Annotated in this window: 46 protein-coding genes and 2 CRISPR repeat arrays (1 of these 48 running past the window's edge); of the genes, 36 read left to right on the top strand and 10 right to left on the bottom strand. The window is 68.3% G+C overall.

The window, feature by feature from the left end; all coding sequences use genetic code 11:
- The 4 genes from ubiA to C665_RS02710 all read left to right on the top strand — a co-directional run.
- Positions 1–565 carry the 3' portion of a 4-hydroxybenzoate octaprenyltransferase gene (gene ubiA / locus C665_RS02725; RefSeq protein WP_004299510.1) on the top strand. 263 nt of this gene lie to the left of the window's left edge, so the window shows 565 of its 828 coding nt (coding positions 264–828); its start codon lies off the left edge, out of view; its stop codon occupies positions 563–565.
- 47 nt (positions 566–612) lie between these two features.
- Positions 613–1,437, top strand: a complete 825-nt coding sequence (pyrF, locus tag C665_RS02720; RefSeq protein ID WP_004299508.1) for an orotidine-5'-phosphate decarboxylase — start codon at positions 613–615, stop codon at positions 1,435–1,437.
- An 87-nt stretch (positions 1,438–1,524) separates the two neighbouring features.
- Complete coding sequence (ubiD, locus tag C665_RS02715) at positions 1,525–3,015, top strand: 4-hydroxy-3-polyprenylbenzoate decarboxylase (RefSeq protein ID WP_004299506.1); 1,491 nt, start codon at positions 1,525–1,527, stop codon at positions 3,013–3,015.
- Positions 3,016–3,126: 111 nt separating this feature from the next.
- Complete coding sequence (locus tag C665_RS02710; protein WP_004299505.1) at positions 3,127–3,540, top strand: DUF4870 family protein; 414 nt, start codon at positions 3,127–3,129, stop codon at positions 3,538–3,540.
- A gap of 173 nt (positions 3,541–3,713) precedes the next feature.
- Here the strand turns inward: C665_RS02710 and dacB are convergent, their stop codons facing one another.
- Complete coding sequence (gene dacB / locus C665_RS02705) at positions 3,714–5,147, bottom strand: D-alanyl-D-alanine carboxypeptidase/D-alanyl-D-alanine endopeptidase (RefSeq protein ID WP_004299504.1); 1,434 nt, start codon at positions 5,145–5,147, stop codon at positions 3,714–3,716.
- A gap of 143 nt (positions 5,148–5,290) precedes the next feature.
- On the opposite strand from dacB, the gene C665_RS02700 reads away from it, so the two are divergent.
- Entirely contained in the window at positions 5,291–5,641 is a 351-nt protein-coding gene (locus C665_RS02700) for a hypothetical protein (RefSeq protein ID WP_004299503.1), read from the top strand.
- Between the two features lie 94 nt (positions 5,642–5,735).
- Here the strand turns inward: C665_RS02700 and lysA are convergent, their stop codons facing one another.
- Together lysA and lptM are read right to left on the bottom strand one after the other, a co-directional pair.
- Positions 5,736–7,007, bottom strand: coding sequence for a diaminopimelate decarboxylase (gene lysA / locus C665_RS02695; protein WP_004299502.1), 1,272 nt, complete (start codon positions 7,005–7,007; stop codon positions 5,736–5,738).
- On the bottom strand, positions 7,004–7,171 hold the full coding sequence (gene lptM / locus C665_RS02690; protein WP_004299501.1) for an LPS translocon maturation chaperone LptM: 168 nt from the start codon (positions 7,169–7,171) through the stop codon (positions 7,004–7,006). The genes lysA and lptM overlap by 4 nt, the downstream gene beginning before the upstream one ends.
- Positions 7,172–7,258: 87 nt before the next feature.
- On the opposite strand from lptM, the gene cyaY reads away from it, so the two are divergent.
- A complete protein-coding gene (cyaY, locus tag C665_RS02685; RefSeq protein ID WP_004299500.1) occupies positions 7,259–7,585 on the top strand; it encodes an iron donor protein CyaY in 327 nt (108 codons plus the stop codon).
- Positions 7,586–7,719: 134 nt separating this feature from the next.
- On the opposite strand, the gene C665_RS02680 is transcribed toward cyaY, so the two are convergent.
- Positions 7,720–10,143, bottom strand: a complete 2,424-nt coding sequence (locus C665_RS02680; RefSeq protein WP_004299499.1) for a penicillin-binding protein 1A — start codon at positions 10,141–10,143, stop codon at positions 7,720–7,722.
- Positions 10,144–10,330: 187 nt separating this feature from the next.
- Here C665_RS02680 and C665_RS02675 point away from each other — a divergent pair, with 187 nt between their 5' ends.
- The 12 genes from C665_RS02675 (at position 10,331) to C665_RS02620 (ending at position 26,160) form a co-directional block, all read left to right on the top strand.
- Positions 10,331–11,407 (top strand): pilus assembly protein PilM, encoded by a 1,077-nt coding sequence (locus tag C665_RS02675; RefSeq protein WP_004299498.1) that lies wholly within the window; start codon positions 10,331–10,333, stop codon positions 11,405–11,407.
- Positions 11,404–12,009, top strand: coding sequence for a PilN domain-containing protein (locus C665_RS02670; protein ID WP_004299497.1), 606 nt, complete (start codon positions 11,404–11,406; stop codon positions 12,007–12,009). Before C665_RS02675 ends, C665_RS02670 begins: the two co-directional genes overlap by 4 nt.
- Positions 12,006–12,680, top strand: coding sequence for a type IV pilus inner membrane component PilO (locus tag C665_RS02665; RefSeq protein WP_004299496.1), 675 nt, complete (start codon positions 12,006–12,008; stop codon positions 12,678–12,680). The genes C665_RS02670 and C665_RS02665 overlap by 4 nt, the downstream gene beginning before the upstream one ends.
- Positions 12,677–13,201, top strand: a complete 525-nt coding sequence (locus tag C665_RS02660; RefSeq protein WP_004299495.1) for a pilus assembly protein PilP — start codon at positions 12,677–12,679, stop codon at positions 13,199–13,201. Before C665_RS02665 ends, C665_RS02660 begins: the two co-directional genes overlap by 4 nt.
- Entirely contained in the window at positions 13,198–15,318 is a 2,121-nt protein-coding gene (locus tag C665_RS02655; RefSeq protein ID WP_004299494.1) for a type IV pilus secretin PilQ, read from the top strand. The genes C665_RS02660 and C665_RS02655 overlap by 4 nt, the downstream gene beginning before the upstream one ends.
- Positions 15,319–15,406: 88 nt before the next feature.
- Complete coding sequence (locus C665_RS02650; protein ID WP_004299493.1) at positions 15,407–15,937, top strand: shikimate kinase; 531 nt, start codon at positions 15,407–15,409, stop codon at positions 15,935–15,937.
- The gene (aroB, locus tag C665_RS02645) at positions 15,925–17,007 is read left to right on the top strand and encodes a 3-dehydroquinate synthase (protein ID WP_004299492.1); all 1,083 of its coding nucleotides are present in this window, start codon (positions 15,925–15,927) and stop codon (positions 17,005–17,007) included. Before C665_RS02650 ends, aroB begins: the two co-directional genes overlap by 13 nt.
- A gap of 161 nt (positions 17,008–17,168) precedes the next feature.
- A complete protein-coding gene (locus C665_RS02640) occupies positions 17,169–18,293 on the top strand; it encodes a deoxyguanosinetriphosphate triphosphohydrolase (RefSeq protein WP_004299491.1) in 1,125 nt (374 codons plus the stop codon).
- Positions 18,294–18,909: 616 nt separating this feature from the next.
- The gene (locus C665_RS02635; RefSeq protein ID WP_004299489.1) at positions 18,910–23,592 is read left to right on the top strand and encodes a glutamate synthase-related protein; all 4,683 of its coding nucleotides are present in this window, start codon (positions 18,910–18,912) and stop codon (positions 23,590–23,592) included.
- Positions 23,593–25,056: a glutamate synthase subunit beta gene (locus tag C665_RS02630; protein ID WP_004299478.1), complete on the top strand. Its 1,464-nt coding sequence runs from the start codon at positions 23,593–23,595 to the stop codon at positions 25,054–25,056.
- A 203-nt stretch (positions 25,057–25,259) separates the two neighbouring features.
- A complete protein-coding gene (gene aroQ, locus C665_RS02625; RefSeq protein ID WP_004299468.1) occupies positions 25,260–25,697 on the top strand; it encodes a type II 3-dehydroquinate dehydratase in 438 nt (145 codons plus the stop codon).
- A gap of 22 nt (positions 25,698–25,719) precedes the next feature.
- On the top strand, positions 25,720–26,160 hold the full coding sequence (locus tag C665_RS02620; protein ID WP_245537126.1) for a sulfite exporter TauE/SafE family protein: 441 nt from the start codon (positions 25,720–25,722) through the stop codon (positions 26,158–26,160).
- A gap of 10 nt (positions 26,161–26,170) precedes the next feature.
- On the opposite strand, the gene C665_RS02615 is transcribed toward C665_RS02620, so the two are convergent.
- A complete protein-coding gene (locus tag C665_RS02615) occupies positions 26,171–26,785 on the bottom strand; it encodes a hypothetical protein (RefSeq protein ID WP_004299460.1) in 615 nt (204 codons plus the stop codon).
- 67 nt (positions 26,786–26,852) lie between these two features.
- Positions 26,853–27,680, bottom strand: coding sequence for an IclR family transcriptional regulator (locus C665_RS02610; RefSeq protein ID WP_004299458.1), 828 nt, complete (start codon positions 27,678–27,680; stop codon positions 26,853–26,855).
- Between the two features lie 146 nt (positions 27,681–27,826).
- Here C665_RS02610 and C665_RS02605 point away from each other — a divergent pair, with 146 nt between their 5' ends.
- From C665_RS02605 to C665_RS02575, 7 genes are all read left to right on the top strand, one after another.
- Complete coding sequence (locus C665_RS02605; protein ID WP_004299456.1) at positions 27,827–28,792, top strand: MBL fold metallo-hydrolase; 966 nt, start codon at positions 27,827–27,829, stop codon at positions 28,790–28,792.
- A 155-nt stretch (positions 28,793–28,947) separates the two neighbouring features.
- Complete coding sequence (locus C665_RS02600; protein WP_004299454.1) at positions 28,948–30,615, top strand: FAD-dependent oxidoreductase; 1,668 nt, start codon at positions 28,948–28,950, stop codon at positions 30,613–30,615.
- Positions 30,616–30,626: 11 nt separating this feature from the next.
- On the top strand, positions 30,627–30,863 hold the full coding sequence (locus C665_RS02595) for a DUF2783 domain-containing protein (RefSeq protein ID WP_004299452.1): 237 nt from the start codon (positions 30,627–30,629) through the stop codon (positions 30,861–30,863).
- A gap of 153 nt (positions 30,864–31,016) precedes the next feature.
- On the top strand, positions 31,017–31,568 hold the full coding sequence (locus C665_RS02590) for a VOC family protein (RefSeq protein ID WP_004299450.1): 552 nt from the start codon (positions 31,017–31,019) through the stop codon (positions 31,566–31,568).
- Positions 31,565–32,575, top strand: coding sequence for a fumarylacetoacetate hydrolase family protein (locus C665_RS02585; RefSeq protein WP_004299449.1), 1,011 nt, complete (start codon positions 31,565–31,567; stop codon positions 32,573–32,575). Before C665_RS02590 ends, C665_RS02585 begins: the two co-directional genes overlap by 4 nt.
- A gap of 5 nt (positions 32,576–32,580) precedes the next feature.
- On the top strand, positions 32,581–33,225 hold the full coding sequence (maiA, locus tag C665_RS02580) for a maleylacetoacetate isomerase (RefSeq protein WP_004299448.1): 645 nt from the start codon (positions 32,581–32,583) through the stop codon (positions 33,223–33,225).
- 182 nt (positions 33,226–33,407) lie between these two features.
- Positions 33,408–34,592: a Bcr/CflA family efflux MFS transporter gene (locus tag C665_RS02575; RefSeq protein ID WP_004299447.1), complete on the top strand. Its 1,185-nt coding sequence runs from the start codon at positions 33,408–33,410 to the stop codon at positions 34,590–34,592.
- Positions 34,593–34,709: 117 nt separating this feature from the next.
- Here C665_RS02575 and C665_RS02570 read toward each other — a convergent pair whose 3' ends face one another.
- Positions 34,710–35,909, bottom strand: a complete 1,200-nt coding sequence (locus tag C665_RS02570; RefSeq protein ID WP_004299445.1) for a CaiB/BaiF CoA transferase family protein — start codon at positions 35,907–35,909, stop codon at positions 34,710–34,712.
- 124 nt (positions 35,910–36,033) lie between these two features.
- Between C665_RS02570 and C665_RS02565 the strand changes: the two genes are divergently transcribed.
- The 11 genes from C665_RS02565 to cas2 all read left to right on the top strand — a co-directional run bounded on the left by C665_RS02565 (position 36,034) and on the right by cas2 (position 47,758).
- On the top strand, positions 36,034–36,663 hold the full coding sequence (locus C665_RS02565; RefSeq protein ID WP_004299443.1) for a DUF938 domain-containing protein: 630 nt from the start codon (positions 36,034–36,036) through the stop codon (positions 36,661–36,663).
- Between the two features lie 74 nt (positions 36,664–36,737).
- Positions 36,738–37,172 (top strand): bacteriohemerythrin, encoded by a 435-nt coding sequence (locus tag C665_RS02560; RefSeq protein ID WP_004299441.1) that lies wholly within the window; start codon positions 36,738–36,740, stop codon positions 37,170–37,172.
- A gap of 10 nt (positions 37,173–37,182) precedes the next feature.
- A complete protein-coding gene (locus C665_RS02555; protein WP_012584679.1) occupies positions 37,183–38,094 on the top strand; it encodes a cation efflux transmembrane domain-containing protein in 912 nt (303 codons plus the stop codon).
- Between the two features lie 135 nt (positions 38,095–38,229).
- Entirely contained in the window at positions 38,230–39,552 is a 1,323-nt protein-coding gene (locus C665_RS02550) for a chromate transporter (RefSeq protein WP_004299437.1), read from the top strand.
- A gap of 215 nt (positions 39,553–39,767) precedes the next feature.
- On the top strand, positions 39,768–42,026 hold the full coding sequence (locus tag C665_RS02545; protein WP_040828363.1) for a CRISPR-associated helicase/endonuclease Cas3: 2,259 nt from the start codon (positions 39,768–39,770) through the stop codon (positions 42,024–42,026).
- A 342-nt stretch (positions 42,027–42,368) separates the two neighbouring features.
- On the top strand, positions 42,369–43,043 hold the full coding sequence (gene cas5c, locus C665_RS02540) for a type I-C CRISPR-associated protein Cas5c (RefSeq protein ID WP_004299433.1): 675 nt from the start codon (positions 42,369–42,371) through the stop codon (positions 43,041–43,043).
- Positions 43,040–44,875: a type I-C CRISPR-associated protein Cas8c/Csd1 gene (cas8c, locus tag C665_RS02535; protein ID WP_004299431.1), complete on the top strand. Its 1,836-nt coding sequence runs from the start codon at positions 43,040–43,042 to the stop codon at positions 44,873–44,875. Before cas5c ends, cas8c begins: the two co-directional genes overlap by 4 nt.
- Positions 44,872–45,753 (top strand): type I-C CRISPR-associated protein Cas7/Csd2, encoded by an 882-nt coding sequence (gene cas7c, locus C665_RS02530; RefSeq protein ID WP_004299430.1) that lies wholly within the window; start codon positions 44,872–44,874, stop codon positions 45,751–45,753. The genes cas8c and cas7c overlap by 4 nt, the downstream gene beginning before the upstream one ends.
- 25 nt (positions 45,754–45,778) lie before the next feature.
- Complete coding sequence (cas4, locus tag C665_RS02525; RefSeq protein WP_004299428.1) at positions 45,779–46,414, top strand: CRISPR-associated protein Cas4; 636 nt, start codon at positions 45,779–45,781, stop codon at positions 46,412–46,414.
- A 3-nt stretch (positions 46,415–46,417) separates the two neighbouring features.
- Positions 46,418–47,458, top strand: coding sequence for a type I-C CRISPR-associated endonuclease Cas1c (cas1c, locus tag C665_RS02520; protein WP_004299426.1), 1,041 nt, complete (start codon positions 46,418–46,420; stop codon positions 47,456–47,458).
- Positions 47,459–47,467: 9 nt separating this feature from the next.
- Positions 47,468–47,758, top strand: coding sequence for a CRISPR-associated endonuclease Cas2 (cas2, locus tag C665_RS02515; protein ID WP_004299425.1), 291 nt, complete (start codon positions 47,468–47,470; stop codon positions 47,756–47,758).
- 187 nt (positions 47,759–47,945) lie between these two features.
- Positions 47,946–52,273: direct repeats of the CRISPR family, unit length 32 nt; unit sequence GTCGCGCCCCCCGTGGGCGCGTGGATTGAAAC.
- A gap of 105 nt (positions 52,274–52,378) precedes the next feature.
- Here the strand turns inward: cas2 and istB are convergent.
- The 3 genes from istB to C665_RS02500 all read right to left on the bottom strand — a co-directional run bounded on the left by istB (position 52,379) and on the right by C665_RS02500 (position 57,646).
- A complete protein-coding gene (istB, locus tag C665_RS02510) occupies positions 52,379–53,167 on the bottom strand; it encodes an IS21-like element helper ATPase IstB (RefSeq protein ID WP_004299423.1) in 789 nt (262 codons plus the stop codon).
- Positions 53,167–54,387: an IS21 family transposase gene (istA, locus tag C665_RS02505; protein WP_004299421.1), complete on the bottom strand. Its 1,221-nt coding sequence runs from the start codon at positions 54,385–54,387 to the stop codon at positions 53,167–53,169. Before istA ends, istB begins: the two co-directional genes overlap by 1 nt.
- Positions 54,388–54,514: 127 nt before the next feature.
- Positions 54,515–56,486: a CRISPR direct-repeat array (repeat unit 32 nt; unit sequence GTCGCGCCCCCCGTGGGCGCGTGGATTGAAAC).
- Positions 56,487–56,629: 143 nt separating this feature from the next.
- Positions 56,630–57,646, bottom strand: coding sequence for a nucleoid-associated protein (locus tag C665_RS02500; protein WP_004299417.1), 1,017 nt, complete (start codon positions 57,644–57,646; stop codon positions 56,630–56,632).
- Between the last annotated feature and the right edge of the window lie 25 nt (positions 57,647–57,671).

Here is a 57,671-nt window from a genome sequence, read left to right as displayed (position 1 = left end):
GGCGGCCGCCTTCGTCCTCGTGCTGCCGCTCAACACCCTCACCATCCTGCTCTCGGTGCCCGCGCTGCTGCTCGCCGGCAGCTATCCCTTCACCAAGCGCTTCTTCGCGATCCCGCAGGCCTACCTCGGCATCGCCTTCGGCTTCGGCATCCCGATGGCCTTCGCCGCCGTCACCGGCACGGTGCCGGCGACCGGCTGGCTGATGCTGCTGGCCAACATCTTCTGGGCTGTCGCCTACGACACCGAATACGCGATGGTCGATCGCCCGGACGACCTCAAGATCGGCATCAAGACTTCGGCGATCACCTTCGGCCGCCACGACGTGCTGGCGGTCATGCTGTGCTACGCCGCCACTTTCGTGCTGCTCACCGTCGTCGGCGCGCTCGCCGGGCTGGGCTTCGCCTGGTACGCAGGCCTGGTCGTCGCCTGCGCCATCGCGGGCTACCACTACACCCTGATCCGCGCGCGCGACCGCGCCGACTGCTTCAAGGCCTTCCGCCACAACAACTGGGTCGGCGGCGCGATCTTCGCCGGCCTCTTCATCGACCTCCTGCTGCGCGCTTGAGCCCTGTCGGCGCGCGGCGCGCTCTGCCTCACACCGGACCGATCCCCATGCACTTCATGACCGCCCTCCGCGCCGCCTGGCAGCAGCGCGACAGCCTGCTCTGTGTCGGCCTCGACCCCGACCCCGCCAGGTTCCCCGCCCACCTGCAGGGGCGCTCCGACGCCATCCTCCGGTTCTGCACGCAGATCGTCGACGCCACCGCCGACCTGGTGTGCTGCTTCAAGCCGCAGATCGCCTACTTCGCCGCGCACCGCGCCGAGGATCAGCTCGAGGCGCTGGTCGAGCACATCCACGCCCGCCATCCCGGCACCCCGGTCGTCCTCGACGCCAAGCGCGGCGACATCGGCAGCACCGCCGAGCAGTACGCCATCGAGGCCTTCGAGCGCTTCAAGGCCGACGCCATCACGGTCAATCCCTACATGGGCCGCGACTCGGTCGATCCCTACCTGGCCTACCCCGACAAGGGCGTGATCCTGCTCTGCCGCACCTCCAACCCGGGCGGTTCGGACCTGCAGTTTCTGGAGGTCGATACGTCGAAGGGCCGCATGAAGCTGTATGAACACGTCGCGCGCACCGTCGCCGAGGACTGGAACGCCAGCGGCAACTGCGCGCTCGTCGTCGGCGCCACCTTCCCGGCCGAGATCGCACGCGTGCGTGCGCTCGTCGGCGAGCTGCCGCTGCTGGTGCCGGGCATCGGCGCCCAGGGCGGCGACATCGCCGCGACCCTGGCGGCGGGGCGCACGGAGAACGGCACCGGGCTGATGATCAATTCCTCGCGCGCGGTGCTGTATGCGGGGAAGGGGGAAGACTTCGCGGAAGCGGCGCGGAGGGTGGCGGAGGAGACGCGGGACGCGATCAATGCGTACCGCTGATCGAGTCCGATCGCTCGCGGCGGCAACTTACCGGCGGCGGGTGCGTCAACGCCGGCCGCTGCTTCGCACCCATCACGAGACGCACGAATGAAATACGACGACCTCCGCGACTTCCTCGCCCAGCTCGAAGCCCGTGGCGAGCTCCGGCGCATCAAGACCCCCGTCGACACCCACCTCGAGATGACCGAGATCGCCGACCGCGTGCTGCGCGCCGGCGGGCCGGCGCTGCTGTTCGAGAGGCCGGTGACCAGGGGCGTGGCGCAGGCGATCCCCGTGCTCGCCAACCTCTTCGGCACGCCGCAGCGGGTGGCGATGGGCATGGGGGAGGAGGTCGCCGACGGCGACTGGAGCACGCCCCTGCGCGAGGTCGGCAAGCTGCTCGCCTATCTCAAGGAGCCCGAGCCGCCCAAGGGGCTGAAGGACGCCTGGGACAAGCTGCCGGTGCTGAAGCAGGTGCTCAACATGGCGCCCAAGGAGGTGCGCTCCGCGCCCTGCCAGCAGGTGGTGTGGTCGGGCGACGAGGTCGACCTGGCGAAGCTGCCGATCCAGCACTGCTGGCCGGGCGACGCCGCGCCGCTGATCACCTGGGGCCTGGTGGTGACGCGCGGGCCGCACAAGAAGCGCCAGAACCTGGGCATCTACCGCCAGCAGGTGATCGGCCGCAACCGGGTGATCATGCGCTGGCTGGCGCACCGGGGCGGGGCGATCGACTTCCTCGAGCACCAGCGCGCGCATCCGGGCGAGCCTTTCCCGGTCGCGGTGGTGCTGGGCTGCGATCCGGCGACCATCCTCGGCGCGGTGACGCCGGTGCCCGATTCGCTCTCGGAGTACCAGTTCGCCGGCCTCCTGCGCGGTGCCAAGACCGAGCTGGTGAAATGTCTCGGCAGCGACCTGCAGGTGCCGGCGTCGGCCGAGATCGTGCTCGAGGGCGCGATTCACCCGGGCGACATGGCGCCCGAAGGCCCCTATGGCGACCACACCGGCTACTACAACGAGGTCTCCGATTTCCCGGTGTTCACGATCGAGCGCATCACCATGCGGCGCGATCCGATCTATCACAGCACCTACACCGGCAAGCCGCCCGACGAACCGGCGATGCTCGGCGTCGCCCTGAACGAGGTCTTCGTGCCGCTGCTGCAGAAGCAGTTCACCGAGATCGTCGACTTCTACCTGCCCCCGGAGGGCTGCTCGTATCGCCTGGCGGTGGTCAGCATCCGCAAGCAGTACCCGGGCCACGCCAAGCGGGTGATGTTCGGCATCTGGAGCTTCCTGCGCCAGTTCATGTACACCAAGTTCATCATCGTGGTGGACGAGGATGTGAACATCCGCGACTGGAAGGAGGTGATCTGGGCGCTCACGACGCGCATGGACGCCACGCGCGACACCACGCTGGTCGACAACACGCCGATCGACTATCTCGACTTCGCCAGTCCGGTGGCGGGGCTGGGCAGCAAGATGGGGCTGGACGCGACCAACAAGTGGCCGGGCGAGACCAGCCGCGAGTGGGGGACGCCGATCGTGATGGATGCGGCCGTGAAGGCGAAGGTGGATGCGATGTGGGGCGAGCTGGGGCTGTAGGCTTACGTTTTGTTGTTGCACTGCAGCCGAACACCCGGCATGGTCCGCGGTCGAAGCCTTCGTCATGCGCTGCGGATGTCCCCGGCGCGGGCTTCCGTTCGAGGAAAGTCGATGAACAGTCCCTACCCCGCCCCGCTCGAGGCCGGCCAGCCGTCCGAGAACATGGTCACCGTCACCCACCTGGTGTATGCGCTGCATGCCTTCGCGGTGTTCTCGGCGGTGGTGGGCTCGGCCACCATCATCTTCAGCTTCGTGGCCAGCCTGCCCTCGATCGCTGCGGTGATCCTGAACTACTGGAATCAGAATGCGGTGCGGGGTACCTGGCTGGAGAGCCACTTCCGCTGGCAGATCCGCACCTTCTGGTTCGCGGTGCTGTGGATCGCGGTGTCGGTGCTGATGGTGGTGACCATCATCGGCGTGCCCTTCGCGCTCGCGCTGCTGTTGATCGCCGGGCTGTGGATCCTCTACCGCGTGGTGCGCGGGTGGTGGAACCTGATGCAGCGGCAGACGATGCCGATGGCGTGACGTCGCGATGGAGGAGTCGTGGCTGGCGCGAGCCAGCGGGCGCCTGTGCTTGCCGCAGCGCTTGCCGGAGCGCCGCATTCGCGGCTTGCGCCGCTCCTACAGGAGCCGCGGTGCTTCCTGACCCGCAGGAGCGCCGGAAGGCGCGAATGCGGCGCCGCCGTTGCGCGTGGGCCTCATTCCCCGCCGCTCCACAGCCACTCCAGCAGGGCGTCCTGCGCCGCGGCGCTGGCGGCGGCCTCGGGGTGGTTGACCATCATCACCACCGCGTGGCGTTGGCCATTGCGGTCGAGCAGGTAGCCGGCCATCGCGCGCACGCCATTGAGCGTGCCGGTCTTGATGTGGGCCTGGCCGCGTGCGGGGCTGTCGCCGAGGCGGCGGCGGGCGGTGCCGTCGACGCCCGCCACCGGCAGGGCGGCGATGAACTCCGGCATCCACGGCCGCTGCCAGGCGGCCAGCAGCAGCATTCCCAGGCTGTCGGCGCGGATGCGCTCGATCCGCGACAGCCCCGAGCCGTTCTCGATCACCAGCCCGTCGGTGTCGATGCCGGCGGCGGCCAGCGTCGCGGCGGCCGCGCGTGCGCCCGCGGTCACCATGTCCTCGGTCGCGTCCTCGCGCAGGCTCACCCGGCCCAGCGTGGCAAGCAGCTGGCGCGCGATCACATTGCTCGACCACTTGTTCATGTCGCGCACCACGTCCGCGAGTGGATCCGAGTCATCGGAGAACAGTTCTTCCGCCCCGGTCGGCAGGCGGCCTTCGCGCACCGTCCCGCCCAGGTGTCCGCCGACCTCGCTCCACAACGCGGCGACCAGTGCGCTGCCGAATTCGGCTGGCGGCAGCGGCGCGGCGCTCCAGGTGCGCGGGCCGCAGGCGGCGGGCAGGCTGCCGCTCAGTACCAGGCGGCGACCGGGTTCGACCACGGCCTGCAGGTCCTGGTACCAGCTGCCGCAAGGGGCGTCCGAGGTGAGGACGCGGTTGTCGATGACGAGGCCGGCGAGCGGCGGCTCGGCGGCCAGGGCGACCGGCGCGTTGGCCGCCTTGCCCGGGGTCAGGCCGAGCAGCAGGGTGTTGTATTGCAGCAACAGGCCGTACGGACCGCTGTTGTAGGGGCGCACGCCGCGGCCATCGAAGGCGTCGGGGTCGTGCGGCGGCAGGCGCAGCACCGAGGCGTCGAGCACGATGTCGCCCGCCACGCGCTCGATGCCGAGCGCGCGCAAGCGGCGCAGCACCTTCCACAGGCGGTCGTAGCCCAGTACCGGATCGGCGCCGCCGACGAGGTAGAGGTTGCCTTCCAGCACCCCGGCATGGATCGGGCCGTCGCGGGCGATGCGGGTCGTCCAGGTGTGGGCGGGGCCGAGGCGTTCGAGCGCGCTGAAGGCGGTGACGAGCTTCATCACCGATGCCGGATTCATCGGTGCGGTGGCGTTGATTGCGAGCGCGGGCGTGGCGTGGTCCACAGGGCGGGTCCAGAGGCTCACCGCCTCTGCCGGGATACGCGCGCTGTCGAGTGCAAGGCGCACCCCGGGCGGCAGGCCGGCGACGCCGGCGTGGGTGATCGGGGCCAGCAGCAGGCCGGCGATGAATAGCGCGCAAAGGGAAGGATTCTTCATGGGCAGCACAGGGATCCTGATCGAGTGCAGGCGGGCGAGGCGCTAGAATGCGCCCTTCGCCGGCGCAGCTGCGCGGCGGTTTCCATTCGGAGCGGCACACCCGCCGCGCATCTGCAGTCACGCGGCAGGCATACACGGGAAAGATGAGCGGATTCGGACACTACACGCGCACCGCGGATGAACTGGAGCGTGAAATCGTCAAGCGCGGCATCGCGATCGGCATCGACTGGGACGACGCGTCGAGGATGCGCGAGCTGGCACACCGTGCGCTGACTTGCACGCCCGCCTGCATGATGAAGCTGCTGCGCAGCCCGGTGCGCCAGGACAAGCTCACCGGCGAGCTCTTCGCGCTCTCCGAGCTGATGCTGCAGAACATGCGCCAGAGCGCCGAGATCGGCTTCGAAACGCACGGCGGACCGGCCTGGAAGGCCTTCGGGCGCGCGCTCAACGAGGAATACGACGCCGGGGCGCGCCCGCCGGTGGCGAGCGCCTGAGGCGGGCCCCATACGCCGAGCAGGTGCGTCGGTCCGATCGCGGGCCGATCGCGGGATCTGCGGCCGTTGCCCTCGCCACCGGGCTCCCGCCGTCTTACCCCGGCGTGCGCTCGCGCGCGAACAGCTCTTCCACCGTCTCACGCTCGCGCACCACGTGCGCGCTGGCGCCGTCGACCAGGATCTCGGCAGCGCGTGGGCGGGTGTTGTAGTTTGAAGCCATGGTCATGCCGTAGGCGCCTGCCGACAGGATCGCGAGCAGGTCGCCCTCGGCCACCGCGAGGCTGCGCGCACGGGCGAGGAAATCGCCGCTCTCGCAGATCGGCCCGACCACGTCGTAGGTGGTGGGGGCGAGGGCGCGCGGCGTGACCTCGACCACCTCGTGCCAGGCGTCGTAGAGCGCGGGGCGGGCGAGGTCGTTCATGGCCGCATCGACGATCGCGAAGTTCTTCGTTTCGCCCGGCTTGAGGTATTCGATGCGGGTCAGCAGCAGACCGGCGTTGCCGACCAGGGAGCGGCCGGGCTCGAAGCAGAGCTCTTCCTCGCGATCCGCAAAGACCTCCAGCAGCGGGGCGAGGTATTCCGCGACCGGTGGTGGGGTCTCGTCGCGATAGCGGATGCCCAGGCCGCCGCCGAGGTCGATGTGTTCCAGCACGATGCCGTCGGCGGCGAGGCCTTCGACCAGGCCGCGCAGCTTCTGTGCGGCCTCGGCGATGGGCGCGCGGTCGAGCAGCTGCGAGCCGATGTGGCAGGCGACGCCGGTGATGCGCAGGTTGGGCAGCGCCGCGGCGCGGCGGTAGAGCGCCGGGGCGTCCGCGAAGGCGACGCCGAACTTGTTGCCCTTGAGGCCGGTGGAGATGTAGGGGTGGGTCTTGGGGTCGACGTCCGGATTCACGCGCAGCGACACCGGCGCGCGCACGCCGAGCTCGCCCGCCACCGCGTCGAGGTGCTCGAGTTCCGCGGCCGACTCGACGTTGAAGCAGCGGATGCCCGCCTGCAGCGCCTGGCGCATCTCGGCGCGGGTCTTGCCGACGCCCGAGAACACCACCTTGTCGGCACGCCCGCCGGCGGCCAGCACGCGCGCGAGCTCGCCGCCCGAGACGATGTCGAAGCCTGCGCCCAGGCGCGCGAACACCGACAGGATGCCGAGGTTGGAGTTGGCCTTGACCGCGTAGCACACCAGCGCTCGGCGCCCGGCGAGCGCGTCCTTCCAGGCCGCGAAGGCGGCCTCGAGCGCGGCGCGCGAGTACACATAGGTAGGGGTGCCGAAGCGCGCGGCGATCTCGGCGAGCGGCAGCTCCTCCAGCCAGAGCGCGCCGTCGCGCGCGGACAGGGTGGGGGCGGGCCAGCGGGAGGCGGGGGCGTTCATTCGAGCGGCGATTCCTTGATCAGATCCTTCGGCACGACGGGTTTGCTATGATCGGCGCCCGCCGGGGGCGCCGAGGCGGTGCCGGGCGCCGGCAGATAGAGCGGGCCCTTGATGCCGCAGGCCGTCAGCAGCGCGCAGGCGAGCGCGATCGCGGGGAATTGCACGCGTAGGGGGACTCGCAACGGGACTCGCTGAGGGACTCGCATCGCCGTTCTTCGCAAAAAACCGGAATGCTAACAGAAGGAATCAGCATGGAAGAGTCTGTGTTCAATGCACTCGCCGAGGCCGAGCTGGCGCGCATCGAGACGGCCCTGGAGGATTGCGGGGCCGAGCTCGACGTCGAGCCCAAGCCGGGTGGGATCCTCGAGATCGAGTTCGACAACGGCAGCAAGATGATCATCAACCGCCACACCGCGGCGCGCGAGATCTGGGTGGCGGCGAAGTCGGGCGGCTTCCACTTCCGTCCGCTGGACGGGGGCTGGGTCAACACCCGCGATGGTCGCGAGCTGTGGGCGATGCTCGCCGCGCTGGTGGGCGAGCAGTCCGGCGAAGCGGTGAGGCTGCTGCGGCCGAACTGAGCGGAAGGGGCGCTCCTTCCGGGGCGCCCGATGGCGACTTGCGTCGTTCCTGCACGGCGGCCGCGGAGTCGTCATCGCGGGTTCCGCCCCTTGCAGGATCGACGCGAATCGCCATCCCGCGAGCGCCCGCCTGCTCAAGGCCGGATCGGCATCGGCCGGCGTTCCTCGACCGGGGCGGGCGCCTGCGCGCGCGCCGGGCTGGGCGGCGGCAGGATCAGCGGTGCCGGGCCGGGCGGGATCGCCTCGCTTTCGGCCTCCATCGCCGGTGCACTGTCGTTGGCGAACATGTCGCGCAGCCAGTCCGGAACCGGCGGCGGCGCGGGCGGAGCGTATTCGGCATACTGCCAGTCCTGGCTGGTGCCCAGACCGTTCTGCACCTGCATCAGGCCCTCGGGGCGCGGCAGTTCGACCTGCGGCGCGCCTTCGAGCGCGGAGGCCATGTAGTTGATCCAGATCGGCAGCGCGGCCGCGCCGCCGGTCTCGCCCTTGCCGAGGTTGCGCGGCTGGCTGTGGCCGACCCAGCTCACCGCGACGAGGTCCGGGTTGTAGCCGCAGAACCAGGCGTCGACGTAGTCGTTGGTGGTTCCGGTCTTCCCGGCGATGTCCTCGCGCTTGAGGCTGCGCGCGCGTGTCGCGGTGCCGCGCTGGACCACGTCGCGCATCATCGAGTCCATCAGCCAGGCGTTGCGCGCATCGATCACGCGCGGCGCGCTCTGGCCCGCCACCGGCGGGTCGGTACGCGCGATCAGGCGGCCGCTGCCGTCGTACATTTCCTTGACCACGAAGGGATCGACCCGGTAGCCGCCGTTCGCGAACACCGCGTAGCCCGCCGCCATCTGCCAGGGGGTGGCGGCGCCGGCGCCGAGCGCCATGGTCAGGTAGGGGGGATTCTGCGCAGGGTCGAAGCCGAAGCGGGCGAGGTAGTCGCGTGCGTAGTCGGGGGTGATCTTCTCCAGCAGCCGGATCGAGATCATGTTCTTCGAGCGCGCCAGGCCGTCGCGCAGGGTCATCGGTCCCGCATAGCGCCCGTCGTAGTTCTTCGGCTCCCAGGCCTTGCTGCCCGTGACCCCCGCCGGGTAGTAGAGCGGGTTGTCCTCGAGCACGCTTCCCGGACCGAACTGGCGGTCGAGCGCGGCCGAGAAGATGAAGGGCTTGAAGCTCGATCCGGGTTGGCGCACCGCCTGGGTCACATGGTTGAACTTGTTGCGGTGGAAGTCGAAGCCGCCGATCAGCGCGCGCACCGCGCCGCTGTGCGAGTCGATCGCCACCAGCGCGGCCTGCACTTCCGGCAGCTGTGCGAGCTCCCAACCATCCTTGCCGGTATTGCGCACGCGCACGATCGCCCCGCGGCGCACGCGTCGGGCTTGCGGGGCCTTGTCCGAGAGCATCGGCGCGACGAAGGACAGGCCCTTGCCGGTGATGCGGATCTCCTGGCCACGGCGGTAGGCGAGCACCTCCTTCGGGCTGGCCCTGAGCACCAGTGCGGCAAGCAGGTCGTCGTGGTCGTTGGTCTCGCCGAGTGCCTCGTCGAGTTGCTCGTCGGGCACCTGCCCGGAGGGCAGCTCGACGAAGGCCTCGGGGCCGCGATAGCCGTGGCGGCGGTCGTAGTCGAGCACGCCGCGGCGCAGCGCAGCGTAGGCCGCTTCCTGGTCCTTGCGGGTGACCGTGGTGATGATGCGGATGCCGAGCTCGTAGGCCTGCTCGCCGAACTGTTCCACCGCGATCTGGCGCGCCATCTCGGCGACGTAGTCTCCCGGGACGACGATGTCCTGGACGCGGCGGGCCGCGGCGATGTCGCGCTGGCTTTGCTTCGGAGTGGCGAAGGCGAGCGCATGCTGATACTGGGCGTCGTCGATGAAGCCGGCTTCGAGCATGCGGCGCAGGACGTATTGCTGCCGCACTGCGGCGCGCGCGGGGTTCACGATCGGGTTGAAGGCCGAGGGGGCCTTGGGAAGGCCGGCGAGCATCGCCGCTTCGGGCAGGGTGAGCTGTTCGAGTGTCTTCCCGTAGTAGGCGCGTGCAGCGGCGGCGAAGCCGTAGGCGCGCTGGCCGAGGAAGATCTGGTTGATGTAGAGCTCGAGGATCTGGTCCTTGCCGAGGTTCTGCTCGATCTTGAGCGAGAGCAGGATCTCGTAGAGCTTGCGGTTGTAGGTCTTCTCCCGGGAGAGGAAGAAATTGCGCGCGACCTGCATGGTGATCGTCGAGGCCCCCTGGCCGCGGCCCCCGGACGACAGGTTGGCGAGTGCGGCGCGGGCGAGGCCGAGCGGGTCGATGCCGCGGTGTTCGTAGAAGCGCTCGTCCTCGGCGGCGAGGATGGCGTGCTTGAGGTGGGAGGGAACCTCTGCGATGCGAACTACGTCACGGCGCTCCTCGCCGAACTCGCCGATGAGGTGGCCATCGGCCGTATATACTCGGAGCGGAACACGCGGCCGGTAGTCGGTGAGCGTGTCGAGCGCGGGCAGGTTGGGCCAGGCGAAGAACGCCATCGCCGCGAGCGTGGCGATGCCGAGAATGGCCAGCGCGAGCAGCGCTGCGATCGGATACAGGACCCAGCGCATGGGCAATCCAGGATGGTTTCGAGCGGAGCGGCATTATACGGGATGCGCCCGCGTGGCTCGTGTGTCCGTGGATGAGCCGGTCTCGACCGTGACGGGGTTCGCTTTACACCCCAATGGCTTGTTGCTAGCATGCTAGAGCGTTGCTGAGCAATAGCGCGTAACATAAAGAAATTCAAGGGTTTTCTTTGTGATCGACCTCCCCTTTTTCAGCCCTTCGGCGCGCCAGCTCGTCGGGCTCGACATCTCGTCTTCATCCGTGAAGCTCGTCGAGCTATCGGCCGGGGAAAAGGACGCTTACAAAGTGGAGCGCTATGCGGTCGAGACCCTGCCGCGCGATGCGGTGGTCGATGGCAACATCGCCAACCTCGACGCGGTGAGCGAATCCGTGCGGCGCGCGCTGCGCCGCTTCGGCTCCGGCGTGCGCAACGTGGCGCTCGCGTTGCCGTCGTCCTCGGTCATCACCAAGAAGATCATTCTCCCCGAAGGCCTGCGCGAGACCGAGATGGAGTTCGCGGTCGAGGCCGAGGCCAATCAGTACATCCCTTTCGCGCTCGAGGAGGTCAATCTCGACTTCCAGAGGATCGGCCCCGCACCCGGCAGTCCCGGGGATGTCGAGGTCCTGATCGCCGCCTCGCGCAAGGACAAGGTGGAGGATCGCGTCGCGGTGGCGCAGGCGGCCGGGCTCAAGGCGGTGATCGTCGATGTGGAGTCGCTGGCCACCGAGTCCGCCCTGGAGTTGGTGTGCCGGCAGTTGCCGCGCGGCGGAGCCGACCAGGTGATCGCGCTGGTCGACATCGGCGCCTCGGTCATGAACGTGACGATGTTCCGCAACGGCCACTCCATCTATTCGCGCGAGCAGGCCTTCGGCGGCAGCCAGTTGACCCAGGACATCGCACGCCAGTACGGCATGAGCTTCGAGGAAGCGGAATCCGCCAAGCGCGCCGGCTCGCTCCCCGACAGCTACCCGCGCGACCTGATGCGTCCTTTCATGGACAGCCTCGCGCTCGAGGTCTCGCGCGCCTTGCAGTTCTTCTTCACCTCCACGCCGTTCAACCAGGTCGACCACGTCGTGCTTGCGGGCGGCTGCGCGGTGCTGCCGGGACTCGGCGACGTCGTCGCGGCGCGTACGCAGGTCGATACGCTCATCGCCAATCCCTTCGCGAGCATGACCTTGAGCGGCAAGGTCCGCCCTAAGGCGCTGCTCGCCGACGCGCCGGCGCTGATGGTCGCGTGCGGGCTGGCGCTGCGGAGGTTCGACGCATGATCCGCATCAATCTGCTGCCGCACCGGATTGCCAAGCGCAGGCAGCGCAGGCGGCAGTTCTACGCGCTCGCCGGCAGCATGGTGCTGCTGGGGGCGCTGATCGGCTTCGGCGTGCACATGGTTTACACCGCACACATCGAGGACCAGGAGGCGCGCAACGCCTTCCTCAAGGAGGAGATCGTCCGGCTCGACCGCGAAATCGCGGAGATCCGCCGCCTGCGCGAACAGATCGATGCGATGCTGGCGCGCAAGCAGGTGATCGAGTCGCTGCAGGGGACCCGGGCCGAAACCGTGCATCTGTTCAACGAGCTCGCCCAGCGCCTGCCCGACGGCGTATATCTGAAATCGGTCAAGCAGACCGGCAGGCAGGTGAGGGTCGTCGGGCTGGCGCAGTCGAACGCGCGGGTGTCGCACTTCATGCGCAACGTCGAGGCTTCCGCCTTCCTGGAGCAGCCCCGGTTGATCGAGGCCAAGGCCGTCACCCAGGATAACCGCCGCTTGAGCGAGTTTTCCCTCGACATCGCCATCCGCCCGCCGGTGCAGGCGGAGCCCGAGGGGGCCGCCGGCGCCGCGAAGGCGGCCGCGAAGGGGACGCAAAAATGAGCTTCGATCTGGGCGCGCTGCGCGACGGCATCGACTTTCGCCGCCTGGCGGAGGATTTCCGCGGCCTTGATCCGCAGGATCCCGGCATGTGGCCCGCCGCGCCGCGCGTGGTGGTCGCGGTCTGTCTGCTGTTGCTTACGGTCGCCGGGTTCTGGTGGTTCGACTGGCAGGGCCAGGTCGAGACCCTGGAGGCGCGCCAGACCGAGGAGGTGCAGCTGCGCGAGAGCTGGGTGACGAAGAAGCGCCAGGCAGTCAATCTCGAGGAGCACCGCCGCCAGCTCGCCGAGATCGATCGCCAGTTCGGCGCCCTGCTCAAGCAGTTGCCCAACCGCGCCGAGATGGACTCGCTGCTTTCGGACATCAACCAGGCCGGCCTCGGGCGTGGCCTGCAGTTCGAGCTCTTCAAGCCGGGCGCGGACGTGATCAAGGAGTTCTACGCCGAGATGCCGATCGACGTGCGCGTGACCGGCGTCTATCACGATCTCGGGGAGTTCGTCGCCGACCTCGCCAGCATGCCGCGAGTGGTGACCCTGGGCGACGTCGGCATCGAGGCCGACAAGGATGGACGCCTCAAGCTGCAGGCCAAGGCGGTCACCTACCGCTACCTCGACGAGGAAGAGCTCGCGCAGCAACGCAAGGCGGCGCAGGCCGCGAAGCAGGGGAACAAATGATGAACAGGGCCGTGTTGATCGGCGCCTGTGTACTGCTCGCCGGCTGTGCCGGGGGTGGCCAGGACGACCTCGAGGCCTGGATGGGCGAGCAGGCCAAGACCATGCGCGGCGCGGTGCGGCCCCTGCCCGAATTGCGCCAGGTCGCGGTCGTCGCCTATGCGGGAACGCAGGGAGACGATCCCTTCCGCAGTGCGCGCATGGAGCCCGAGCGGCGGGCCTCGGCGAGCGCGCTGCGCCCCGACCTCGATCGCCGCCGCGAGCCGCTCGAGGCCTTCCCGCTCGAATCGCTGCAGATGGTGGGCGTGCTGATGCAGGGAAACAACACCCATGCGCTGGTCAAGGCGGGGACCGTGCTCCATCAGGTGAAGGCCGGGAACTACATGGGACAGAATTTCGGCGTGATCACTCTGGTCACCGAGAACGAGATCAAGCTGCGCGAACTGGTCGAGGATGTCTATGGCGACTGGGTTGAACGGACCAGCACGCTGACATTGCAGGAGCGCCAGGAGGCAGGAAAATGAGACACCGCATCGGAGTGCTGCTGACCGCAGCCGCTTTCGCAGGCCTGGCGCCCGCGCCTGCCGTGCTGGCCCAGGACGCGTCGCAGACGCAGAGCTTCGACAACCGGATCGAGGCGCTGGAGGTCGCCGAACAGGGCGGCGCGATCTACGTGCGCCTGACCCTGCGCGAGCCGCTCGCCAGCCCGCCGCCGAGCTTCAGCGTGGCCAACCCGGCGCGCATCGCCTTCGATTTTCCGGGTACCGCGAACGCCCTCGGGCGCAACGTGCAGACCATCGACCAGGGCGACCTGCGCAGCGCCAACATCGTCCAGGCCGGCGACCGCACCCGGCTCGTGCTCAACCTCACCCGCATGAGCCCCTACGAGGCGCGCGTGCAGGGTCGCGACCTCATCATCGCGCTCTCGCCGGCCGCTGCGCGCGCGGTGCAGGGCACGGCGGTGAGCGAAGCTGCGGCCAACTTCGCCGCGCCGCGTTCGAATGCGGCGGCCGCGGGCGGCCTCGCGGTGCGCGACATCAACTTCCGCCGCGGCGCCGGCGGCGAGGGGCGCGTGGTGGTCGACCTGTCGAATCCGGAGGCCGGCATCGACATCCGCCAGCAAGGCGGCAACCTGGTCGTCGACTTCCTGCAGGCCGCGTTGCCCGACCACCTGCGCCGCCGCTCCGACGTCACCGACTTCGCCACCCCGGTCACCTCGATGACGGCCCAGCAGGTGGGCGACCGCGTACGCCTGACCGTGACCCCGAACGGGCTGTGGGAGCACAACGCCTACCAGAGCGACAACCGCTTCGTGCTCGAGGTGCGGCGCGTCGCCGAGGACCCGACCAAGCTCGGCGGCGGGCGCAGCGACTACAAGGGCGACAAGCTCTCGCTGAACTTCCAGAATGTGGATGTGCGCTCGGTGCTGCAGGTCATCGCCGACTTCACCGACTTCAATATCATCACGTCCGACTCGGTGCAGGGCAACCTGACCCTGCGCCTGAAGGACGTGCCCTGGGACCAGGCGCTCGACATCATCCTGCAGGCCAAGGGCCTGGACATGCGCAAGAACGGCAACGTCATCTGGATCGCCCCGGGTGACGAACTCGCCGCGCGCGAGAAGCTGCAGCTCGAGGCCAAGGCGCAGATCGTCGACCTCGAGCCGCTGCAGACCGAGAGCTTCCAGATCAACTACCACAAGGCCAAGGAGATCTTCGATTTCCTCAAGAGCAAGGACCAGACCATGCTCTCGAAGCGTGGCAGCGTGGTGGTGGACGAGCGCAGCAACAAGGTCTTCGTGACCGACGTCGCCACCCGCTTGCAGGCCTTGCGCCGGCTGGTGCAGGAGATCGACGTGGCGCCGCGCCAGGTGCTGATCGAGGCGCGCATCGTCGAGGCCAACAAGACCTTCGCGCGCGATCTGGGGGTCCGGCTCGGTTTCGGCAGCAAGGGCGTCGCCTCGCTGGATGGTGCACGCCTCGGCTTTGGTTCGTCGTCGCTGACAGGGGGGGGGAGCAACAATCCCAACACCTTCACGCCGACCGTCGCGCAGTCGGGGACGGGGTTCATGCCGGTCGGCTACGGCTCACTCGGGCTCAGCCTGTTCAACAGCCGAGCCACCCGTTTCCTCAACCTCGAGCTGCAGGCTCTCGAGACCGATGGCCGTGGGCGGGTGGTTTCCAGCCCGCGCGTTCTCACCGCCAACCAGGTCGAGGCTTCGATCGAGCAGGGCACCGAGATTCCTTACCAGGAGGCGTCGAGCTCCGGCGCGACCAGCGTGTCCTTCAAGAAGGCGGTGCTGTCGCTCAAGGTCAAGCCGCAGATCACCCCCGACGGCCGCCTGCAGCTGTCGATCGAGGTCAACAAGGACCGCCCGCTCTACGAGCAGACCCTGCTCGGCGTGCCGCCGATCGAGACCAAGAACGTCAAGAGCGAGGTGCTGATCGAGAACGGCGGGACCGTCGTGATCGGTGGCATCTACGAGGAAGAGGAGTCGACCGGCGAGGACAAGGTGCCGGTGCTCGGCGACGTGCCGGTGCTCGGCCATCTGTTCAAGTCGCAGAGCAAGGTGTCGAACCGCAAGGAGCTCCTCGTCTTCATCACCCCGCGCATCGTCTCCGACGCGCTCACGCTGCGCTGAGTCCGGCGCTTCTGCTGATACAATCCCGAGGGCGGGCATCCGGCATGGATGCCCGCCCTTTTTCATCAGGATTTCCGGCGAGTCACGCGTGAGCTGTCTGATACTGATCGGCATGATGGGCGCCGGCAAGACCACGGTCGGCAAGGAACTGGCACGCAGGCGCCGGATGCGCTTCGCCGATTGCGACCAGGCGATCGTGGCGCGCACCGGCGTCAGCATTCCGACCATCTTCGAGCTCGAGGGCGAGGCGGGATTCCGCCGTCGCGAGACGCAGATGATCGACGAGCTCACCCGCGAGCCCGACCTCGTGCTCGCCACCGGCGGGGGGGTGGTCGTCACGCCGCTCAACCGCGAGCTGATGCGCGAGCGCGGCATCGTGATCTACCTCGACGTGCCGACGCAGGTGCTGTTCGAGCGCACCCGTCACGACCGCAACCGCCCGCTGCTGCAGGTCGAAAATCCGCGCCAGCGCATCGAGGAACTCCACCGCGCGCGCGACCCCCTCTATCGCGAGACCGCCCACATCATCCTCGCAGGCGGCCGCGGCAACCCCTGCAACATGGTGCGCCAGATCGAGGAGGCGCTCGCCCGCTACAAGGCCGACACATGCAGACCCTGAACGTGGCGCTCGGCGAGCGCGCCTATCCCATCCACATCGGCCGCGGCCTGCTCGGGCGCGCCGACCTGATCCTGCCTCACCTGAAGACGCAGCGCGTCGCCATCGTCACCAACGAGGTGGTGGGCCCGCTCTACCTCGAACGCCTGCGCGCCGGCCTCGAGGACGCGGGCGTGCGCACCGCCGCGGTGGTGCTGCCCGATGGCGAGGCGCACAAGGACTGGGAGACGCTCGCCCGCATCTTCGACATGCTGCTCGCCGAGCGCTGCGAGCGCTCCACCACCCTGGTCGCGCTCGGCGGCGGGGTGGTGGGCGACATGGGCGGCTTCGCCGCGGCCTGCTACCAGCGCGGCATGCCCTTCATCCAGGTGCCGACCACGCTGCTGTCGCAGGTCGACTCCTCGGTGGGCGGCAAGACCGCGATCAACCACCCGCTCGGCAAGAACATGATCGGCGCCTTCTACCAGCCCAGGCTGGTGCTCGCCGACATCGACACCCTCGACACCCTGCCCGATCGCGAGCTCTCCGCCGGCCTGGCCGAGGTGATCAAGTACGGCCTGATCCGCGACCCCGGCTTCCTCGCCTGGCTGGAGCTCAATCTGGACCGCCTGATGGCGCGCGACACCGATGCGCTCGCGTGGGCGATCGAGCGCTCCTGCCGCAACAAGGCCGAGGTGGTGGCAGCCGACGAGACCGAGCAGGGCGAGCGCGCGCTGCTCAATCTCGGCCACACCTTCGGTCACGCCATCGAAACAGGCCTCGGCTACGGCGAATGGCTGCACGGCGAGGCGGTCGCGGCCGGCACGATGATGGCCGCCGAGCTGTCGCGCCGCCTGGGCTGGATCGACGCCGCCGCGGTGGCGCGCATCGAGGCGCTGCTCGAGCGCGCCCGCCTGCCGGTGTGGGGCCCGCGGCTCGGCGTCGAGCGCTATGTCGAGCTGATGTCGCACGACAAGAAGGTCGAGGCTGGCAAGCTGCGCCTGGTGCTGCTGCGCGCGCTCGGGTGCGCGGTGATGCACGGCGAGGCCCCGGCCGGCGAGATCGCCGCGGCGATCGAGGCGCGCTGCCGCTGAGTTCGCGGCGATCGAGGCGCGCTGCCGCTGAGTTCGCGGCGAGCGCGGTCGAGGGCGCTCCCGCTGCGTGCTCCGCCGTCGTGGGCGCGGGCATGCCCGCGAATGGGGCGGCGAGGAACGTCCGCCCGCTGTCGTCTTGCTGCGCCAATTCAGGAGCCTGCATGCTGCAACTCGCCCCCTATGCCGTCACCGAGACCGCGTCGCGCGGCCGTGTTCATGACGAGCCTGCCCCGGTCGCGCGCGGCCAGTTCCAGCGCGACCGCGACCGCATCGTGCATTCCACCGCCTTCCGCCGCCTGGAATACAAGACCCAGGTGTTCGTGAACCACGAGGGCGATCTGTTCCGCACCCGACTCACGCACAGCATCGAGGTGGCCCAGCTCACCCGCGGCATCGCGCGCGAGCTCGGCCTCAACGAGGATCTCGCCGAGGCCATCGCGCTCGCGCACGACCTCGGCCATACCCCCTTCGGCCACGCCGGGCAGGACGCGCTCAACGCCTGCATGAAGGACTACGGCGGCTTCGAGCACAACCTGCAGTCGCTTCGAACGGTGGACCTGCTGGAAGACCGCTATGCAGGCTTCGACGGGCTGAACCTGATGTTCGAGACGCGCGAGGGCATCCTCAAGCACTGCTCGCGTGCCAACGCCGAGCGCCTCGGCGAGCTCGGCCAGCGCTTCCTCGACGGCACCCAGCCCTCGCTCGAGGCCCAGCTCGCCAACCTCGCCGACGAGATCGCCTACAACAATCACGACGTGGATGACGGCCTGCGCTCGGGGCTGATCACGCTCGAGCAGCTCGACGAGGTGCCGATCTTCGCGGTGCAGCGGCGCGAGGCCGAGGCGCGCTGGTCGGGTCTTTCGGGGCGCAAGCTGATCAACGAGACGGTGCGGCGCATGATCCACCTGATGGTGATCGACCTCATCGAACAGACTCGCGCCAACATCGCCGCCGAGGGGGTGGCGACGCTCGCCGACGTCCATGCCGCACCGCGCCTGGTGGCGTATTCCGACGCGCTGCTGCCGCGTCTGCGCGAGCTCAAGGTCTTTCTGCGCGACAAGCTCTACCGCCACTACCAGGTGCTGCGCATGACCAACAAGGCGCGCCGCATCGTCGGTGACCTGTTCGCGGCGTTCATGGACGATCCCCACATCCTGCCGCCGCAGTATCAGGCAATGGCGCGCGAGGACAAGCCGCGCGCCATTGCCGACTACATCGCCGGCATGACCGACCGCTACGCGATGAAGGAGCACCGGCGCCTGTTCGCGGTGGGGGAGATTTATTGAGACGGGGGCTTCCTGCATGCTCGGTGCAGTCTCCGGACTGCACGGCGAGTCGGGTCGGCTGAATCGCGACTGGCGTCGCTCCCACGGGCAAGTCGAGCACCATGGCGCGCATCGGTCACGGCGGCGGGGTGGGCGGTGGTTTTCGTAGGAGCGACGCGAGTCGCGATCCATGCATGCGAGCCCCCGCGGCGCTCGTTTGCGCGCCGCACATCGGGTTCGCCGAATCGCGACTCGCGTCGCTCCCACGGGCAAGCCGAGCGTCGCGGTGCCATTCGGCTGCGGGGGGCGACTGCGGGGTCTCGGAGAGGCCGCCCGGCGGGTGTTTTCGTCGCGTGCCGCAGTGCAAAAAAACTGTTGAATCCGGCGAGCTTTGGGGGGTATAGTTTTTCGACCGCAGCGAACAGGACGGTAGTGTCCAAAATGGTGCATGAGGCCTGAAAAGGTCGCCCTTCGACCCTGTGGAATCGCTGTTTCTGCACCAGATTGGTGCAGACTACAAAGCCGGTGCGCGCGCGCCCGGCTTTTTTGTGCGCGTTCGGTTTGTCGGCGACGGCCTTTCGGCCGATTTCGTCCGACCCCGAGCACGTGATCTTGAGTGTCGTTTGAGGAATCGAAGATGGATCTGCCCCAAAAGCAGGGTCTGTATGACCCCGCCAATGAACACGATGCCTGTGGCGTGGGTTTCATCGCCCACATCAAGGGCGAGAAACGTCATGACATCATTCTGCAGGGCCTCGAGATCCTGAAGAACCTCGACCATCGCGGCGCGGTGGGGGCCGACCCGCTGCAGGGCGACGGCGCGGGCATCCTGATCCAGATCCCCGACCAGCTCTACCGCGAGGAGATGGCGGCGCAGGGCGTGACCCTGCCGTTGCCCGGCGAGTACGGCGTCGGCATGGTGTTCATGCCCAAGGAAGCCGCCTCGCGCCTCGCCTGCGAGCAGGAGATCGAGCGTGCGGTCGTGGCCGAAGGCCAGGTCGTGCTCGGCTGGCGCGACGTGCCGGTCAACCGCGACATGCCGATGTCGCCCACGGTCAAGGCCATGGAGCCGATGATCCGCCAGATCTTCATCGGCCGCGGTCCCGACGTCATGGTCACCGAGGCGCTCGAGCGCAAGCTCTACGTCGTGCGCCGCCGCTCCGCCAACGCCATCGGCGCGCTCAAGCTCAAGCACGCCAAGGAGTTCTACATGGTGTCGTGCTCGGCACGCACCGTGAACTACAAGGGCCTGCTGCTCGCCGACCAGGTCGGCGAGTACTACCCCGACCTGCGCGATGCGCGTGCGGTGTCGGCGCTGTCGCTGGTGCACCAGCGCTTCTCGACCAACACCTTCCCGAAGTGGAACCTCGCCCACCCGTTCCGCTACATCGCACACAACGGCGAGATCAATACCCTGCGCGGCAACTACAACTGGATGCGCGCGCGCGAGAAGGGCGTGCATTCGCCGCTGCTCGGCGACGACCTGCAGAAGATCTGGCCGCTGATCTACCCCGGCCAGTCCGACTCGGCCTCCTTCGACAACGCGCTCGAGCTGCTGGTGATGAGCGGCTACTCGCTCGCCCACGCGATGATGATGATGATCCCCGAGGCCTGGGAGTCGCACACGCAGATGGACGAGAAGCGCCGCGCCTTCTACGAGTACCACGCGGCGATGATGGAGCCCTGGGACGGCCCCGCGGCGGTGGCCTTTACCGACGGCCGCCAGATCGGTGCCACCCTCGACCGCAACGGCCTGCGTCCGGCGCGCTACCTGATCACCGACGACGACCTCGTGGTGATGGCCTCCGAGTCCGGCGTGCTGCCCATCGCGGACAGCAAGATCGTCAAGAAGTGGCGCCTGCAGCCCGGCAAGATGTTCCTGATCGACATGGAGCAGGGCCGCATCATCGGCGACCAGGAGATCAAGGAGTCGCTCGCCCACGCCAGGCCCTACGCCGACTGGCTGCGCCGCATCAACATCAAGCTCGACACCCTCGAGGCGCCGGCCGTGCTCGACACCGCCGCCGCCGACGAGCGCGTCGCGCCGCTGCTCGATCGCCAGCAGGCCTTCGGCTACACGCAGGAGGACATCAAGTTCATCCTCGAGCCGATGGGCAAGGCAGGTGAGGAAGGCACCGGCTCGATGGGCAACGACTCGCCGCTGGCGGTGCTGTCCTCGAAGAACAAGCCGCTGTTCAACTACTTCCGCCAGCTCTTCGCGCAGGTCACCAACCCGCCGATCGATCCGATCCGCGAGCAGATGGTGATGTCGCTGGTGTCCTTCATCGGCCCGCGCCCCAACCTGCTCGAGATCAACGAGATCAACCCGCCCTTCCGCCTCGAGGTGAGCCAGCCCGTGCTCGACTTCGAGGGCATGGCCAAGATCCGCAACATCGCGCGCTACACGCAGAACAAGTTCCGCTCCGCCGAGCTGGACATCTGCTACCCGGCGGAGTGGGGCAACGAGGGCGTCGAGGCGCGCCTGGCCTCGCTGTGTGCCGACGCCGAGAACGCGGTGCTGGCGGGCACCAACATCCTCATCGTGTCCGACCGCAAGCTCGCCGCCGACCGCGTCGCCATCCCCGCGCTGCTGGCGCTGTCCGCGATCCACCAGCACCTGGTGGAGAAGGGCCTGCGCACCCGCACCGGCCTGGTGGTCGAGACCGGCTCGGCGCGCGAGGTGCATCACTTCGCGGTGCTCGCCGGCTACGGCGCCGAAGCCGTGCATCCCTACCTCGCGCTCGAGACCCTGGCCCACCTGGCCGACGACGCCGAGACCGCGGCCAAGTACGTCAAGCACTTCGTCAAGGCGATCGGCAAGGGCCTGATGAAGGTGATGTCCAAGATGGGCATCTCGACCTACATGTCCTACACCGGCGCTCAGATCTTCGAAGCCGTCGGCCTCAAGCAGGCGCTGCTCGACAAGTACTTCACCGGCACCACCAGCCAGGTCGAGGGCATCGGCGTGTTCGAGGTGATGGAAGAATCCATCCGCCTGCACAAGGCCGCCTTCGGCACCGACCCGGTGCTGCACGACATGCTCGACGCCGGCGGCGAGTATGCCTTCCGCATCCGCGGCGAGGAGCACATGTGGACGCCGGACGCGATCGCCAAGCTGCAGCACGCCACGCGCTCGGGCAAGGCCGACACCTACAAGGAATACGCCAAGATCATCAACGACCAGAGCCGCCGCCACATGACGCTGCGCGGCCTGTTCGAGCTCAAGGCCGCGCTCACCCCGGTGCCGCTCGACGAGGTTGAGCCCGCCAAGGAGATCGTCAAGCGCTTCGCCACCGGCGCGATGTCGCTCGGCTCGATCTCCACCGAGGCGCACACCACGCTTGCGGTGGCGATGAACCGCATCGGCGGCAAGTCGAACACCGGCGAGGGCGGCGAAGACCCGATGCGTTTCAAGCCGCTGACCGAGGCGATCAAGCTGTCGCAGGTGATCGGCGAGAAGCGCATCGCGCGCGACCTCGACCTCAACGCCGGCGACTCGCTGCGCTCGGCGATCAAGCAGGTGGCCTCGGGCCGCTTCGGCGTCACCACCGAGTACCTGGTCAACGCCGACCAGATCCAGATCAAGATGGCCCAGGGCGCCAAGCCCGGCGAGGGCGGCCAGCTGCCCGGCCACAAGGTCTCGGAGTACATCGGCTTCCTGCGTCACTCGGTGCCGGGCGTTGGCCTCATCTCGCCGCCGCCGCACCACGACATCTACTCCATCGAGGACCTCGCGCAGCTCATCCACGACCTCAAGAACACCAACCCGGCCGCGAGCATCTCGGTCAAGCTGGTGTCCGAGATCGGCATCGGAACGGTGGCGGCGGGCGTGGCCAAGGCCAAGGCCGACCACATCGTGGTTGCCGGCCATGACGGCGGCACCGGTGCGAGCCCGTGGAGCTCGATCAAGCACGCCGGCTCGCCGTGGGAGCTCGGGCTGGCCGAGACGCAGCAGACCCTGGTGCTCAACCGCCTGCGCGGACGCGTGCGCCTGCAGGTCGACGGCCAGATCAAGACCGGCCGCGACGTCGTCATCGGCGCGCTGCTCGGCGCCGACGAGTTCGGCTTCGCCACCGCGCCGCTCGTCGTCGAGGGCTGCATCATGATGCGCAAGTGCCACCTCAACACCTGCCCGGTCGGCGTCGCCACCCAGGACCCGGTGCTGCGCGCGCGCTTCTCGGGCCAGCCCGAGTACGTGGTCAACTACTTCTTCTTCGTCGCCGAGGAAGTGCGCGAGCTGATGGCGCAGCTCGGCGTGCGGACCTTCGACGAGCTCATCGGCCGTGCCGACCTGCTCGACATGAAGAAGGGCATCGCGCACTGGAAGGCGCAGGGCCTCGACTACTCGCGCATCTTCTACCTGCCCAACGTGCCCGCCGAGGTGCCGCGCCTGCATCGCGAGACGCAGGACCACGGCCTCGACAAGGCACTCGACAGGCAGCTCGTCGTGCTCGCCAAGCCGGCACTGGAGAAGGGTGAGAAGGTCAACATCGACCTGCCGGTGCGCAACATCAACCGCACCGTGGGCGCGATGCTCTCGGGCGAGGTGGCCAAGCGCTACGGCCATGCCGGCCTGCCCAACGACACCATCCACATCCGCCTCAACGGCACCGCCGGGCAGAGCTTCGGCGCCTTCCTGGCGCGCGGCGTCACGCTCGAGCTGGTGGGCGAGGGCAACGACTACGTCGGCAAGGGCCTTTCGGGCGGCCGCATCATCGTGCGCCCGAAGGCCGAGTTCCGCGGCGACACGCCGCAGAACATCATCGTCGGCAACACCGTGCTCTACGGCGCGACCGAGGGCGAGGTCTACTTCGCCGGCGTCGCGGGCGAGCGCTTCGCGGTGCGCAACTCCGGCGCCACCGCGGTGGTGGAGGGCGTGGGCGACCACGGCTGCGAGTACATGACCGGCGGCACCGTGGTCGTGCTCGGCGAGACCGGGCGCAACTTCGCCGCCGGCATGTCGGGCGGCGTGGCCTACGTGCTCGACGAGGACGGCACGTTCGAGCAGCGCTGCAACATGGCGCAGGTCGCGCTCGAGCCGCTGCCCGAGGAGATCGCCGCGCGCAAGGGCTCGGAGTCGGGCGACGAGCTCGAGTCCCACGGCCGCGTCGACATCGACCACCTGACGATGGGCGACGAGCTCATCCTCAAGGGCCTGATCGAGCGCCACGTCCGCTTCGCCAGCAGCGTGCGTGCGCGCGAGATCCTGAACAACTGGGGCCTCTGGCGGAAGAAGTTCGTCAAGGTGTTCCCGCACGAGTACCGCCGCGCGCTGACCGAGATGGCTCAGCAGCGCGAAGCTGAGAAGGAGGCCGCATAAATGGGCAAGCCCACCGGATTCATGGAATATCAGCGTCTGTCCGAGGCCTACGAGCCGGTCGACAAGCGCCTGAAGACCTACAAGGAGTTCGTCGTCCGCCTCACCGACGAGCAGGCGTCGGTCCAGGGCGCGCGCTGCATGGACTGCGGCATCCCGTTCTGCAACAACGGCTGCCCGGTCAACAACATCATCCCGGACTGGAACGACCTCGTGTATCGCGGCCACTGGCGCGAGGCGATCGAGGTGCTGCACTCGACCAACAACTTTCCCGAGTTCACCGGCCGCATCTGCCCCGCACCCTGCGAGGCGGCGTGCACGCTGAACATCAACACCGACGCGGTGGGCATCAAGTCGATCGAGCACGCGATCATCGACAAGGCCTGGGAAGAGGGCTGGGTGGTGCCGCAGCCGGCCGAGGTCAAGACGGGCAAGAAGGTCGCCGTGGTCGGCTCCGGCCCGGCCGGCCTCGCGGCCGCGCAGCAGCTCGCGCGCGCCGGCCACGACGTCACCGTGTTCGAGAAGAACGACCGCATCGGCGGCCTGCTGCGCTACGGCATCCCCGACTTCAAGATGGAGAAGTCGCTGATCGACCGCCGTGTCGAGCAGCTCCAGGCCGAGGGCGTGGTGTTTCGCACTGGCGTGCTGGTCGGCGCGCAGAATGTGCCCGCCGGCATCGTCAATGATGCGAAGCAGGTCGTCAGCGCCGAGCAGCTCAAGCAGGACTTCGACGCCGTGGTGCTCGCCGGCGGCTCCGAGATCCCGCGCGACCTGCCGGTGCCGGGCCGCGAGCTCGGCGGCGTGCATTACGCGCTCGAGTTCCTCATCCCGCAGAACAAGCAGGTCGCCGGCGACAAGCCCAATCCGATCTCGGCCAAGGGCAAGCACGTGGTGGTGATCGGCGGTGGCGACACCGGCTCCGACTGCGTGGGCACCTCCAACCGCCACGGCGCAGCCAGCGTGACCCAGTTCGAGCTCATGCCGATGCCGCCCGAGCAGGAGAACAAGGCGCTGACCTGGCCCTACTGGCCGACCAAGCTGCGCACCTCGTCCTCGCACGAGGAAGGTTGCGAGCGCGACTTCGCCGTCGCCACCAAGGAGTTCATCGGCAAGAACGGCAAGGTCAAGGCGCTCAAGGCCTGTCGCCTGGAGTTCAAGGACGGCAAGATGTCCGAGGTGCCGGGCTCCGAGTTCGAGATCAAGGCCGACCTGGTGCTGTTCGCGATGGGCTTCACCCAGCCGGTGGGCGGCGTGCTCGAAGCCTTCGGTGTGGACAAGGACGCCCGCGGCAATGCCAAGGCGAGCACCGACGGTGCGGGCAGCTACACCACGAACGTGCCCAAGGTCTTCGCCGCCGGCGACATGCGCCGCGGACAGTCGCTGGTGGTGTGGGCGATTCGTGAGGGCCGCCAGTGCGCCCGTGCGGTCGATGAGTTCCTGATGGGTGAGAGCTTGTTGCCCCGATAGGCGAATCGCCCACGAGGGGAGAGTTGACGATTGCGGGCCGACCGGCCCGCAAGGCGCGAGGGCCGCCAGTGTGCCCGTGCGGTCGACGAGTTCCTGATGGGTGAGAGCCTGCTGCCGCGCTGATATCCTCTGCGCTGAAGCGATTTGCGAAAGGCGGTCCGCGGACCGCCTTTTTTCTACCCGCCGCCCGGAGCGCGCCCCCCATGCCCAAGGTCCTCGTCATCAACGGCCCCAACCTCAACCTGCTCGGCACCCGCGAGCCCGAGATCTACGGCGCGACCACGCTTGCCGACGTCGAGAACGGCCTGCGCGCGCAGGGCGAGGCGCTCGGCATCGAGCTGCTGTGCTTCCAGAGCAACCACGAGGGCGCGATCGTCGATCGCATCCACGCTGCGCGCACCGAGGGCGTCGCGTGGATCCTCATCAATCCGGGTGCCTACACCCATACCAGCGTGGCGATCCGCGACGCGCTCGCCGGGGTGGCGATCCCCTTCGTCGAGGTGCATATTTCCAACGTGCACAAGCGCGAGCCCTTCCGCCACCACTCCTACCTGTCGGACGTCGCCGAGGCGGTCATGGCCGGCTTCGGCGTGCACGGCTACGGTCTCGCGCTGCAATACATCGCCCTCCGCCTGAGCTGATCGCCCCCGCGCCTGCCCGGCGATGGACGCCCTCGGCTGGTTCGTCACCGCCTCGCCATCCTGCTCACCGGCATCTCCAAGGCTGGGCGGGGCGCTCGGCGGGCTGGCGGTGCCCTTCATGTCGATGTGGATCCCGCCGCGCGACGCAGTGGCGGTGGTGTTGCCGATCCTGAGCGCGATGGACATGGTCGGTATCCGGGTGTGGCGCGGCAAGGCCGACCGGGGCGATCTGCGCCACCTGATCCCGGCCGCGCTGCTCGGCATCGGCGCGGGGACGCTGCTCTGCGGCGTGCTCTCCGACCGCATGGTCAAGCTCGTGCTCGGGCTGATCGTGCTCGCCTTCGTTGCCGACCGCCTGCTGCGCCGGCGCACCGCGGTCGCCGCGACCGGCGAAGGACCGCGCGTGCTGCCCTTCGCCCGGTCGTGCGGCGCCAAGCTGCTGTGGGACGGGCTGGGCGGCTGAAGCCGGCCGATCAGCCGGAAAAGTGGAACACCTCGGGGTCGTCCCAGTGCTCGACGAGCACGCGCCGGACGCGGTCCTGCCACAGCTGTCCGAAGCGCTGCAGTTCGCCGGCGTCGGCGTCGCCGCGCATGCAGCGGCCCATGCGCTCGGCCATCTCGGGGTGGGGCTGCACCTTTGCCAGTTCGGCGGCAGCGTCCACGGAGGCGCCGGTGTCGCTGCGGCTGAAACGCAGCGCGAGCGGCTGCGGTTCGCCGAAGCGCTGCAGGTTGCGGCGCACGAAGCGCCCGGCGATGCCCTTGAAGCCGCCGTCCTGGGCGCTGCCGGTGAGGAGCCCGACCACCGCGGCGACGACGCCGGTCACGCCCTCGTCGAGAGGATGCTGGAAGCCCACCTGCACCATGCCGCGCACGGGCAATGCGCCGGGGAAGAGCCGCGTCATCGCGTGGTGGGCGAGGGCGTAGGCCGAGGCCACCGTCGGGCAGGAATGGCCGGCCAGGCGCACCGCGTCGGCGTAGCCGTACTCGAGCACGCCCCCCTCGGCGGCGCCGAGGAACTCGGCGAGCGGATCGCGCACCACGAGGCGTGGCACCTGGTCGAAGAAAGCGGGAAAACGTTCGCTGGACATGCTCGCTCCGGGGCGTTGGGGAGCGCCGATTCTCCGTCCGCGCCGGTGTCGGCCGCCTTGACGTGGCTCAGGCCGCCTGCTTGCCGAGGCGGCGCTCGATCGCCTTCGCAGCCGCGCGCACCCGGCATGCGGTGAGGCCTTCCCAGTCCGGATCGACGCTGCCGACCGGTCCCATCGCGGTGATCGCGAGCGCGAGCTGGCCGCCGCCGTCGAAGACCGGCGCGGAAAACGCATGGATGCCCGGGATCGGATTGCCGAGTGCGCGCGCGAGGCGCTGCGTGCGGATCTCGTCGAGCACCGCCCGGACGTCGGCGGGGGACATCTCCAGCGGTGGGGCGCCCACCGCAGCCGCTTCGGCGGCGAGCACGGGGGCGACGATGCGCTGCGGCAGGAAGGCCGCGAACACGCGCCCGGTGGCCGACAGCAGCAAGGGCGTCATGACCGTGCCGGGCCGCATGTTGATGTGGATCTGGCGGCTGCACTCCTCGATGTGCACGACGGTGGGGCCGTGGTTGCCCCACACCGCGATCGCCACGTTGAGCTCGATGTCGTCGGCGAGCCGGGCGGCTTCGGGCAGGGCCGCCTTGATCGGATCGAGGCCGTGCAGCGCGCTCAGGCCCATCTGCAGCGCGAACGGGCCGAGCCCGTAGCGGCCGGTGAGCGCGTCCTGCTCCACCAGGCCGAGCTTGCCGAAGCTCACCAGGTAGGGATGCGCCTTGGCCGCCGGCATGCCGGCCTCGCGTGCGAGGTCCTTCAGCATCATCGGCTTGCCTTCGCGCACCAGGGCGGACAGCAGGCTGCCGCCGACCTCGATGGACTGGATGCCGCGGCGCTCGGCGGCGGACTCGGCCGCATCGCGTGCGGTCGAGGGGGAGGGATTAGGGATGTCCTGCATGCTGCTCTCCGGATTCGCGGCGCATCTTAACAGTCCACCGGACTGGCCGCGTATCCGGAAGATTTGCCTATAACAAACGTATTGACGATTAACGAACTCACAACTAGTATGGATCCATCGCTGCACATCACCGGAGACCTCCCCTCATGAGCACCAAGAAATTCGCCTCCCAGGCCGACCTCGAAGAGAAGAAGATCAGCTGGGAGAAGCTGTCCGAAAACGCCTATGCCTATACCGCCGAGGGCGACCCCAACACCGGCGTGATCATCGGCGACGACGGCGTGATGATCATCGACGCCACCGCCACCCCGGTGGCCGCGCAGGGCGTGATCGCCAAGGTGCGCGAGATCACCGACCTGCCGATCAAGTATGTGGTGCTCACCCACTACCACGCGGTGCGCGTGCTCGGCGCCTCGGGCTACAAGGCCGAGGGCCTGGAGCAGATCATCGCCAGCAAGGACACCTGGGACCTCATCGTCGAGCGCGGCCAGCAGGACATGGACTCCGAGATCGGCCGCTTCCCGCGCCTGTTCCAGGCGGTCGAGAGCGTGCCCGGACTGACCTGGCCGACCATGACCTTCAGTGGCGAGATGACCGTGTGGATGGGCAAGCTCGAGGTCCGCATCAAGCAGCTCGGCCGCGGCCACACCAAGGGCGACACCATCGTCTATCTGCCCGCCCAGGACATCTGCTTCTCCGGCGACCTGGTCGAGGCCGACGCCGCCTGCTACACCGGCGACGCCTACCTCGCCGACTGGCCGCAGACCCTCGACAACCTGGCAGCGATGAACTTCGCCAAGCTCGTGCCCGGCCGCGGCCCGGCGCTGATGACGCCGGAGAAGGTCCAGGCCGGCCTCGCCTACACGCGCGATTTTGTCTCCACGCTGTACCGCAGCGCGCAGGAGGCGGTCGCGAAGGGCATGGACCTGAAGGCGACGATGGCGCACACCCGCGCCAACATGGACCCGAAGTTCGGCCAGGTCTTCATCTACGAGCACTGCCTGCCCTTCGACGTCACCCGCGCCCACGACGAGGCGAGCGGCATCCGCGATCCGCGCATCTGGACCGCCGAGCGCGACCAGCAGATGTGGCACGCGCTGCAGCAGGGCTGAGCCTGCAGCGGGCAGGGCGTCGTGTGGCGCCGCGCCTCTCGCACCCCTGATTTCCAGCAGCGTCCGGCGCCGGCTGCGGCGCCCCGCACCGCACCGCAGGACCGCGCGCCAAGACGCGGCCCCGGCGCACACGAACAAACCCGGAGGAGACCGCCGTGCTGAGCACGTACCAATACCCCAAGTTCGAATACGTCCGTCCGCCCGAGATCGCCGAAGGGCGCGACGGCCACTACCCGGTGGTGATCGTCGGCGCCGGCCCGGTGGGTCTGTGCACCGCGATCGACCTCGCCCGCCAGGGCCGGCAGGTGCTGCTGCTCGACAACGACGACACGGTGTCGATCGGCTCGCGCGGCGTGTGCTACGCCAAGCGCACCCTCGAGGTGCTCGACCGCCTCGGCTGTGGTGAGGAGATGGTGCAGAAGGGCGTGTCGTGGAACGTGGGCCGCACCTTCTTCCGCGAGGACGAGGTATTCAACTTCAACCTCTGCCCCGAACCCGACCACCACCGCCCGGGCATGATCAACCTGCAGCAGTACTACCTCGAGGACTACCTGGTGCAGCGCGCGCGCAAGCTCCCGAACCTCGAGATGCGCTTCAGGAACAACGTGATCGCGGTCACCCCCGGCGAGAAGCAGGCGAGCCTGCGCGTGGAGACGCCCGATGGCGCCTATACGCTCACCACCGACTGGCTGGTGGTGGCCGACGGCGCGCGCAGCCCGATCCGCACCATGCTCGGGCTGGATATCGAGGGCAAGGTCTTCATGGACCGCTTCCTCATCGCCGACGTGGTCATGAAGGCGGACTTCCCCACCGAGCGCTGGTTCTGGTTCGACCCGCCCTTCCATCCCAACCAGTCGGTGCTGCTGCACCGCCAGGCCGACAACGTCTTCCGCATCGACTTCCAGCTCGGCTGGCAGGCCGATCCGGAGCAGGAGAAGAAGCCCGAGAACGTGATCCCGCGCATCCAGGCGATGATCGGGGACGATCGCGAGTTCGAGCTCGAGTGGGTCAGCGTGTATACCTTCCAGTGCCGGCGCATGAACCGCTTCAATCACGGTCGCGTGCTCTTCGTCGGCGACTCGGCGCACCAGGTCTCGCCCTTCGGCGCGCGCGGCGCCAACTCCGGCATCCAGGACGCCGACAACCTGGTGTGGAAGCTCGCGCTGGTGATGGACGGCAAGGCGCCCGCCACGCTGCTCGACACCTACGGCGACGAGCGCGGCTTCGCGGCGGACGAGAACATCATGAACTCGACGCGCTCGACCGACTTCATCACGCCCAAGAGCCGCACCAGCAGGACCTTCCGCAACGCGGTGCTGGGCCTGGCCGAGCACCATCCCTTCGCGCGCGCCCTGGTCAACTCCGGGCGCCTGTCGGTGCCGAGCTTCCTCGTCGATTCGCGGCTCAACACCGCCGACGATGCGGTGTTCGCCGGCAACATGGTGCCGGGCGCGCCGATGGACGACGCCCCGATCGAGTCCGTCGGCGGCGAGCCCTGGCTGCTGCAGGTGCTCGGCGACCGCTTCCAGTTGCTGCACTACGTGGCCGACGCCGCCGACCTCGACGCCGCCAGCGTGGCCGCGCTGCAGTCGCTCGCGGAAGGGCCGATTCCGGTGGAGCCGATCGTGGTCGCGGCGCGCGGCCGGGCGCCGGCCGGACTGCGCACGCTGATCGACGCCAAGGGCCGCATCCGCGAGCGCTACGACCTGCAGCCCGGCACCACCTACCTCGCCCGCCCCGACCAGCACGTCGCCGCGCGCTGGCGCGCCCTCGACCCGGCCCGCGTGCGCGCCGCCGTCGCCCGCGCCACCTGCAACGCCTGAAGGAGACCGTCATGGCCCTGAACACCCAGCCCAACCTGTTCGAACCCGGCAAGCGCTACTTCCGTGCCTTCTCGCCCGGCGACGATTTCTACGAAGCCCTGATCGAGACCCACCGTGATCTGAGCGACGAGCAGAGCGAGATGGTCAACGCCCGCCTGATCCTGCTGCTCGCCAACCACATCGGCGACATCGCGGTGCTGCGCGAGGCGATGAGCATCGCTCGCGCAGGGGTGGTCGCAAAGGACTGATCGTTACGCGAGCCGGTCGATGGTGGCCGTGCTGCAGACGACGTGCAGCGAGCGGGATCGCTGCAATGATGATGCCCGGACCGGAGCGCTCCGTTATCTTCCCGAAATGCCGCAACGGAGCTTCGGCACTGAACCAAGGACGAGGAGACCGCAATGACCCCGATCGTGAAGAAGATCCATCACGTCGCCTACCGCTGCAAGGACGCGCTCGAGACCGCGCGCTGGTACGAGAAGCACCTCGGCATGAAGCTCGTGCTGTCGATCGCCGAGGACGCCGTGCCCTCTACCGGCGAGCCCGATCCCTACATGCACATCTTCATGGACGCCGGCATGGGCAACGTGCTCGCCTTCTTCGAGCTGCCCACGCGTGCGCCGATGGGCCGCGACGAGAACACCCCGGCGTGGACCCAGCACCTGGCGATGGAGGTCGACTCGATGGAGACCCTGCTCGCCACCAAGGCCCGCCTCGAGTCCGAGGGCATCCAGGTGGTCGGTCCCACCGACCACGCGCTCTTCCAGTCGATCTACTTCTTCGATCCGAACGGCCACCGCCTCGAGCTCGCCTGCAACACGAACCGCCCGGGCATGCTGGAGGCGCTCGACAAGGTCAAGTGGGACATGCTCGAGGAGTGGGCGCAGACCAAGAAGGCCCCCAGGCACGCGGCCTGGATGCACGACGGCCGCTACAAGGAGATGTTCCAGTGAAACTCGCCACCCTCAAGCAAGGCGGCCGCGACGGCACCCTGGTCGTCGTCAGCCGCGATCTCACCCGCTGCCGTGCCGTGCCGGCGATCGCCCGCAGCCTGCAGGCCGCGCTCGACGACTGGCAGGCCTGCGAGCCGCCGCTGCGCCAGGTGTATGAGGCGCTCAACAGCGGCGCGGTCGACGCCCAGCCCTTCGACCAGACCGCCTGCGCCTCGCCGCTGCCGCGCGCCTACCAGTGGGCCGACGGCTCGGCCTACATCAACCACGTCGAGCTGGTGCGCAAGGCGCGCAACGCCGAGATGCCGCCCTCGTTCTACACCGACCCGCTGATGTACCAGGGCGGCTCGGACAGCTTCATCGGCCCGCGTGACGCGGTGGTGGCCGACGAGGCCTGGGGCATCGACTTCGAGGCCGAGGTCACGGTGGTGACCGGCGACGTGCCGATGGGCGCCACCCCCGCCGAGGCGGCGCAGGCGATCCGGCTGGTGATGCTGGTGAACGATGTGTCGCTGCGCAATCTGATTCCCAACGAGCTCGCCAAGGGTTTCGGCTTCTTCCAGAGCAAGCCGGCCTCGGCCTTCAGTCCGGTCGCGGTCACGCCCGACGAGCTCGGCGAAGCCTGGAGGGATGCCAAGGTGCACCTGCCGCTGGTGGTGCACCTCAACGGCAAGCTCTTCGGCAAGCCCGAGGCCGGCGTCGACATGACCTTCGACTTCGGCCAGCTCGTCGCCCACGTCGCCAGGACGCGCGAGCTCGAGGCGGGCTCGATCATCGGCTCGGGCACGGTCTCGAACAAGCAGGGCGACCTGTGGGGCTCGTCGATCGATCACGGCGGCGTCGGCTACTGCTGCCTCGCCGAAGTACGCACCTACGAGACCATCGAGCAGGGCAAGCCGGCCACGTCCTTCATGCGCGACGGCGACGTCGTCCGCATCGAGATGTTCGACCGCCAGGGCCGCAACGTCTTCGGCACGATCGAGAACCGGGTGACGGCGCGCAAGGGCTGAGGCAAGTGAAGCTCTACACCTACTTCCGCAGTTCGGCCGCGTATCGCGTTCGCATCGCACTGAACCTCAAGGGCCTGGACTACGAGGCCGTGCCGGTGCACCTGGTGCGCGGCGGCGGCGAGCACCGCCAGCCCGCCTACCTGGGCCTCAATCCCGCCGGCCTGGTGCCGGCGCTGGAGGACCAGGGCCAGGTGCTGACCCAGTCGCTGGCGATCATCGAGTATCTCGAGGAGAGCCATCCGCAGCCGGCACTGCTGCCGGCCGCGCCGCTCGACCGCGCCCGCGTGCGTGCGATCGCGCAGGCGATCGCCTGCGACATCCACCCGGTGAATAACCTGCGCGTGCTGCAGTACCTCACGCGCGAGCTCGATGCCAGCGAAGAGCAGAAGAACGCCTGGTACCGGCACTGGATCGGCGTCGGCCTGCAGGCGGTGGAGGCGATGCTCGCCGGCGATGCGCGTACCGGTGCGTTCTGCCACGGTGATACGCCCGGCCTGGCCGACTGCTGCCTGGTGCCGCAGGTCTTCAACGCCCGCCGCTTCGGCTGCGAGCTGGCGGCGATGCCGACGGTGCTGCGCATCGCGGAGACCTGCGCCGGGCTGGAGGCTTTCCAGCGCGCCGCGCCCGAGGCCCAGCCCGACGCCGAGTGAGCGGCGCAGTCTGGCTTTCCGGCCTTGCAGGTGAGCGGTTGCGAATGGCTGCGCGCGCAGGCGAGGGAGACCGGGGCGCGTGCGCGAGTCGCGCAGGGATGCCCGGCGACGATCTTTTTTTGCCCTTCGTCCTGCCACCGGCGGTATCTTCCGCGGGCTTGGTCCCCGTTTTCGGAGTCCCGATGTCGACCGCTTTCGTCGTCCTTGCCTTGTCGCTGCTGCTCGGCCTCCAGCCGGTCACCACCGATCTCTATCTGCCCGCGCTGCCCTCGATCACCCAGGACCTGGGCGCCTCGGTGGCGCAGGCGCAGCTCACGCTGTCGGGCCTGCTGCTCGCCTTCGGCCTGTCGCAGCTGGTGTGGGGACCGATCTCGGACCGCTTCGGGCGCCGGCCGGTGCTCCTGCTCGGGCTGGCGAGCTACGTCGTGGCGGCGGTGGGCAGCACGCTCGCCGGGTCGATGGAGGCGCTGCTGCTGTGGCGGATCGCCCAGGGCGCGGCGATGGGGGCGTCGGTGATGTGCGCGCGTGCGCTGGTGCGCGACCTCTACAGCCCCGAGATCGGGGCGCGCGCGATCAGCAAGGGGCTCACCGGGCTGGGCGTGATCGCCTGCCTGAGCATTCCGCTCGGCGGCGTGCTCGCCGAATTCTTCGGCTGGCGGAGCGCCTTGTCGGCGCTGGCGCTGTTCGGTGCGGCCACCTTGGCGCTGATCGCGCTGCGCTTCGAGGAGACCCTGCAGCGCCCCGATCCGGATGCGTTGCGCCCGGCCACGCTGGTGCGCACCTGGATCACCATCCTGCGCAACCCCACCTTCCTCGCCTTCGCGCTGCTGGCTGCGGCGACCTACGGCGGCCTGTTCACCCTGCTGGCGGCCTCGTCCTTCGTGTTCATCCGTCTGATGGAGCTGTCGCGCATCGAGTACGGCGCGCTGATGTTCGTGATCGTGCTCGCCTACGTTGGCGGGACCCTGTTGTGCCGCCGCCTGCTCGTGCGCTTCGGCGTGCAGCGCACGGTGGCGATCGGCGGCGTGTTCTCGCTCGCGGGCGGCAGCCTGCTCGGGCTCGGCGGGCTGGCCGGCCTGGAGGGCGTGTGGCCGATCCTGCTCCCCGCCTTGATCTACATGGTCGGCCACGGCATCCACCAGCCCTGCGGCCAGGCGGGCGCGGTCGGGCCCTTCCCGAAGGCGGCGGGCGCCGCCTCGGCGATGAGCGGCTTCCTGATGATGGTGGTGGCGTTCGCGATGGGGCAGTGGCTGGGCGCGAGCATGGACGGGACGCCGCTGCCGATGACCAACGGCATGTGGTTCTGGGGCGTGGCGACGGCCGCGGTGGCCTGGGGGCTGGTCGGCCGGGTGCCGCGCCAGGCTTGAATGCATGGGGCGGGTGCCGCGAAGCGGGGCGGCTCCGATCGGAACGGCGCTCGCTCCTCCGCCGCATTCGCGCCTTGCGGCGCTCCTGCACGGGGCGCCTGCATTGAGTTTGCCGGATCAGATCGCGCCGGCTGCGCGCAGCGCGGCGATGCGGGCCTCGTCGTAACCCAGGCCCGCCAACACCGCGTCGGTGTGCGCGCCCAGCGCCGGCCCGATCCATTCGCTGCCGCCGGGCGTGCCCGACAGCTTCGGCACCACGCCCGGCATGCGGCAGTCGCGCCCGTCGGGCAGCTTCACCGTGTGCAACATCTCGCGCGCCAGGAATTGCGGGTCGGCGAACATGTCGGCCACCGAGTAGATGCGCGAGGCCGGCACCTCGGCGGCGGCCAGCGTCGCCAGCACCGCGGCCTCGTCGTGCTGCGCCACCCAGGCGTCGATCAGCGCGTACAACTCCTCGCGGCGAGCGTCGCGGCCGGCGTTGTCAGCGAGCGTGGCGTCCTCGGCGAGGTCGTCGCGCCCCATCGCACGCATCAGGCGGCGGAAGATCGCGTCGCCGTTGGCGCCGATGGTGATGTGGCGGCCGTCGCGGGTGGTGTGGGTGTTGGACGGCGTGATGCCGGGCATGATGTTGCCGGTGCGCTCGCGCACGAAGCCGAACACGTCGAACTCGGGCACCAGCGACTCCATCATCGCGAACACCGCCTCGTAGAGCGCGACATCCACCACCTGGCCTGCACCGCCATTCACTTCCTTGTGGCGCAGCGCCATCAGCGCCCCGAGCGCACCCCACAGCGCGGCGATCGAGTCGCCGATCGAGATCCCGGTCTTCACCGGCGGGCGGTCGGGAAAGCCGGTCACGTAGCGCAGCCCGCCCATCGACTCGCCGATTGCGCCGAAGCCCGGCTGCTGCGCCATCGGCCCGCTCTGCCCGAAGCCCGACAGGCGCACCATGACCAGACCGGGGTTGATCTTCGACAGCGCCTCCCAGCCCAGCCCGAGCTTGTCGAGCACGCCGGGGCGGAAATTCTCCACCACGATGTCGGCCTCGGCGACCAGCCGGCGCACCACCTCGACGCCGTCGGGGTGCTTGAGGTTGACCGTCACCGACTTCTTGTTGCGCGCCTGCAGGTACCACCACAGCGAGGTGCCCTCGTAGAGCTTGCGCCACTTGCGCAGCGGGTCGCCGCCGTCGGGCGCTTCGATCTTGATCACCTCGGCGCCGAACTCGGCGAGGATGCGGGCGGCGAAGGGGCCGGCGATGAGCGTGCCGAGCTCGACGACCTTGATGCCGGCGAGGGGTTTGGTGGGCGTGGTCATGGTGGGGTGGGGCGGTGAAGGGGATGCGTCATTATCTCAGCCTCCGGGCGTGCATCCCTGCGTCACTTGGCCGAACCGGAGCAGGCGATAATCGCGACGTCTTCCATCCTGCCCGCCGCGCCCCATGCCCACCCTCGACCGCCGCCAGTTCTCCCCCTCCGCCGCGCGCAACCGCGGCCCCATCCTCGCCGTGCTGCAGCGCGTGCTGCCGGTCGACGGGCTGGTTCTGGAACTCGGCAGCGGCACCGGCGAGCATGCGGTGCATTTTGCCCGCCACCTGCCCGCGCTGTGCTGGCAGCCGAGCGACGCCGACCCCGCGGCGCTGGCCTCGATCACGGACTGGGTGGCGCACAGCGGGCTGCCCAACCTGCTGGCGCCCGTGTGCGTCGACCTCGCCGCCACCCCCTGGCCGGTCGCCGCCGCGGACGCGATCGTGGCGATCAACGTGCTGCATTACTCGCCCTGGGAGAGCACGCCGGCGCTGTTTGCGGGCGCGGCGGCGGTCGTGCCGGAAGGCGGCGTGGTGGTCTGCTACGGCCCGTATCGCCGCGGCGGCGCCCACACCGCGCCGAGCAACGCCGACTTCGACGAATGGCTGCGCAGCGTCGATGCGCGCTTCGCGGTGCGCGACCTGGAGGCGGTGGAGACCGAGGCCCGGCGTTGTGGCTTCGGGCTGGAGGCGGTGGTCGACATGCCGGCGAACAACTTCAGCCTGGTCTTCCGTCGCGGTGGGGGGCTCGGCGTGCGCGCATGATGTGCGCGGCCGGCGCATCGGCGACAATCGATGCTGATGCGTTTCCACGCACCTGAACCGTTCTTGAGACTCCCATGCCCATCTTCTGGCGACCGCAGTTCCGCATTGGCCACGACGACATCGACGCCGACCACCGCTACCTGATCCTGCTCATCAACACGGTGGAGCTCGTGCTGCGCTTTCCGGACGACCCGCGCAATGTCGAGCTGGCGCTGACCGAGCTGCGACGCTACGCAGAGGACCACTTCGAGCGCGAGGAGCGCATCCAGATCGCCTACGGCTACCTCCACCTCGACCAGCACAAGCTCGAACACCGCGCCTTGCTGGCCGAGCTCGACATCCTCGTGCAGCGCATCCACGCCACGCTCGAGGATTCCGATGGCGGGGTGGAAGGTGTCAAGGCGCAGAGCGGCGAGATCACCGCCTTTCTGCGCAAATGGCTGGTGGATCACGTGATGAAGTCGGACATGCAGCTCGTGCCGCTGTTCCGCAAGCCGGTCGTGCGTTAGGAGCTCCGCTTTGAGCGAGCAGCCCTCGATGGATGGAGAAGATCTTGGTGCGGGCGGCTGTTGTGGCACGTGCGGTGGCGCGGCGCCCAAGCCGCGGCTGCAGCCGCTGGCGGCCGCCGAGGCGCGCACGCGCAGCGTGTTTCGCATCCCCGGCATGGACTGCCCGTCCGAGGAGCAGATGATCCGCCTGCGCCTGGCCGAGGCGCCGGTGGCGGCGCTGGCGTTCGACCTCGCCGGGCGGCGGCTGACGGTGGATCACGACGGCGACCCGCAGGCGATCCTCGCCCGTCTCGTCCCGCTGGGTTACGGCGCCGAGCTGGCGGAGTCGCATACGCTCGCCGCCGATGAGGCCGCGCCCGCCGCGCCCGCCGACGACGCGGCCGAGGCCCGCGTGCTGTGGATCCTGCTGGCGCTCAATGCCGTGATGTTCGTGGTCGAACTCGGCGCCGGAATCTGGGCGCGCTCGGCTGGCCTGGTTGCCGACGCGATGGACATGTTCGCCGACGCCGCCGTCTATGGCGTCGCGCTTTACGCGGTAGGACGGGCCGCGCGCTACAAGCTGGGTGCCGCGCGCCTGGCGGGGGGGCTGCAGCTGGTGCTGGCCCTTGGCGCGCTTGCCGAGGTCGTGCGTCGCATCGTCGGCGATGCCACGCCGGAGCCGATCGGCATGATGGGCATCGCGCTGCTCGCGCTCGCCGCCAACGTCGCCTGCTTGGTGCTGATCGCCCGCCATCGCGAGGGCGGCGTGCACATGAAGGCGAGCTACATCTTCTCGGCCAACGACGTCGTCGCCAACCTCGGTGTGATCGTCGCCGGCGTGCTGGTGGCGTGGACCGGCAGCGCGTGGCCGGACTGGATCATCGGCCTGGTGATCGGCGCGGTGGTGCTGACGGGCGCGGTGCGCATCCTGCGACTCGGGTGAACGCCACGGGGGGGCCGGTACCTTGCCTGGGATGGGTGATGCTCGACCGGGCCTCGTCGATGCGGGTGCGCCTGCGCCTGATGACGCCGGCTCCGAGCATCCTGCAAGACCCGATCAACTTCTGTGAAAGCCGACATGAACGAAGCGAAAGACGTCGAGCACAGCCCCTGGGCGGTCTTCCTGATCTTCCTGCGCCTGGGCCTCACGTCGTTTGGCGGGCCGGTGGCGCACCTGGGCTATTTCCACGCCGAGTTCGTCGCGCGCCGGCGCTGGCTGGGTGAGCGCGCCTATGCCGATCTGGTGGCGCTGTGCCAGTTCCTGCCCGGCCCGGCGAGCAGCCAGGTGGGCATGGCGCTCGGGCTGCAGCGCGCCGGATACCGTGGTGCTCTGGCTGCATGGGCGGGCTTCACGCTGCCCTCGGCGATCGCGCTGATCCTCTTCGCGCTCGGTCTCGCACGACATGGCGACGCGCTGCTGTCGGGCGCGCTGCACGGGCTGAAGGTGGTGGCGGTGGCGGTGGTGGCGCAGGCGGTGTGGGGCATGGCGGGCAAGCTCTGCATCGGCCGCGCCCGCATCACCCTGATGGCGCTCGCGGCGTGCATGGTGCTGGCGCTGCCGACGGCGTGGACCCAGGTCGGGGTGATCGCGCTCGCGGGGCTGGCCGGGCTGGCGCTGTTCAGAGCGCAGGCGGAGGCCGGGGTGCGCGAGCCCTCGGCGGCGACGCGGCGCGCGGCTTCCTCGGGCGCGCGTGCGGGGGGCCTCGGGCCGCTTCCGAGTGTGTCGGTGCCACTTGCGGGCGTGTCCGAGCCGGACTCGGGGGTCTTGGGGGCGAATACGGGTGCGCCGGGGCCGCGCTCGGGGTGGCTGTGGCTGGCGGCCTTCTTCGCGCTGCTCGCCGCCCTGCCGCTGCTCGTCGCGCTGCAGCCCGATGGCTGGCTGGCGCGCGTGGATGCCTTCTACCGTTCGGGCGCGCTGGTGTTCGGCGGCGGGCACGTGGTGCTGCCGCTGCTGCAGGCCGAGGTGGTGCCGACGGGCTGGGTGGACGGGGAGGCCTTCCTCGCCGGATATGGCGCGGCGCAGGCGGTGCCGGGGCCGCTGTTCACCTTTGCCGCCTTCCTCGGTGCCGCGGCGCAGGACGGCTATGGCGGATGGGTGGGCGGAATCGTGTGCCTGCTCGCGGTGTTCGCGCCGTCCTTCCTGCTGGTGGCGGGCGCGCTGCCCTTCTGGGAGCGCCTGCGCGGGGATGCGCGCATGCAGGCCGCGCTCGCCGGCATCAACGCGGCGGTGGTGGGGCTGCTGCTGGCTGCGCTGTACCAGCCGGTGTGGACCAGCGCGATCCACCGCCCGCAGGATTTCGCGCTCGGCCTGGTGGCGCTGGTCGCGCTGATGTCGTGGAAGTGGCCGCCCTGGCTGGTGGTGGCGGCGTGCGGGGTGGCGGGCGGGGTGCTTTCCGCGTAGCGAGGGCAGACGCTTTGATTTACCCCGGCAATTTGTCAGCCGGCATCCTCCTTATTGGTCCCGCGCTTGGCGTGTTCCCGGGATATCGCCGCCGGTTATAAATGCACGAATCCATAAGCGGAGCAGTCATGGCTATCACTCGCTCTCATCTCTGCTCATGCGGAGGTACTATCTGATCTTCATTTTTTGAAACGCATCCGAGGTCGCAGAGATCCATGGCGTTCTTCGCTCATTCCACGCAGCGTCCGGATAGGTCTGACTGGCAGGCACTGGCGGAGCATTTGCAGAACGTCGCAGCGATCGCCAGGGACAAGGCCTCGCTCTTCGGTGCCGGTGGAATGGCCGAGGTGGCGGGGCTGCTTCATGATCTCGGCAAATACTCCGACGATTTCCAGCGTCGAGTGGCAGGTGACGCGATTCGAGTGGACCACGCGACGCGCGGTGCGATGCTAGCCGTTGAGCGCTACAAGCACACCGGCATGCTGCTAGCCTATGGTATCGCTGGTCATCATGCCGGCTTGGCGAACGGCAGCGAGGGTGGTGAGCGAACCGCACTCAGCGACCGACTGAAGGGTGTTGGGCTGCCGCCCTTGAGGGAGGAGTGGCAGTACGAGGTTACCCTGCCGGAGCAGTTGCTCCCACCGAAGTTAGTTCTGAAGAAAGAACACGCCATGTTCCAGTTCGCATTCTTTGCACGCATGTTGTTCTCGTGCCTTGTGGATGCGGACTATCTCGACACCGAGTCCTTTTACGACCGGGTCGCACTTCCCGGCCAGCCCAACGACCGCAGCGCATCGCGTGGGCTGGCGTCGCCATCCCTGGAGTCTCTGCGCGAGCGCCTCGACGCTTATCTTTCCGGCTTCGATGCCGACTCGCACGTCAATCGCGTCCGGGCGGACATCCTTGCTCACACGCGGAAGGCCGCGACATACGCGCCTGGGCTGTTCTCGCTTACGGTGCCGACCGGCGGCGGAAAGACGCTGGCCTCCCTTGCCTTCGCGCTCGACCATGCCATCGCGCACGGGCTGCGGCGGGTGATCTTCGTGATCCCCTTTACCAGCATCGTTGAGCAGAACGCCGCGGTGTTCCGCACTGCCCTGGGCGATCTCGGTGAGGCTGCGGTGCTGGAGCATCACAGCGCTTTCATCGCCGCCCAACCTCTCCGATCGGACGCCGAGCGCTACCAAGCCAAGGAAAAGCTGCGGCTGGCGATGGAGAACTGGAACGCGCCGGTCATTGTCACCACCGCCGTGCAGTTCTTCGAGAGCCTGTTCGCGGCACGCCCGTCGCAGTGTCGCAAACTGCACAACATTGCAGGCAGCGTGGTGATTCTCGATGAGGCACAGACCCTGCCGCTCAAGCTGTTGCGGCCGGCGGTCGCGGCCATCGACGAACTGGCTCGCAACTACCGCAGCAGCGTCGTCCTCTGCACCGCCACCCAGCCGGCCTTGACCGCACCGAACTTTCGCGGTGGATTCGACAAGGATCAGGTGCGCGAACTCGCCCCGAACCCGCCGGAACTCTTCCGCAAACTCGACCGGGTGCGTGTGCGCCATGTCGGCACGCTCGACGATGACGCGCTCGCGGCGCAACTCCGCGACCTCAATCAGGTGTTGTGCGTCGTCAACAACCGCCGCCACGCCCGCGCCCTGTATCAAGCGCTCGCCGATCTGCCCGGTGCGCGCCACCTGACTACGCTGATGTGCGCCAAGCACCGCAGCCAAGTCCTGGCCGAGGTGCGGGCGCGTCTCAAGGCCGGCGAGCCTTGCCGGCTTGTTTCGACGTCGCTGATCGAAGCCGGTGTCGATATCTCCCTGCCCACTGTCTATCGCGCAGAAGCGGGCCTGGACTCCGTCGCCCAGGCCGCGGGGCGCTGCAACCGCAACGGCGAACGAGCGGCCGACCAGAGCGAGGTGCGTGTGTTCGCAACCGCCCACGGTGATTGGGCGCCTCCGCCAGAACTTCGCCAGTTCGCCCAGGCTGCGCAAGAGGTCATGCGCCAGCCGCAATTCCGTGACGATCCGCTCTCGCCGTCGGCGATCGAAGCCTATTTCCGCCTGCTGTACTGGCAGAAGGGCGACCAGGAACTGGATGCCACGAACCTGCTTGGCCTGTGCGCAGAAAGCCGGATCGACTCCCTGCCGCTGGAAACGCTGGCAACCAAATTCCGCATGATCGACACGGTGCAGATGCCGGTCATCGTGCCCCTCGACGACCATGCGCGCCGCTATATCGAAAGCCTGCGCTTTGCGGAAAAGAGCGGCGGGCTCGCACGCAAGCTCCAGCCCTATCTGGTGCAGCTACCACGCAACGGATTCGATGCGCTGCGCAAGGCGGGCGCGATTCAGTCCGTTGCGCCGGAGAAGTGGGGTGAGCAGTTCATGGAACTGGTGAACATGGACATCTATAGCCGCGAGTTCGGCATCTGGTGGGAGGACCCCACGTTCATGGAGTCGGCAAATACGATCATCTAGCAATGGGGGATGGTTCAAGGAGGAATGTGTGTACTAGAAAAACTCTTTGGAACTAGAAATTTTGGTAACGGAACACTACCATGCAACGGCACAACAGCGGAGTTGCCGTCATGGAACGAGAGTCCGAGATTGCCAGAGACGTTGAGATCGACCTCACGCTCAAAGTCAGGGCTCAATGGCGTCCTGCCCGGCTGTTGTGGTGTGTCGTCAGCTTGCTTGGCTCCGCCTTGCTTGTTTGGCTGGGCCGATGACGTGGGTTGAAACCAAAGTGTCTTGCTAGTAGCTGTTGAGAGGAATGGCGTCCCGGGTAATCCCGGGACGCCAACTTCGGAGGGTTATTGGATGACTTACGGAATCCGCCTGCACGTATGGGGCGAGCGGGCCTGCTTCACGCGGCCGGAAATGAAGGTGGAGCGGGTCAGCTACGACATCATCACGCCGTCGGCCGCGCGCGGCATCCTGGAGGCCATTCACTGGAAACCAGCGATCCGCTGGGTCGTGGATCGCATTCACGTGCTCAAGCCGATCCACTTCGAGTCCATTCGCCGCAACGAGGTTGGCGGGAAGCTGTCGCCGGCCAGTGTTAGCAAGGCGATGAAGGCCGCCTCCACCGCCGGGCTGGCGACCTACGTAGACCAAGACCGCCAGCAGCGCGCTGCCACAGTCTTGCGCGACGTGGCCTATGTGATCGAGGCCCACTTCGAGCTCACCGACAAAGCCGGGCCGGACGATTCGGTGGGCAAGCATCTGGACATCTTCAACCGCCGTGCCCGCAAGGGGCAGCACTTCCACGCACCCTGCCTTGGCGTGCGCGAGTTTCCCGCTCATTTCAGCCTGATCGAGGACGGCCAGCCCCTGCCCGACGCGCATCCGGAGCGCGATGTCGACAAGGATCTGGGTTGGATGCTGCACGATATCGATTTCGCTCGGGATATGACGCCGCGCTTCTTCCGTGCACAGTTGAGAGCAGGCGTCATCGAGGTGCCGCCGTGGCAGGGTGAGGAGGTCAAGTCATGATCCTGCTGGCGTTGAACCGCTACTACGAGCGGTTGATCGAGCAACAGGCCGAAGGTGTCGCCCCCGCCGGTTGCAGCCCAGAGAAGATCAGCTTCGAGATCCTGCTGACACCAGATGGTGAGATAGCGCAGGTCAACGACATTCGAGACACCAGCGGCAAGAAGCCCCTGCCGCGCGTGCTAAACGTGCCGCAGGCCGAAAAGCGCACGGTCGGCATCAAGTCCAACTTTCTGTGGGACAAGACGAGTTACGTGCTTGGCGTAAGCAACACCAGCAAGCGCGCCGACAAGGAGCATGAGGCCTTTGTCGAACTGCACGAAACAGCGCTCGCCAGTGAGGACGACCTCGGACTCAAGGCCGTGCTGAGCTTCCTGCGCGGCTGGTCGCCGACGCAGTTCGAGGCGCGCGGTTTTCCGCCCGACATGGTCGACGCCAACCTCGTGTTTCGCGTGGACGGCGAGCACTGCTATCTTCACGATGGGCCGGCCGCGCGAGCGGTACGTGCCAAGCTCCTCGCGGGCGATGAGGGGCAGGAAACGGCGACAGGCGCGGCTGTCTGCCTGGTCAGCGGGGAGGTCGCACCGGTGGCCCGCTTGCACCCCGCGATCAAAGGTGTGAACGGGGCGCAGAGTTCGGGCGCGTCCATCGTCTCATTCAATCTCGACGCCTTCACGTCCTATGCCAAGAGCCAGGGCGACAACGCGCCGGTATCGGAGTCGGCCGCCTTTGCCTACACCACGGCGCTGAACTATCTGCTGCGCCGGGGCGAACACAACCGCCAGCGCCTGCAGGTGGGCGACGCCTCGGTGGTGTTCTGGGCCGAAGCGGCCGATGCGAAGCAGGCGAGCGCGGCCGAGGATCTTTTTGCCACGCTGCTCAGCCCGCCCGCCGATGATGCGTCGGAGGCGGCACGGGTGCGCGCGGTGCTGGAGCGCATCGCAAAGGGCTGCCCGGTGGCGGACCTCGCGCCCAATCTCGAACCCGGCACCCGCATGTATGTGCTGGGCCTCGCACCCAATGCGTCACGCCTGTCGGTGCGCTTCTGGCAGGTCGATACGCTGGGGGTGCTCGCTGGCCGTATCGCCCAGCATGCGGAAGACCTGCATCTGGAGCCGCTGCCGTGGCGCACCGAGCCGTCCGTGTATCGGCTGGTGCTGGCGACAGTGCCGCACCGCGAGGGCGCCAAACCCAAGGCCGACGACGCGATCAACATCGTCATCGGCGAGACGATGCGCGCCATTCTCAGCGGCGGGCCGTATCCACGCAGTCTGTTGGCCAACACCATCATGCGGTTTCGGGCGGACGGAGACATTTCCGGCCTACGCGTGGCCTTGTGCAAGGGCGTTCTGGCGCGCGAACGGCGCCGGGACATTCGTACATCCGAGGAGGAGATCCCCGTGAGTCTCGACAAGCAATCCACCCAGCCCGGCTACCTGCTCGGGCGGCTGTTCGCAGTGCTGGAAAACGTGCAGCGTGCCGCCCTGGGCGGCCAGGTCAACGCCACGATTCGCGACCGCTTCTACGGCGCGGCATCGGCCACTCCGGCCTCGATCTTTCCGGTGCTGTTGCGTAACACCCAGAACCACCTCGGCAAACTGCGCAAGGAACGCATGGGCCAGGCGGTGAACCTGGAGAAAGACATCCGCGAGATCGTCGGCGGCCTGCCCGACCAGTTCCCGCGCAGCCTCAAGATCGAAGACCAGGGCCGCTTCGCCATCGGCTACTACCACCAGTCGCAGTCCTACTTCACGCGCCGCGACGCGGCCGGGGACGCGACCGCCGACGAATCCGCCGAACCCACCGCCATCGAAACCGAAGGAGCCGACCAATGACCGCCATCGCCCACCGCTACGAGTTCGTCTATCTGTTCGAAGTCACCAACGGCAACCCAAATGGCGACCCGGATGCCGGCAACCTGCCGCGCCTGGACCCGGAAACCAACTGCGGTCTGGTGACCGACGTCGCGCTCAAGCGCAAGATCCGCAACTTCGTCACGCTGGACAAGGACGGTGGTCCTGGTTTCGCCATCTACATGCAGGAAAAGGCGGTGCTCAACAACCAGCACAAGCGGGCCTACGATGCGCTGGAGATCAAGCCGGAGGACAAGAAACTGCCCAAGGACGAAGCCAAGGCACGTGAGATCACCGCCTGGATGTGCGCCAACTTCTTCGACGTGCGCACCTTCGGTGCGGTGATGACCACCGGAATCAACGCCGGCCAGGTACGCGGCCCGGTGCAACTGGCCTTCGCTACCTCGGTGGAGCCGGTGCTGCCGCTGGAAATCTCCATTACCCGCATGGCGGTTACCACCGAGAAGGAAGCCGAAGCGCAAAGCGGCGACAACCGCACCATGGGGCGCAAGCACATCCTGCCTTACGGGTTGTATCGTGCCCACGGTTTTGTTTCCGCCAAGCTGGCCGAGCGCACCGGCTTTTCCGATGACGACCTGCAACTGCTGTGGAACGCGCTCATCAACATGTTCGAGCACGACCGCTCCGCCGCGCGTGGCGAGATGGCGGCGCGCAAGCTGATCGTGTTCGAGCATGAAAACGCCATGGGCAATGCCCCGGCGCACGCGCTGTTCGACGCGGTCAAGGTGCAGCGCGCCGAGGGCACGGAAGACCGCCCCGCGCGCAACTTTTCGGACTATCGCGTCAGCGTCGATGCCGAAGCCATGCCCAAGGGCGTGAGCGTGCGCGAGCTGCTGTAAGGCGGCGGGCAGAAGGGGGAGAAGCATGGAGGAATCCGACGACCTCGTTCCCCTGTCCGCGCTGCAGCACTATCTCTACTGCCCGCGCCAGTGTGCGTTGATCCACGTCGAGCGCCTGTGGGCTGAGAACCGCCAGACCGCGGAAGGGCGCTTGCTGCACGACCGCGCCGACACCCCGCAGATCGAGCGCCGCCACGGCGTGCGCACGATTACCGCAATGCCGCTGTCCAGCGCGGAACTGGGCATCGCTGGGGTGGCGGATGTCGTCGAGTTCAGGGCGGATGCGGGAGGCGAGCATCCCGTGCCGATCGAGTACAAGCGCGGCCGCCCCAAGGCCCACCGTGCCGACGACGTACAGCTGTGCGCGCAGGCGCTGTGCCTGGAAGCGATGCTCGGCTGCCGGGTGGAGCAAGGCGCCCTTTTCTACGGCCAGACCCGCCGACGGCAGGCGGTGGTGTTCGACGACGAGCTGCGCTCGCTGACCATGGCAACGATACAGGCCGCACGCGAGATGATCCGTGCGGGGCACACGCCGACGGCGAGCTACCAGGCGAAACGCTGCGATGCGTGCTCGCTCATCGAGCTGTGCCAGCCGAAATTGCTCGGTAAGGGGCGGGATGTTGAGACCTGGTTGCGCGGTCAGATTGCAGAGGAGCTGTGAAACATGCGCCGGCAGCTCAACACCGTGTATGTGACGACCGAAGGCGCGTGGCTGCGCAAGGATGGCGAAAACATCGTCATGGAGGTCGAGGGTGAGACCCGTGCCCGACTGCCGGCACACATGCTCGAGAGCTTGGTTTGTTTCGGCCGCGTGCTGGTGTCGCCGCCGCTGCTTGGTTATTGCGCGGAGCAGGGCATCAGCGTTTGCTACCTGAGCCACAACGGCAAATTCCTCGCTCGCGTGGAGGGGCCGGTTTCCGGCAACGTGCTGCTGCGCCGCGAGCAATACCGCCGTACCGACGATGCACCGCGGTGCGCTGGCATTGTGCGTAATCTGCTGATCGGCAAGATTCACAACCAGCGTGCAGTGGTGTCGCGCGGGCTGCGTGACTACGGCGATGATTTGCCGACGCAGGCCCGCGATGCGCTGATACACACCGACAAGCGGCTCAAGCGTATCGGTGTGCGTTTGCTTGCCGAGGCGCCGGTCGACATCTTGCGGGGCCTAGAAGGTGAAGCGGCCCAGGCCTATTTCGGGGTGTTCGACCATCTGATCCGCGTGCCGGACGCCGCGATGCGGTTTGCTGGACGTAGCAGGCGCCCCCCAACGGATGCGGCCAATGCCCTGCTGTCATTTCTATACACCCTACTGACACACGATTGCCGCTCGGCGCTCGAAACCGTTGGGCTGGATCCCGCCGTGGGGTTTCTACATCGTGACCGTCCCGGCCGCCCCAGCCTGGCGCTCGACCTCGTCGAGGAGTTCCGCCCCGCGTTTGCCGACCGATTGGCCCTGTCGCTGATCAACCGCAAGCAGGTTTCCGCACGGCACTTCACGCACATGGACAACGGCGCCGTACTGCTCAAGGATGATGCGCGCAAGACCGTGCTCACGGCCTATCAAGAACGCAAGCGGGAACAGCTACGCCACGCCTTTCTCGATGAGAAGGTCGAGATCGGACTGTTCCCGGTGATCCAGGCCCAGTTGCTCGCCCGGCACCTTCGTGGCGATCTTGACGCCTATCCGCCATTTGTCTGGAAGTAGGGCAGCGTCATGATGATTCTCGTCAGCTACGACGTCAGTACGAGCAGCACAAGTGGCCAGAGGCGACTGCGTCGCCTAGCCAAGACGTGTCGCGACTACGGGCAGAGGGTGCAGTACTCGGTGTTCGAGATCGAGGTGGACTCCGCGCAGTGGACCTTTCTAAAGAATCGGCTGTGCGAACTGATCGACCCGGAGCAGGACAGCCTGCGGTTCTACTATCTCGGCAGAAACTGGCAGAACAAGGTCGAACACGTGGGCGCGAAACCTGCGCTCGATTTGAACGGCCCGTTGATACTTTGACCGTCGCCCGGTGCGAACCCCAAGCATCCTGCCCAGCCCCCGGTTGTTCGCAGCGGCAACAAACGCTTGTTGCGTATGGTGAGTGCCAAGCAAGTGGTCATTTGGTGGCCGCTTGACGTGACACGTGGCACTTGGTTCGCAGATCTGGGGTATTTTCACCGTGTCTTCAAGCGGTTGTGGAGACAGAGTCGCGCCCCCCGTGGGCGCGTGGATTGAAACTCCACCGCGGCCTTGATCGCAGCGCCGATCTCCTGTCGCGCCCCCCGTGGGCGCGTGGATTGAAACACGCAAACGGGCAAGGGCGTCTTGGGCGGCAGCAAGTCGCGCCCCCCGTGGGCGCGTGGATTGAAACGGCGGGGACGACGGAATCGTCGATCGCTGCTGCGTCGCGCCCCCCGTGGGCGCGTGGATTGAAACTATCGCGAAACTGACGATGCACCGACGCGCCTGGAGTCGCGCCCCCCGTGGGCGCGTGGATTGAAACTCGGTGCGACCGGCCTGCACGGGCGCGGCCGACAGGTCGCGCCCCCCGTGGGCGCGTGGATTGAAACGCCGAGACGCCGTACTACGAGGCGGGGCTCAAGAGCTGTCGCGCCCCCCGTGGGCGCGTGGATTGAAACAAGTCGCTGCCCGACACCCGGGTGGACGAGAACCGGTCGCGCCCCCCGTGGGCGCGTGGATTGAAACGTCAAGCCCGCCGCCGACGGCAGCGGCAAGGCCGCGTCGCGCCCCCCGTGGGCGCGTGGATTGAAACGTTGCGAGAATCGTCGGGACTGAGATCGTAGACTGCGGTCGCGCCCCCCGTGGGCGCGTGGATTGAAACGCGGCCGGCGTGGAGAGCGTCATGCCGTCGAGCTGCATGTCGCGCCCCCCGTGGGCGCGTGGATTGAAACTCGGCCGGTTATCCGCTCAAGTCGACCGCCTGCTAGTCGCGCCCCCCGTGGGCGCGTGGATTGAAACGGCGACATCGTCACCTGGTCGAAGGCCTGCTGGGTCGCGCCCCCCGTGGGCGCGTGGATTGAAACCGCAAGAAGTCAGGCGCCCGTAACGAGCCGCTCGAGTCGCGCCCCCCGTGGGCGCGTGGATTGAAACGCTCTCATGCCGGGCGCGCGAGGGGGATTAGATTTACGGTCGCGCCCCCCGTGGGCGCGTGGATTGAAACAGCAGCATCCGCAGCGGCACGATTGAAGAGCGCGACGTCGCGCCCCCCGTGGGCGCGTGGATTGAAACGCGGTGCAGGAGGTGGCAAGATGAAGATGGCCAGAGGTCGCGCCCCCCGTGGGCGCGTGGATTGAAACCGCTGCCATGAGCATCGTAATCGTCTCTTACTCGTGTCGCGCCCCCCGTGGGCGCGTGGATTGAAACACGATGCTGTCGGGGCAGTCGACGCAGTCGGATGTCGCGCCCCCCGTGGGCGCGTGGATTGAAACTCCGGCAAGTGGCTGTACGACCGAGGCTTGCGCGTCGCGCCCCCCGTGGGCGCGTGGATTGAAACGACATCGGCCCCTCAGCGCAGCAGCTGCTGGCGCGTCGCGCCCCCCGTGGGCGCGTGGATTGAAACTTCCTGTTGTCGCGTTTCGTGGTGAGCCGGAGCGAGTCGCGCCCCCCGTGGGCGCGTGGATTGAAACAAGGTGACAACAGTTGTCAAGAGGAAAACGAGCGCGTCGCGCCCCCCGTGGGCGCGTGGATTGAAACGGCCACTCGTATTGCTTGCGGCCGAGGCCGGTGGCGTCGCGCCCCCCGTGGGCGCGTGGATTGAAACAGGCAATCAAATGGCTGCAACGTGCGGCCGGCGCAACCGTCGCGCCCCCCGTGGGCGCGTGGATTGAAACGCGTAAAGCTCACCGCCGACACCTCCGGGCTGCAGTCGCGCCCCCCGTGGGCGCGTGGATTGAAACGCCCCGGCGGTGCAGCTCATCAATCCGTCGTACCAGGTCGCGCCCCCCGTGGGCGCGTGGATTGAAACTCGCAACCGCTTTTCGACCCCCCGCCACGCGCTGGGTCGCGCCCCCCGTGGGCGCGTGGATTGAAACGTCGCCCATGCGGGCAAACTCGGCACCGTTGCCGGTCGCGCCCCCCGTGGGCGCGTGGATTGAAACCGCAGACGCTGGAGCAGTACGAGGCGCTGGTGCGTCGCGCCCCCCGTGGGCGCGTGGATTGAAACCACAGCTTGCGGTAATCCCCGACCGTGCGCGGCTGTCGCGCCCCCCGTGGGCGCGTGGATTGAAACGCCTATCTCGAGAAGCTTGCCGACAAGGATCCGGTCGCGCCCCCCGTGGGCGCGTGGATTGAAACCGCGATCTGCGCGCCAAGGCCGCCAGCGATGTCGAGTCGCGCCCCCCGTGGGCGCGTGGATTGAAACCAAGCTCAACAATCATGCTTGCCGCCTCACAGCAGTCGCGCCCCCCGTGGGCGCGTGGATTGAAACTTCCGGACAGCATACCCCGTTCCGCTTTGGTGACGTGTCGCGCCCCCCGTGGGCGCGTGGATTGAAACTTCGATCTCGCCGGCCGCGTGACCATAGCTGCGCGCCGTCGCGCCCCCCGTGGGCGCGTGGATTGAAACTGGGTCGCCCTCGAGGCTGCTCAGCAGCAGCCCGGTCGCGCCCCCCGTGGGCGCGTGGATTGAAACTTGCGAACGTTCTCGCGGTGCCAGGCGAGCACTTCGTCGCGCCCCCCGTGGGCGCGTGGATTGAAACATCCGCGACTGCGGCGACTGGCTCAAGTTCTACGGGTCGCGCCCCCCGTGGGCGCGTGGATTGAAACGTGGAGGGCGCCACGCCCGACACCGGCGAGATCCAGTCGCGCCCCCCGTGGGCGCGTGGATTGAAACGCCGCCGCCCGCCTGGCGATGGTGAAGCAGGTGGTCGCGCCCCCCGTGGGCGCGTGGATTGAAACGCGTGGATGGCAAGACGCACGCCGCGGCGAACGTAGTCGCGCCCCCCGTGGGCGCGTGGATTGAAACCGCGTCGAGTCCTCGCCGGTCAAGCCGCAGTCCCTCGTCGCGCCCCCCGTGGGCGCGTGGATTGAAACTTGCCGGCGTAGCTCAGGTTTGCGATCTGCTCGGGGTCGCGCCCCCCGTGGGCGCGTGGATTGAAACTGATGCTGTACCGCCACCTGAAGACGGGCCACGCCTGTCGCGCCCCCCGTGGGCGCGTGGATTGAAACCTGCAACTGATGTTGGTTGGCGAGACCCCCGTCATGTCGCGCCCCCCGTGGGCGCGTGGATTGAAACGCATCCACACCAGCGCAGGATACTCGGCCGACGATGTCGCGCCCCCCGTGGGCGCGTGGATTGAAACGTCCAATGGCGCCGCAGCCGAGCGTCCCGCACAATCGTCGCGCCCCCCGTGGGCGCGTGGATTGAAACAACGGTCGGCGGCAGTGCGCGCAGATCATGCCGGTGTCGCGCCCCCCGTGGGCGCGTGGATTGAAACTCCGCATAGGACTGGAACGCGCGCTGCAGGTCGGGTGTCGCGCCCCCCGTGGGCGCGTGGATTGAAACCATTCCCGGCGACACGACGACCAGTACGACCAGGTCGCGCCCCCCGTGGGCGCGTGGATTGAAACGGTGACTTCTCGGAAGAGGATCTTGCGAAGGGTGTCGCGTCGCGCCCCCCGTGGGCGCGTGGATTGAAACGAGCACGGGATTTGGCGAATGACGGACGTTGCGACGGTCGCGCCCCCCGTGGGCGCGTGGATTGAAACGTGACGCTGTGGGGGTTGCTGGTATTGCCGGCGTGTCGCGCCCCCCGTGGGCGCGTGGATTGAAACCACCTGGCCGTCGACCGTGAGCTTGTAGTAGCTGAGGTCGCGCCCCCCGTGGGCGCGTGGATTGAAACTGCGCCCCCTGATCGAAGGCGCGCGCGTGGTTGAGGGTCGCGCCCCCCGTGGGCGCGTGGATTGAAACGGCCACGGTGTCGCAGTCCCAGGCTGACACATACGTCGCGCCCCCCGTGGGCGCGTGGATTGAAACGGTGATGCCGGCGGTGCGGCCGTAGGTTCGCCAGCGTCGCGCCCCCCGTGGGCGCGTGGATTGAAACCGGCGTGCTGCGTAAAAGTCGGGAAAGGGCCGGTGGTCGCGCCCCCCGTGGGCGCGTGGATTGAAACTTGAGTGCCACCAGTAGTTTTCCTCCGCGCGCTGCGTCAGGTCGCGCCCCCCGTGGGCGCGTGGATTGAAACTTGAGCGTCTCAAGCACGGGCGTGCCGAGCTTGATCGTCGCGCCCCCCGTGGGCGCGTGGATTGAAACCATGTCGGATTCGACGGGCAACCAGTCAAATTCGGTCGCGCCCCCCGTGGGCGCGTGGATTGAAACGCGCCCATCGCCAGCACGTCAGCGACGCGGCCGGGTCGCGCCCCCCGTGGGCGCGTGGATTGAAACGGCAGCGAAGTGAAATCCAGCGCCATCGTTGGTGATCGTCGCGCCCCCCGTGGGCGCGTGGATTGAAACCTGCTCGAGCTGCGCAACTGCCCGTTCGACCAGGTCGCGCCCCCCGTGGGCGCGTGGATTGAAACAAATTCAGATAGGTGAGGCTGAATCCCTTGCGGCGTCGCGCCCCCTGTCAAGCGACACGAAGATTTAACCCCCTGACGACATCTGGAATTGACCCCCTGGGTTAATCAACTCTCCGACGTGATCGGGGTGGGGGCAGCGGCCTTCTGCAGAAGGCCGCTGCGGCGCTTGTCGCGCAGCCGGTAGCTGTCGCCCCGGATCGTGATGACCTGGCTGTGATGGAGCAGCCGATCGAGGATGGCGGTGGCGGCCACCGCGTCGCCGAACACCTGCCCCCACTCGCCAACGGGCCGGTTGCTGGTGATCAGCATGCTGGCCCGCTCGTAGCGTCGCGACACCAGCTGGAAGAACAGGTGCGCAGCGGCCGGCTCGAGCGGCAGGTAGCCCAGCTCATCGATGATCAGCAGCTTGGGCTTGGAGAGCTGCAGCAGCTTCTCCTCGAGCCGTCCGTCGGCGTGCGCCTTCGTGAGCCCGGCCATCAGCGCCGCTGCCGAGGTGAAGAGCACCGTGTAGCCGCGATCCACCGCTTCGCGCCCGAGGGCGACCGCCAGGTGCGTCTTGCCTACGCCCGGCGGACCGAGCAGCAGCAGGGCCTGACCGTGCCCGATCCAGCGACCGGAGGACAGATCCCGGATCTGCCCTGGATCGATCGAGGGCTGCGCGTCGAAGTCGAAGCCTTCGAGCGTGCGCACGCACGGGAAACGGGCGAGCTTCATGCCCATCTGGATGCGTCGGGTGTCGCGCCGGGCGACCTCGCGCTCGGCCAGGAAGAGCAGCGCTTCGCGCAGTGTCATCTGCGCCCGGCTGGCTTCGTCGAGCAGGCTGTCGAGCTGGTCGCGGATCGCCGTGAGCCGCAGCCGGGTGAGCAGTTCGTCGAGTCGGTCGGCATCGATCATCACCAGCCTCCTCCGACGAGCGCTTCGTACTCGGCCAGCGGACGCAGCAGCGCATCGGTGGGCGGCGGCGCCTCGATCTGGGCCGGCGGCAGCGACCCACCCAGCAGGTGGCTGCGCTCGATGCTGCGACCGCGACTGCCGGCGAGCTCCGCATGGCGGGCGACTTCCTCGCCGGCGTACTCGACCACCACGGTGTCGGCGCTGACCACGACCGTCACCGTCTCGCCAATCAGCCGCCACGGCACGCTGTAGGCGTTGGTGTCGAGCTCGATGCAGCCCTCCGCATTGACTCGGCGCACGAGCTCGCGCACCTGCAGGAAGGGGGCGATCCCGGCAACCGGACGCAGGTGTTCACGCTCCAAGTCGAAGCGCTCAGCGGGCGTGACACCGGTCGTACCGTGGATGCGCACATCGGCCACCTCGCGCTGCCAGCGCGCCAGGTGCGCCTCCATCGCCGTCCAGCTCTCGAAAGCATGGCCGGCGATGGCGTTCTTCTTCACGTAGCCCACGCCGTTCTCGGTCTTGCCCTTGGTGCGCGCGCGAAACGGCGCGCACGCCTTGGCACGGATATCCCAGTGCCGGCAGAACGCCTCGAAGCGGCTGTTGAGTCGGACCTGGCGCGTCTGCGTGTCGTGTTTGTCGACCAGCGCCTTGGCGTTGTCGATGAGCAGCGTCTGCGGCCGTCCGCCGAAGTGGACAAACGCCGCCTCGATCCCAGCGAACCACGCACTCTGGCGCTCGTGCCGGAACGCGCACGCAAATCCCCGGCGCGAATAGCCCAGCGTCGCCACGAACAGGAACACTCGCACCGACTCGCCGCCGATCAGCACACGTGTCTGGCCGAAGTCGATCTGCATCTGTTCGCCCGGTCCGGTCTCGAAGCGGATCGTCGCACGGCGACTCGCCTCCAGTTCCTGGCGGAACCCTCGACACGCGCGCTCGACCGTGCGCAGGCTCGTCTCGATCCCCAATTCCTTGCTCAACTGCTGACGCACCACGTCGCAGTTGCCCCGGTGCTGCAGGAAACGCTCCCGCAGCCATGCGTCGTGACCGCCCAGCACGCTGGCACGCTGCGGCTGCCGGTACGCCACCGGCCCGCCCGCGTTCAGATACCGCCGCACCGTGTTGCGCGCGATGCCCAGCGCCTTCGCAATCCGCTTCGCACCCCAGCCCGATTGCCCCAACCGAACGATCGTCGTGACCGCCTCCGGCTCCAACATCTCCTGCACTCCGCAAACCAGACGGCGTACAGGATTCACCTCGATGTGCTTCGTTTCCAATGATGGCCTCCTCGCGAACGAGGGGGTCAGTTCCTCGTGTCGCTAGGGGGTCAATTTACGGTGTCGCCTGACACCCCCCGTGGGCGCGTGGATTGAAACCACCTCACGACGATCCACCTCGGCGCGGGCGAACTCGTCGCGCCCCCCGTGGGCGCGTGGATTGAAACTGCAGAAATCCACCCGTAGTATTTTGACGGGCGAGTCGCGCCCCCCGTGGGCGCGTGGATTGAAACCCAGGGCAGCAGGGGGTAGCGCGGGAGGATGCGCGTCGCGCCCCCCGTGGGCGCGTGGATTGAAACACCGCAAGGTCGGCCACGCCGGAAGCGACACGCTCGTCGCGCCCCCCGTGGGCGCGTGGATTGAAACACCACGACGGACGGCACGTCGCCCTTGCCGATCGGTCGCGCCCCCCGTGGGCGCGTGGATTGAAACATCGGTGACAGCCGCAGTCGCTACGGGTACAGGACGGTCGCGCCCCCCGTGGGCGCGTGGATTGAAACGGCGACATCGGCGAATCGTGGTGGGACGAGACCGTGTCGCGCCCCCCGTGGGCGCGTGGATTGAAACCGTTGACGGTGGCGATGAGCTCGACCGGCTCGCCGTCGCGCCCCCCGTGGGCGCGTGGATTGAAACTGGATCGCGTCGAGATCAAGGAGGCAGCGTGATCGTCGCGCCCCCCGTGGGCGCGTGGATTGAAACTCGTAGGGGCAGGCCCAGAGGAGCTTGCGCAGCGCGGTCGCGCCCCCCGTGGGCGCGTGGATTGAAACTCACGGTAGACGGGACGTGACGCCTTGACAAGTGCGTCGCGCCCCCCGTGGGCGCGTGGATTGAAACCGTACGGTGAACGCGGCGGGCGTCGGGCAGGTGATCGTGTCGCGCCCCCCGTGGGCGCGTGGATTGAAACCGCCGATCATCCCGATCCAGCACGAACAGCACCTGTCGCGCCCCCCGTGGGCGCGTGGATTGAAACGACCGCCTGGGGGTGCTGCGCATGGGGCGGCTGGTCGCGCCCCCCGTGGGCGCGTGGATTGAAACTCGAGCAGGATCGGAAAGTCGCCGGTGCCCTGCGGTCGCGCCCCCCGTGGGCGCGTGGATTGAAACGGACACGGGGGCCCGGTTATGGATGACGAGCGCGGGTCGCGCCCCCCGTGGGCGCGTGGATTGAAACAAGACCGTCGACGCCCTGGTGTATGACCTCATCGCGTCGCGCCCCCCGTGGGCGCGTGGATTGAAACGCCGCGAGCTTGTCGGCCGGCGCAGTGAGCGCGTGTCGCGCCCCCCGTGGGCGCGTGGATTGAAACCCACCGCCGCCCACCGTCCGCGTAGTACGGCATCGTCGCGCCCCCCGTGGGCGCGTGGATTGAAACTGGTGCACGATGCGCTGGCCGAGCGGGTGTGCGGGTCGCGCCCCCCGTGGGCGCGTGGATTGAAACGTCGTCGAATAGTGATATCCGACAGAGAGGATCGGTCGCGCCCCCCGTGGGCGCGTGGATTGAAACGGTCAGAGATGAGGCGTCGTAGACCGAGAACAGAGGTCGCGCCCCCCGTGGGCGCGTGGATTGAAACTTCCTTTTTGTGCGGCCGTCATGCCGCAACGCTGAGTCGCGCCCCCCGTGGGCGCGTGGATTGAAACGATACCTACACGACCGAGGACGCTCCGAGCGAGTGTCGCGCCCCCCGTGGGCGCGTGGATTGAAACAGCACGTCGAACTGGCGCTGCACGCTCACCAGGCGACGTCGCGCCCCCCGTGGGCGCGTGGATTGAAACGCCGTCGCTCGGGTCCGATTTATGACTGGCCGGATGGTCGCGCCCCCCGTGGGCGCGTGGATTGAAACATTACCGCGATGTTGATCGCGTTGGGCGGCTACAAGTCGCGCCCCCCGTGGGCGCGTGGATTGAAACAGTTCGTCGAGCGTGCAGCGGGCGGGCGCGGTGGATTGTCGCGCCCCCCGTGGGCGCGTGGATTGAAACGTAAAGAGCGAAGTCGACCCGATGCTGCGGGACGTGTCGCGCCCCCCGTGGGCGCGTGGATTGAAACCCAGAATACACAGCATAGGCGCCGACGAATGCATACTGTCGCGCCCCCCCGTGTGTCAAGCGACACGGGGATTTGACCCCCTATGCGATATCTGGGCGTGCCCCCGGATTGCGCAATTCTTCGATGTGATGGGGTAACGGGTCTTAGGCCGGGTCTTCCTCGTCCAGCATGCGCTTGAGGTAATCCGGCACGCCCGACAGCACCAGGGTGTCGGTGGCGCGGTCGTAGTGCACCGCGCCGGAATGCAGGCCGCTGCGCTCGAACTCCAGCTTCCAGTTCTCCGCGCTGGCGCTGAAGCGTACCAGCGGGCGGATGGCGCGCCGGTTGGGCACGAAGCCGGGGGCGATCTTCGTCTCCTCGGCGCGCAGCAGCGCGTCCAGGCGCTCGGGCTGTTCGGGGAAGACCTCGCACGCGAGCTCCTCGAACACCACCGGGGCGCCGGCCTCGCCGAGGGTGTCGAGGTAGTCGTGGGCGCGTTCGAGCACGGTGTCGCGGGTGGCGGGGGCGAGGCGCTCGGTGTCGACGAAGCGGTCGAGCGTGGCGACCAGCTTCTTGGTCTCCTGCAGCGCCACCATCACGTCGCTGCAGCCGAGCACGCGCTTGAACCAGGCGCCGCCCTTGCCGCGCCCGCGCAGGAAGCCGAGGTAGCGCTCGTCGCCACGCCGCCAGCCGGCGAGGTCGACGCGCCCGGCGGCGTGCAGCGCGGAGAAGTCCACATGGGTGCAGTCGAGCGGTGCGAGGTCGCCGCCGATCGCCACCCCGTCGCTGCTGCCGAGCAGCGCCACCCACAGGCTGTCGCCCTCGCCCTCGCGGATGCGCGCGAGCACGAGATGGCCGCCTTCTTCCAGCTCTTCCTCGTCGGCGATCGCCTGCACGCGCTCGGCGAGCTGGCGGGAGAGGGCGGTGAAGTCGAGGGTCTCGTCGACGAGGTGCTCGCGCAGCCAGCGCGCGAGCGGGAAGCGCTCCTCGTCCTCCTCGAAGCGGCCGAAGCCCTTGGCGCTGCGGCTCTCGTACTGCGCGCACAGGCGCTCGGCCAGGCGCAGCGTCGCCGCGTCGAGCGCGCAGGGCGCCTCGCGCAGCACCAGGCGCGAGGGTGCGCCGGGCTCGCGCACAAGGGCGTGGAGGATCAGATGGGTGACGACGTGTTCGACGGTGCGCATGGGGCGGGCTTGGGCGGGGCGGGGG

This window comes from Thauera aminoaromatica S2, assembly GCF_000310185.1.
GTDB classification, from domain to species: Bacteria; Pseudomonadota; Gammaproteobacteria; order Burkholderiales; family Rhodocyclaceae; genus Thauera; species Thauera aminoaromatica.
Note: the sequence above shows the minus strand (reverse complement) of the source record. Positions and strands in the feature narration are given on the sequence as shown.

Bases quoted from the DNA above. Each gene is read 5' to 3' on its own strand.
- pyrF (WP_004299508.1), top strand. From the start codon at position 613: ATGCACTTCATGACCGCCCTCCGCGCCGCCTGGCAGCAGCGCGACAGC.
- ubiD (WP_004299506.1), top strand. From the start codon at position 1,525: ATGAAATACGACGACCTCCGCGACTTCCTCGCCCAGCTCGAAGCCCGT.
- C665_RS02710 (WP_004299505.1), top strand. From the start codon at position 3,127: ATGAACAGTCCCTACCCCGCCCCGCTCGAGGCCGGCCAGCCGTCCGAG.
- dacB (WP_004299504.1), bottom strand. From the start codon at position 5,147: ATGAAGAATCCTTCCCTTTGCGCGCTATTCATCGCCGGCCTGCTGCTG.
- C665_RS02700 (WP_004299503.1), top strand. From the start codon at position 5,291: ATGAGCGGATTCGGACACTACACGCGCACCGCGGATGAACTGGAGCGT.
- lysA (WP_004299502.1), bottom strand. From the start codon at position 7,007: ATGAACGCCCCCGCCTCCCGCTGGCCCGCCCCCACCCTGTCCGCGCGC.
- cyaY (WP_004299500.1), top strand. From the start codon at position 7,259: ATGGAAGAGTCTGTGTTCAATGCACTCGCCGAGGCCGAGCTGGCGCGC.
- C665_RS02680 (WP_004299499.1), bottom strand. From the start codon at position 10,143: ATGCGCTGGGTCCTGTATCCGATCGCAGCGCTGCTCGCGCTGGCCATT.
- C665_RS02670 (WP_004299497.1), top strand. From the start codon at position 11,404: ATGATCCGCATCAATCTGCTGCCGCACCGGATTGCCAAGCGCAGGCAG.
- C665_RS02665 (WP_004299496.1), top strand. From the start codon at position 12,006: ATGAGCTTCGATCTGGGCGCGCTGCGCGACGGCATCGACTTTCGCCGC.
- C665_RS02660 (WP_004299495.1), top strand. From the start codon at position 12,677: ATGATGAACAGGGCCGTGTTGATCGGCGCCTGTGTACTGCTCGCCGGC.
- C665_RS02655 (WP_004299494.1), top strand. From the start codon at position 13,198: ATGAGACACCGCATCGGAGTGCTGCTGACCGCAGCCGCTTTCGCAGGC.
- aroB (WP_004299492.1), top strand. From the start codon at position 15,925: ATGCAGACCCTGAACGTGGCGCTCGGCGAGCGCGCCTATCCCATCCAC.
- C665_RS02640 (WP_004299491.1), top strand. From the start codon at position 17,169: ATGCTGCAACTCGCCCCCTATGCCGTCACCGAGACCGCGTCGCGCGGC.
- C665_RS02635 (WP_004299489.1), top strand. From the start codon at position 18,910: ATGGATCTGCCCCAAAAGCAGGGTCTGTATGACCCCGCCAATGAACAC.
- C665_RS02630 (WP_004299478.1), top strand. From the start codon at position 23,593: ATGGGCAAGCCCACCGGATTCATGGAATATCAGCGTCTGTCCGAGGCC.
- aroQ (WP_004299468.1), top strand. From the start codon at position 25,260: ATGCCCAAGGTCCTCGTCATCAACGGCCCCAACCTCAACCTGCTCGGC.
- C665_RS02620 (WP_245537126.1), top strand. From the start codon at position 25,720: ATGGACGCCCTCGGCTGGTTCGTCACCGCCTCGCCATCCTGCTCACCG.
- C665_RS02615 (WP_004299460.1), bottom strand. From the start codon at position 26,785: ATGTCCAGCGAACGTTTTCCCGCTTTCTTCGACCAGGTGCCACGCCTC.
- C665_RS02610 (WP_004299458.1), bottom strand. From the start codon at position 27,680: ATGCAGGACATCCCTAATCCCTCCCCCTCGACCGCACGCGATGCGGCC.
- C665_RS02605 (WP_004299456.1), top strand. From the start codon at position 27,827: ATGAGCACCAAGAAATTCGCCTCCCAGGCCGACCTCGAAGAGAAGAAG.
- C665_RS02595 (WP_004299452.1), top strand. From the start codon at position 30,627: ATGGCCCTGAACACCCAGCCCAACCTGTTCGAACCCGGCAAGCGCTAC.
- C665_RS02590 (WP_004299450.1), top strand. From the start codon at position 31,017: ATGACCCCGATCGTGAAGAAGATCCATCACGTCGCCTACCGCTGCAAG.
- C665_RS02575 (WP_004299447.1), top strand. From the start codon at position 33,408: ATGTCGACCGCTTTCGTCGTCCTTGCCTTGTCGCTGCTGCTCGGCCTC.
- C665_RS02570 (WP_004299445.1), bottom strand. From the start codon at position 35,909: ATGACCACGCCCACCAAACCCCTCGCCGGCATCAAGGTCGTCGAGCTC.
- C665_RS02565 (WP_004299443.1), top strand. From the start codon at position 36,034: ATGCCCACCCTCGACCGCCGCCAGTTCTCCCCCTCCGCCGCGCGCAAC.
- C665_RS02560 (WP_004299441.1), top strand. From the start codon at position 36,738: ATGCCCATCTTCTGGCGACCGCAGTTCCGCATTGGCCACGACGACATC.
- C665_RS02550 (WP_004299437.1), top strand. From the start codon at position 38,230: ATGAACGAAGCGAAAGACGTCGAGCACAGCCCCTGGGCGGTCTTCCTG.
- C665_RS02545 (WP_040828363.1), top strand. From the start codon at position 39,768: ATGGCGTTCTTCGCTCATTCCACGCAGCGTCCGGATAGGTCTGACTGG.
- cas5c (WP_004299433.1), top strand. From the start codon at position 42,369: ATGACTTACGGAATCCGCCTGCACGTATGGGGCGAGCGGGCCTGCTTC.
- cas8c (WP_004299431.1), top strand. From the start codon at position 43,040: ATGATCCTGCTGGCGTTGAACCGCTACTACGAGCGGTTGATCGAGCAA.
- cas7c (WP_004299430.1), top strand. From the start codon at position 44,872: ATGACCGCCATCGCCCACCGCTACGAGTTCGTCTATCTGTTCGAAGTC.
- cas4 (WP_004299428.1), top strand. From the start codon at position 45,779: ATGGAGGAATCCGACGACCTCGTTCCCCTGTCCGCGCTGCAGCACTAT.
- cas1c (WP_004299426.1), top strand. From the start codon at position 46,418: ATGCGCCGGCAGCTCAACACCGTGTATGTGACGACCGAAGGCGCGTGG.
- cas2 (WP_004299425.1), top strand. From the start codon at position 47,468: ATGATGATTCTCGTCAGCTACGACGTCAGTACGAGCAGCACAAGTGGC.
- istB (WP_004299423.1), bottom strand. From the start codon at position 53,167: ATGATCGATGCCGACCGACTCGACGAACTGCTCACCCGGCTGCGGCTC.
- istA (WP_004299421.1), bottom strand. From the start codon at position 54,387: ATGTTGGAGCCGGAGGCGGTCACGACGATCGTTCGGTTGGGGCAATCG.
- C665_RS02500 (WP_004299417.1), bottom strand. From the start codon at position 57,646: ATGCGCACCGTCGAACACGTCGTCACCCATCTGATCCTCCACGCCCTT.